The sequence below is a fragment of the Ferrovibrio sp. genome, assembly GCF_964218355.1.
Taxonomy (GTDB): Bacteria; Pseudomonadota; Alphaproteobacteria; order Ferrovibrionales; family Ferrovibrionaceae; genus Ferrovibrio.
On the sequence record NZ_CAXPMC010000012.1, the window covers coordinates 5,001 to 62,671 of the forward strand.

The 57,671-nt window shown below is 62.4% G+C and carries 51 protein-coding genes (2 of these 51 cut by a window edge); 49 read left to right on the plus strand and 2 right to left on the minus strand.

The window, feature by feature from the left end:
* The 5 genes in view from ACEQZY_RS07435 to ACEQZY_RS07455 are tightly spaced (at most 30 nt apart) and all read left to right on the plus strand, a layout consistent with a single transcriptional unit that may run on beyond the window.
* Positions 1-80 carry the end of a cation:proton antiporter gene (locus ACEQZY_RS07435; RefSeq protein ID WP_370153357.1) on the plus strand. 1,153 nt of this gene lie to the left of the window's left edge, so only the last 80 of its 1,233 coding nucleotides appear in the window; the start codon falls outside the window, past its left edge; its stop codon occupies positions 78-80.
* Between the two features lie 30 nt (positions 81-110).
* Positions 111-650, plus strand: coding sequence for an adenylyl-sulfate kinase (locus ACEQZY_RS07440; RefSeq protein WP_370153359.1), 540 nt, complete (start codon positions 111-113; stop codon positions 648-650).
* On the plus strand, positions 640-1,716 hold the full coding sequence (locus ACEQZY_RS07445) for a sulfate adenylyltransferase (protein WP_341704120.1): 1,077 nt from the start codon (positions 640-642) through the stop codon (positions 1,714-1,716). The genes ACEQZY_RS07440 and ACEQZY_RS07445 overlap by 11 nt, the downstream gene beginning before the upstream one ends.
* A gap of 1 nt (position 1,717) precedes the next feature.
* Positions 1,718-3,148, plus strand: coding sequence for a pyruvate kinase (pyk, locus tag ACEQZY_RS07450; protein ID WP_370153360.1), 1,431 nt, complete (start codon positions 1,718-1,720; stop codon positions 3,146-3,148).
* Positions 3,145-3,996, plus strand: a complete 852-nt coding sequence (locus ACEQZY_RS07455) for a hypothetical protein (RefSeq protein ID WP_370153362.1) — start codon at positions 3,145-3,147, stop codon at positions 3,994-3,996. The genes pyk and ACEQZY_RS07455 overlap by 4 nt, the downstream gene beginning before the upstream one ends.
* A gap of 1 nt (position 3,997) precedes the next feature.
* Here the strand turns inward: ACEQZY_RS07455 and ACEQZY_RS07460 are convergent, their stop codons facing one another.
* On the minus strand, positions 3,998-4,927 hold the full coding sequence (locus ACEQZY_RS07460; protein WP_370153364.1) for an aldo/keto reductase: 930 nt from the start codon (positions 4,925-4,927) through the stop codon (positions 3,998-4,000).
* 149 nt (positions 4,928-5,076) lie between these two features.
* Between ACEQZY_RS07460 and ACEQZY_RS07465 the strand changes: the two genes are divergently transcribed.
* The 9 genes from ACEQZY_RS07465 to hisF are packed head-to-tail and all read left to right on the plus strand — an operon-like array spanning position 5,077 to position 13,198.
* Positions 5,077-6,087 carry a Gfo/Idh/MocA family oxidoreductase gene (locus ACEQZY_RS07465; protein WP_341704124.1) on the plus strand — a complete coding sequence of 337 codons (1,011 nt, stop codon included), beginning with the start codon at positions 5,077-5,079 and terminating at the stop codon, positions 6,085-6,087.
* Positions 6,088-6,109: 22 nt separating this feature from the next.
* Positions 6,110-7,249, plus strand: a complete 1,140-nt coding sequence (locus ACEQZY_RS07470; protein ID WP_341704125.1) for a DegT/DnrJ/EryC1/StrS aminotransferase family protein — start codon at positions 6,110-6,112, stop codon at positions 7,247-7,249.
* A gap of 9 nt (positions 7,250-7,258) precedes the next feature.
* Complete coding sequence (locus tag ACEQZY_RS07475; protein WP_341704126.1) at positions 7,259-8,341, plus strand: NAD(P)-dependent oxidoreductase; 1,083 nt, start codon at positions 7,259-7,261, stop codon at positions 8,339-8,341.
* Between the two features lie 3 nt (positions 8,342-8,344).
* Positions 8,345-9,181, plus strand: coding sequence for a GNAT family N-acetyltransferase (locus ACEQZY_RS07480; protein WP_341704128.1), 837 nt, complete (start codon positions 8,345-8,347; stop codon positions 9,179-9,181).
* The gene (locus ACEQZY_RS07485) at positions 9,178-9,732 is read left to right on the plus strand and encodes a cytidylyltransferase domain-containing protein (protein WP_341704129.1); all 555 of its coding nucleotides are present in this window, start codon (positions 9,178-9,180) and stop codon (positions 9,730-9,732) included. The genes ACEQZY_RS07480 and ACEQZY_RS07485 overlap by 4 nt, the downstream gene beginning before the upstream one ends.
* Positions 9,733-9,735: 3 nt before the next feature.
* On the plus strand, positions 9,736-10,686 hold the full coding sequence (locus ACEQZY_RS07490; RefSeq protein ID WP_341704130.1) for an NAD(P)-dependent oxidoreductase: 951 nt from the start codon (positions 9,736-9,738) through the stop codon (positions 10,684-10,686).
* 8 nt (positions 10,687-10,694) lie between these two features.
* Positions 10,695-11,780, plus strand: a complete 1,086-nt coding sequence (locus ACEQZY_RS07495) for a methyltransferase domain-containing protein (protein ID WP_341704131.1) — start codon at positions 10,695-10,697, stop codon at positions 11,778-11,780.
* A gap of 6 nt (positions 11,781-11,786) precedes the next feature.
* Positions 11,787-12,431, plus strand: a complete 645-nt coding sequence (gene hisH / locus ACEQZY_RS07500) for an imidazole glycerol phosphate synthase subunit HisH (RefSeq protein WP_341704132.1) — start codon at positions 11,787-11,789, stop codon at positions 12,429-12,431.
* Positions 12,413-13,198 carry an imidazole glycerol phosphate synthase subunit HisF gene (gene hisF, locus ACEQZY_RS07505; protein WP_370153368.1) on the plus strand — a complete coding sequence of 262 codons (786 nt, stop codon included), beginning with the start codon at positions 12,413-12,415 and terminating at the stop codon, positions 13,196-13,198. Before hisH ends, hisF begins: the two co-directional genes overlap by 19 nt.
* 20 nt (positions 13,199-13,218) lie before the next feature.
* On the opposite strand, the gene ACEQZY_RS07510 is transcribed toward hisF, so the two are convergent.
* Positions 13,219-14,079, minus strand: coding sequence for a 6-hydroxymethylpterin diphosphokinase MptE-like protein (locus ACEQZY_RS07510; RefSeq protein ID WP_370153370.1), 861 nt, complete (start codon positions 14,077-14,079; stop codon positions 13,219-13,221).
* A gap of 132 nt (positions 14,080-14,211) precedes the next feature.
* Here ACEQZY_RS07510 and ACEQZY_RS07515 point away from each other — a divergent pair, with 132 nt between their 5' ends.
* The 35 genes from ACEQZY_RS07515 to ACEQZY_RS07685 form a co-directional block, all read left to right on the plus strand.
* Positions 14,212-16,236 carry a radical SAM protein gene (locus tag ACEQZY_RS07515; protein WP_370153372.1) on the plus strand — a complete coding sequence of 675 codons (2,025 nt, stop codon included), beginning with the start codon at positions 14,212-14,214 and terminating at the stop codon, positions 16,234-16,236.
* Between the two features lie 99 nt (positions 16,237-16,335).
* Positions 16,336-17,481 carry an N-acetyl sugar amidotransferase gene (locus tag ACEQZY_RS07520; protein WP_341702930.1) on the plus strand — a complete coding sequence of 382 codons (1,146 nt, stop codon included), beginning with the start codon at positions 16,336-16,338 and terminating at the stop codon, positions 17,479-17,481.
* A 16-nt stretch (positions 17,482-17,497) separates the two neighbouring features.
* Positions 17,498-18,493, plus strand: a complete 996-nt coding sequence (locus tag ACEQZY_RS07525) for a class I SAM-dependent methyltransferase (RefSeq protein ID WP_341702929.1) — start codon at positions 17,498-17,500, stop codon at positions 18,491-18,493.
* A gap of 6 nt (positions 18,494-18,499) precedes the next feature.
* Positions 18,500-19,726 (plus strand): hypothetical protein, encoded by a 1,227-nt coding sequence (locus ACEQZY_RS07530; protein WP_370153375.1) that lies wholly within the window; start codon positions 18,500-18,502, stop codon positions 19,724-19,726.
* A complete protein-coding gene (locus ACEQZY_RS07535; protein WP_370153377.1) occupies positions 19,723-21,537 on the plus strand; it encodes a carbamoyltransferase C-terminal domain-containing protein in 1,815 nt (604 codons plus the stop codon). The genes ACEQZY_RS07530 and ACEQZY_RS07535 overlap by 4 nt, the downstream gene beginning before the upstream one ends.
* A 7-nt stretch (positions 21,538-21,544) precedes the next feature.
* The gene (locus tag ACEQZY_RS07540; protein WP_370153379.1) at positions 21,545-22,294 is read left to right on the plus strand and encodes a class I SAM-dependent methyltransferase; all 750 of its coding nucleotides are present in this window, start codon (positions 21,545-21,547) and stop codon (positions 22,292-22,294) included.
* 13 nt (positions 22,295-22,307) lie between these two features.
* Positions 22,308-23,141 carry a phytanoyl-CoA dioxygenase family protein gene (locus ACEQZY_RS07545; protein WP_341702925.1) on the plus strand — a complete coding sequence of 278 codons (834 nt, stop codon included), beginning with the start codon at positions 22,308-22,310 and terminating at the stop codon, positions 23,139-23,141.
* Positions 23,142-23,148: 7 nt separating this feature from the next.
* Positions 23,149-25,059 carry an asparagine synthase (glutamine-hydrolyzing) gene (asnB, locus tag ACEQZY_RS07550; RefSeq protein ID WP_370153381.1) on the plus strand — a complete coding sequence of 637 codons (1,911 nt, stop codon included), beginning with the start codon at positions 23,149-23,151 and terminating at the stop codon, positions 25,057-25,059.
* Positions 25,056-26,078, plus strand: a complete 1,023-nt coding sequence (locus tag ACEQZY_RS07555) for an N-acetylneuraminate synthase family protein (RefSeq protein WP_341702923.1) — start codon at positions 25,056-25,058, stop codon at positions 26,076-26,078. Before asnB (ACEQZY_RS07550) ends, ACEQZY_RS07555 begins: the two co-directional genes overlap by 4 nt.
* Complete coding sequence (locus ACEQZY_RS07560; RefSeq protein ID WP_370153383.1) at positions 26,071-27,369, plus strand: DegT/DnrJ/EryC1/StrS family aminotransferase; 1,299 nt, start codon at positions 26,071-26,073, stop codon at positions 27,367-27,369. The genes ACEQZY_RS07555 and ACEQZY_RS07560 overlap by 8 nt, the downstream gene beginning before the upstream one ends.
* Positions 27,366-28,106, plus strand: a complete 741-nt coding sequence (locus tag ACEQZY_RS07565; protein ID WP_341702921.1) for a glycosyltransferase family protein — start codon at positions 27,366-27,368, stop codon at positions 28,104-28,106. The genes ACEQZY_RS07560 and ACEQZY_RS07565 overlap by 4 nt, the downstream gene beginning before the upstream one ends.
* Complete coding sequence (locus ACEQZY_RS07570; RefSeq protein ID WP_341702920.1) at positions 28,082-29,113, plus strand: Gfo/Idh/MocA family oxidoreductase; 1,032 nt, start codon at positions 28,082-28,084, stop codon at positions 29,111-29,113. Before ACEQZY_RS07565 ends, ACEQZY_RS07570 begins: the two co-directional genes overlap by 25 nt.
* Positions 29,113-30,228, plus strand: coding sequence for a hypothetical protein (locus ACEQZY_RS07575; RefSeq protein ID WP_341702919.1), 1,116 nt, complete (start codon positions 29,113-29,115; stop codon positions 30,226-30,228). The genes ACEQZY_RS07570 and ACEQZY_RS07575 overlap by 1 nt, the downstream gene beginning before the upstream one ends.
* A 66-nt stretch (positions 30,229-30,294) precedes the next feature.
* Positions 30,295-32,088 carry a carbamoyltransferase C-terminal domain-containing protein gene (locus ACEQZY_RS07580; protein ID WP_370153386.1) on the plus strand — a complete coding sequence of 598 codons (1,794 nt, stop codon included), beginning with the start codon at positions 30,295-30,297 and terminating at the stop codon, positions 32,086-32,088.
* Between the two features lie 18 nt (positions 32,089-32,106).
* On the plus strand, positions 32,107-33,675 hold the full coding sequence (locus ACEQZY_RS07585) for a hypothetical protein (RefSeq protein ID WP_341702917.1): 1,569 nt from the start codon (positions 32,107-32,109) through the stop codon (positions 33,673-33,675).
* 15 nt (positions 33,676-33,690) lie between these two features.
* Positions 33,691-34,638 (plus strand): bacterioferritin-associated ferredoxin, encoded by a 948-nt coding sequence (locus ACEQZY_RS07590; protein ID WP_370153388.1) that lies wholly within the window; start codon positions 33,691-33,693, stop codon positions 34,636-34,638.
* Positions 34,639-34,647: 9 nt separating this feature from the next.
* The gene (locus ACEQZY_RS07595; RefSeq protein ID WP_341702915.1) at positions 34,648-35,469 is read left to right on the plus strand and encodes a hypothetical protein; all 822 of its coding nucleotides are present in this window, start codon (positions 34,648-34,650) and stop codon (positions 35,467-35,469) included.
* 12 nt (positions 35,470-35,481) lie between these two features.
* Complete coding sequence (locus tag ACEQZY_RS07600) at positions 35,482-36,951, plus strand: MBOAT family protein (RefSeq protein WP_370153390.1); 1,470 nt, start codon at positions 35,482-35,484, stop codon at positions 36,949-36,951.
* 7 nt (positions 36,952-36,958) lie between these two features.
* On the plus strand, positions 36,959-38,035 hold the full coding sequence (locus ACEQZY_RS07605; RefSeq protein WP_370153392.1) for a hypothetical protein: 1,077 nt from the start codon (positions 36,959-36,961) through the stop codon (positions 38,033-38,035).
* Positions 38,032-38,757 (plus strand): formyltransferase family protein, encoded by a 726-nt coding sequence (locus tag ACEQZY_RS07610; RefSeq protein WP_370153394.1) that lies wholly within the window; start codon positions 38,032-38,034, stop codon positions 38,755-38,757. The genes ACEQZY_RS07605 and ACEQZY_RS07610 overlap by 4 nt, the downstream gene beginning before the upstream one ends.
* Positions 38,758-38,764: 7 nt before the next feature.
* Positions 38,765-40,600 (plus strand): ABC transporter ATP-binding protein, encoded by a 1,836-nt coding sequence (locus tag ACEQZY_RS07615; RefSeq protein WP_341702911.1) that lies wholly within the window; start codon positions 38,765-38,767, stop codon positions 40,598-40,600.
* Positions 40,597-41,631, plus strand: a complete 1,035-nt coding sequence (gene pseB, locus ACEQZY_RS07620) for a UDP-N-acetylglucosamine 4,6-dehydratase (inverting) (RefSeq protein WP_341702910.1) — start codon at positions 40,597-40,599, stop codon at positions 41,629-41,631. The genes ACEQZY_RS07615 and pseB overlap by 4 nt, the downstream gene beginning before the upstream one ends.
* A 107-nt stretch (positions 41,632-41,738) precedes the next feature.
* Complete coding sequence (gene pseC / locus ACEQZY_RS07625) at positions 41,739-42,932, plus strand: UDP-4-amino-4,6-dideoxy-N-acetyl-beta-L-altrosamine transaminase (protein WP_370153397.1); 1,194 nt, start codon at positions 41,739-41,741, stop codon at positions 42,930-42,932.
* Between the two features lie 86 nt (positions 42,933-43,018).
* Complete coding sequence (locus ACEQZY_RS07630; RefSeq protein ID WP_370153398.1) at positions 43,019-43,906, plus strand: hypothetical protein; 888 nt, start codon at positions 43,019-43,021, stop codon at positions 43,904-43,906.
* Positions 43,894-45,717 carry a hypothetical protein gene (locus ACEQZY_RS07635; protein WP_370153400.1) on the plus strand — a complete coding sequence of 608 codons (1,824 nt, stop codon included), beginning with the start codon at positions 43,894-43,896 and terminating at the stop codon, positions 45,715-45,717. The genes ACEQZY_RS07630 and ACEQZY_RS07635 overlap by 13 nt, the downstream gene beginning before the upstream one ends.
* Positions 45,710-46,744, plus strand: a complete 1,035-nt coding sequence (locus ACEQZY_RS07640; RefSeq protein ID WP_341702906.1) for an N-acetylneuraminate synthase family protein — start codon at positions 45,710-45,712, stop codon at positions 46,742-46,744. The genes ACEQZY_RS07635 and ACEQZY_RS07640 overlap by 8 nt, the downstream gene beginning before the upstream one ends.
* Positions 46,745-46,783: 39 nt before the next feature.
* Positions 46,784-47,830 (plus strand): ATP-grasp domain-containing protein, encoded by a 1,047-nt coding sequence (locus ACEQZY_RS07645; RefSeq protein ID WP_341702905.1) that lies wholly within the window; start codon positions 46,784-46,786, stop codon positions 47,828-47,830.
* A gap of 29 nt (positions 47,831-47,859) precedes the next feature.
* Complete coding sequence (locus ACEQZY_RS07650) at positions 47,860-48,375, plus strand: GNAT family N-acetyltransferase (RefSeq protein ID WP_341702904.1); 516 nt, start codon at positions 47,860-47,862, stop codon at positions 48,373-48,375.
* 134 nt (positions 48,376-48,509) lie between these two features.
* Positions 48,510-50,552: an aminotransferase class III-fold pyridoxal phosphate-dependent enzyme gene (locus ACEQZY_RS07655; RefSeq protein ID WP_370153403.1), complete on the plus strand. Its 2,043-nt coding sequence runs from the start codon at positions 48,510-48,512 to the stop codon at positions 50,550-50,552.
* A 56-nt stretch (positions 50,553-50,608) separates the two neighbouring features.
* Positions 50,609-51,292, plus strand: a complete 684-nt coding sequence (locus ACEQZY_RS07660) for a PIG-L deacetylase family protein (protein WP_370153405.1) — start codon at positions 50,609-50,611, stop codon at positions 51,290-51,292.
* A gap of 15 nt (positions 51,293-51,307) precedes the next feature.
* Positions 51,308-52,963, plus strand: coding sequence for an asparagine synthase-related protein (locus ACEQZY_RS07665; protein ID WP_370153407.1), 1,656 nt, complete (start codon positions 51,308-51,310; stop codon positions 52,961-52,963).
* Between the two features lie 51 nt (positions 52,964-53,014).
* The gene (locus tag ACEQZY_RS07670; RefSeq protein WP_370153409.1) at positions 53,015-54,166 is read left to right on the plus strand and encodes a glycosyltransferase family 4 protein; all 1,152 of its coding nucleotides are present in this window, start codon (positions 53,015-53,017) and stop codon (positions 54,164-54,166) included.
* Positions 54,167-54,173: 7 nt separating this feature from the next.
* A complete protein-coding gene (locus ACEQZY_RS07675; RefSeq protein WP_370153411.1) occupies positions 54,174-55,241 on the plus strand; it encodes a glycosyltransferase in 1,068 nt (355 codons plus the stop codon).
* Position 55,242: 1 nt separating this feature from the next.
* The gene (gene asnB / locus ACEQZY_RS07680; protein WP_370153413.1) at positions 55,243-57,126 is read left to right on the plus strand and encodes an asparagine synthase (glutamine-hydrolyzing); all 1,884 of its coding nucleotides are present in this window, start codon (positions 55,243-55,245) and stop codon (positions 57,124-57,126) included.
* A 25-nt stretch (positions 57,127-57,151) separates the two neighbouring features.
* A protein-coding gene (locus tag ACEQZY_RS07685) for a hypothetical protein (RefSeq protein WP_370153415.1) crosses the window boundary here: on the plus strand, positions 57,152-57,671 show its 5' portion. The gene runs 935 nt beyond the window's last position; only the first 520 of its 1,455 coding nucleotides appear in the window; its start codon is at positions 57,152-57,154; the stop codon falls past the right edge of the window.

The following is a 57,671-nucleotide window of genomic DNA, read 5'->3' on the forward strand; positions in this document are numbered from 1 at the left end:
CGGCATCCATCCTGACGTCGCTGGTCACCAGTATGTGGTTCCGCTGGCGCATGCAGCATGATATGTCCCTCGCGGTATAGGCGACGCCGGCAGCGGGCTGGGAGACAGGTATGGTACTTTGGCTGACGGGGCTGTCCGGCGCCGGAAAATCCACGATCGCCCAGGCGGTCCATGCGCTGGCCAAGCCCAGGATGCCGGGCCTCGTGCTGATCGACGGCGACGTCATCCGCGCCCTGTTCGGCGCCGGACTTGGCTACAAGGAAGCCGACCGCTATCAGCAGATCGGCCGGATCCAGCGTCTGGCGGGCATGCTGTCGGGCCAGGATATCCGGGTGATTGTCGCCGCCCTGTACTGCCATCCCGATCTGATGGCCTGGAACCGCGCCAACCTGCCCGGGTATTTCGAGGTCTATGTCGATGCGCCGCTGAATCTGGTCAGGCAGCGCGACGTCAAGGGGCTGTATGCCCGGGCGCTGGCCGGAGAAACATCCGACGTCGTCGGCGTGGACATTCCCTGGCACGCGCCGCAGGCACCCGATCTCATCATCGATACCGCGAACGAAACGCCCGCACAGTCGGCGCGGCGCCTGATGCAGGCCGTGCCCTGGCTCGCGGAACTCGTCAGCACGGGAGGCCGGAATGACGGCTGATCCGGTTCTGACACTGACCCGCGACCAGTATCTTGAACTGGAGAAGATCGGCCTCGGCGCTTTCGCACCGCTGACCGGGTTCATGACCGAAGCCGAATTCCTTTCGGTCGTGGCGACGATGCGGCTACCCGGCGGTGCGGTATTCAGCCTGCCGGTCGTGCTCGATGTCGACGCCGAAACCGCAGCCTGGCTGCAGGCCCTGCCGGTGGTGGATCTGCAGTATGGCGGCGAACGGGTCGGGCGGCTGACGCCGCGCGACTATTTCCGCTGCGACCGCCCTGCCGTGGCGCGACAGGTTTTCGGCACGGATGATCCGGCGCATCCGGGGGTTTCGTATTTCTTCGGCCTGCAGGCGGTCTTCGTCGGCGGGGCGGTGGAATTCACCGGCCGGTCGGCCCGGCGGGAAATACCCGACGAGCTGACGCCCCGGGAAACGCGCGACCTGTTCCAGGCCCGCGGCTGGACCACGGTTGCCGGCTTCCAGACCCGCAACGTTCCGCACCGGGCGCATGAGTATCTGCAGCGGGTCGCCCTCGAACATGTGGACGGGCTGTTTATCCAGCCGCTGGTCGGCCGGAAGCGCGCCGGCGACTATACGCCGGATGCCGTCATGACCGGCTACCGCGCCCTGGTCGGCCAGTTCCTGCCGGCCGACAGGGTGGTTCTCGGCAGCCTGTCGACCCTGATGCGCTATGCCGGTCCCCGCGAAGCCGTGTTCCATGCGATCATCCGCCGCAATTACGGCTGCACGCATTTCATCGTCGGCCGTGACCATGCCGGGGTGGGGTCATGGTACGGTCTGTACGACGCCCACGAGCTGACGCGCCGGTTCGACGGGGATCTGGGGATCGAGATCCTGCGCCTGCACGGGCCGTATTTCTGTCCCGTCTGCGACGGCATGGTGACCGACAAGACCTGTCCGCATGCCGGCGGACCGGAGGTTCGCGAGGTCAGCGGCACTGACATGCGGCGGATATTGTCCGGCGGCGAGAAGCCCGACCCGCGGCTGATGCGCCCGGAGATCGTTGCGGCACTGGCCGGCACTGCATTGTTCATCGAGGATTGACATGACCAGAACCCGCATCGTCTGCACCATCGGCCCGCGCAGCCTCGACGAGGAAATGCTGCGGCAGTTGCGGCAGGCCGGCATGTCGGTGGCGCGCCTGAACGGGTCCCATGCCAATCTGGACTGGCATCGGCGTGCGATTGCGGAGATCCGCCGGATTCTGCCCGATGTTCCGATCCTGCTTGACATTCCGGGCCGGAAGATCCGGACGGTCCAGCTGGCGCACGAGCCGGAATTCGCGGCCGGCGACACCATCATCCTGACAACCGATCAGGCCCATGACGGTCATCGCAAGGTGCCGGTCAACTATCTCGACCTGCATCTCGACCTGAAGGCCGGCAATACGGTGCTCGCCGATGACGGCACGCTGCGTTTCACCGTCACCCTGGTCGAAGGCAGCGACATCCACTGCCGCGCCGAAACCGCGGGCCAGCTGCGCAGCCGGAAGGGAATCAATGTCCCCTTCGTGCGCCTGAACACGCCGCAGGTGACGCCGCGCGATGAGCAGATGATTGCCTTCGCGAAGGAAACGGCGGTCGATTTCATCGGGCTGAGCTTTGTCGAGTCGGCGGCGCATGTCGAGGCCTTTCGCGGATTGATCGGCGCTTCGACGCCGCGCATCATCGCGAAGGTCGAGAACCAGGGCGGGCTCGACAATGTCGCGGAAATCGCCGCCGCCGCGGACGCGATCATGATCGATCGCGGCGACCTCTCCGTCGAGACCAGTCTCCACGATGTCGCGCTGCGGCAGAAGCAGGTCATCGAGGCGGCCAGCCGGCATGGCCGGCCGGTCATCGTGGCAACCGAGATGCTGCATACGATGATCCTGAATCCGTTCCCGACCAAGGCGGAAGTCAGCGACATCACCAACGCGGTGATCGATGGCTGCGCGGCAACGATGCTGTCCGGCGAAACCGCGGTCGGGCAGTTTCCGCTCGAGACGGTCAGCCTGATGCGCAGCGTGGTCGACGCTGCCGAGGATTTCGTCCAGCGCCAGCGCGATGCGCGGCAGGGCGCGGTGGCGGAGAGTGTGCCAGACGCGATCAGCAGTGCCATACCGCATCTTTGCCGGACATTGCCGATCACCAGGATCGTGGCGGTGACCCGGTCCGGCTTTGCGGCGCGCATGATCGCGTCACACCGGCCGCGGCAGCCGATCCTGGCGGTCAGCGATGACGCGGCCGCCGCGCGCAGTTTCAACCTGATTGCGGGGACGACCGGAATTCACAGCGAGACGCCGTTTCCGAAGGCCAGCATCGACCATATCGGGCAGGTGCTGCAGCGGCTGTGGCAGGACGGCTATCTGGCCGATCGCGATGTGGTGCTGGTGACCGGCGTGACCTATCCGCACAAGGGCAGCCGCATGAACACCATTCAGATTCACAATGTGGCGGATCTGGTTGCCGGCCTTCGCTGGACCCGCGATACGTGAGCGGCCCGCGCTACATATTCACCGTTACGCCGGGGCGGAGCGGCCAGGCGACACTGAGCGACCTCGTATCGCGCTGCTGCCCCGGTGTCGCGGCGGCCTTCGAGGAGCCGCAGATCAGAACGGCCCTCCCCGGCGTTGCCGGCGATCTCGTCCGGCGGTTCCGGCGGCGTTTCGTCGAAACCCACGAACTGCTGGGGCGCGGCAGGGTGCTCCGGGGCTTTGCGGCGGGCGATGAAACCCTGCTGGAGCGGTATGGCCGGGCGCGGTTCGACTGGATCGAAGGCTATCGCGGCGCTGCGCCGGTCTATTTCGACATCAGCAAGTATTTCATCCGCGGGCTGCACCGGCCGCTGACGCGGCTGGCCGGCCGGCCGCAGCTGGTTTTCCTGGTCCGCGATCCGGTTGCCAACATGCGCAGCTTCGTCAATCGCCGCAAGAACTTCTTCCTCGACAACAATGCGCCCGCGGATGCCGCCAATGCCTGGCCGGACCCGGAGGCGGCCGGCCGGCCGGAAGAGCTGTATTTCTGGTCCTGGCTTGAGGTCTATCTGCGCGGCCTGCTGCTGGTGGAGGAGTTCGGGCTCGCGCCGCCGCGGATCATCTGGAATACGGATCTCGCCGACCCGGCAGCCATGACGGAACACTTCCGCGGACTGGGACTCGACTGCGATGGCGTCGCAGCCGGACCCGCCCTCAACACCAACGAAAGCCGCGGGCTGGCGCAGACACGGGTGACGCCGGCCGACACGGCCGCGTTCGCGCGCTGGCGCAGCCGGGTGCCGGATGCCGTGTGGAACCGGCTGACATTCATGCGGGATTACGACCCGCGCGACGCCCGCGCCTCGTGAATCAGCGGCCGCCGGCCGGCTGCGGCCAGATTCGCGGGTCGGCCAGCCAGGGCGGGGCCAGACGCACGATCTCCGCCAGCTGCTCTTTCGCTCTTTCTGTCAGGGGCGGCCAGCCGGCATTGCGCACCGTATCCTTCAGCTGATCCACGGATTCCGCACCGAGCACAAGGGAGGTGATGCCGGGCGTGTCGCGAACGAAGCTCTGCGCCAGTCCGGCAGGCGGCAGGCCCAGGCTGTCGGTCAGGGCCCGAAAAGCGGCCAGCGCCGGCCGGGCGGCGGCGAGGCGGTCGGGAATGCCGCCCGGCTCGCTGACCAGCAGTCCCTGCAGGTAGACACTGCGGGCGAAGACGGCGATGCCCTGCCGGCGGCATTCCTCAAGCAGGCCGGCATCGCGAAAGCGCGTGTCGAACACGTTCATCGTCAGCTGGACGGCATCGGGCCGCCATGCCTGCAGCGCCGCCTGCAGATGGGCAGGCTCGTAAACCGACAGGCCCGCCGCGCGGATCAGGCCCTCCTGCTTCAGCCGGTCGAGGGCCGTGCCGGTGCCGGGCTGCAGGGCGTCTTCGGAGCGGAGCAGCAGGGCATCCACCGCCTGCAGGCCGAGCGCCTCCAGCGACCGGGCCAGGCAGCGGCGCAGCCAGGCTTCGACCGTCTCTCCGGCCGGGAACCGCCCGGTTTTTGTCACGATCAGCGGCCGTTGCCCCGGCGGATGTCCCCGCCGGCTCAGCCAGGCGCCGATCCGGGCCTCGGCATCGCCGTAGTCCCGCGCGGTATCAAGCACCCGGATGCCGGCGGCAGCACTGGCATCCAGAATGGCATCGGCGGTCAGCGAATCGGGCTGCCCCAGCCGGTTGACGACGCCATAGGCAAGGCCGAGCTGGGCTGTCCCGAGAGCGAGGCTGCCGGAGTTTCCAAATATCTGTTCTGGCAAGAAAATCCTCTTTCGGCGGGCCGTGTTCACGTCGTGAACTAAGGCTTGACTATGCCACATGTCCCGGGCATTTTCTCACTGAAATCCAGGCGAGCCCAGCCTCACCCGGCCTGCGGTAGCATGGCAGAAACACAATCCAAGATATATTAATGCCGCTCAAAACTATCCGTGCGGGTGTCGTCGGCCTCGGGGTCGGCGAGGCGCATTTGCGGTCCTACCAGTCGATCCCCGGCTGCGAGGTGACCGCGATCTGCGATATCGATGCGGCCCGGCTGGCGGAAATCGGCGATCGCTACGGCGTCGCCAACCGGTCGACCGACTACCGCGCGGTGACGGAAAATCCGGCGATCGACGTGGTGTCGATCTGCTCCTACGACGATGCCCATGCGCAACAGCTGATCTCCGCCCTCGACCACGGCAAGCACGTGATGGTGGAGAAGCCGTTTGTACTGCACCGGCGCGAGGCCGAGGCGGTTCTCACCGCCCTGCGACGGGCGGGGACCTTCATCACGTCCAATCTGATCCTGCGTCACAGCCCGCGCTTCAAGGCGGTCAAGCAGATGATCGAGCAGGGCGAGTTCGGCGACATCTTCCATATCGAGGGTGATTATCTTCACCAGATTCTCTGGAAGATCACCGAAGGCTGGCGCGGCCGCATGGATTTCTACTGCACGGTCTATGGCGGCGGCATCCATCTGCTGGACCTGATGCGCTGGCTGATGGGGCAGGAAGTGACCGAAGTCTGCGCCATGGGCACGGATGTCCTGACCAGGAACAGCAGCTATGGCCGGCCGGATACGATCACGGCCCTGCTGAAGTGGGACGGCGGCGCCACGGGAAAAAGCACCACCACGCTTGGCCCGCAGCGGACGAAGTTCCATTCCCTGAATGTCTTCGGCACGCGCAAGACCTTCGTGAACGATATTCCGGACGCGCGGATCTATACCGGGGACAACCCGGATGCCGATGTGCATCCGATGACGGTGCCTTATCCGGCTTTCGAGAAGGGTGACCTGCTGCCGGATTTCATCGACTGCATCCGCCGGGGCGAACAGCCGCTGGTGAATGAAACCGACATCTTCCGTGTCATGGATGTCTGTTTCGCAATCTGGGAAGCGGTCGAGCAGCGGCGCACCATCACCGTCGACTATCTGATTTAACCAGCCATCCGGGGCAGCTAACGTGAAGCGAGAGATTCCATTCGGGCGTCCTATCCTCGGCGATGAGGAAAAACAGGCCATGCTTGCCGTCCTGTCGGGCTCGATCCTGACGCATGGGCCGCAATGCGCGGCTTTCGAGGCGCGGTTCGCCCAGGAGGTCGGGGTCAGGCATGCGGTCACCATGTCGAACTGCACCACGGCCCTGCACCTGGCCATAGAAGCGCACGATATCGGGCCGGGCGACGAGGTGATCGTTCCGGCGATGACCCATGTCGCCACGGCGCATGCGGTGGAACATGCCGGGGCGCGGCCGGTCTTCGCCGATATCGATCCGGCGACCGGCAATGTCGCGGCGGCCCGGATCGCGGCCGCGGTGACGCCGCGGACCAAGGCAATCATGGTGGTGCATTATCTCGGCCTGCCCTGCGACATGGATGCGATCGCATCCGTCGCCGGCGGCCTGCCGGTGATCGAGGACTGCGCCACGGCGCTGGGGGCCAGCTACAAGGGGCGCAAGCCGGGCGGTCTGGCCGCGGCCGGCTGCTTCTCCTTCTACCCCGCCAAGCATATCACCACCCTGGAAGGCGGCATGCTGACCACGGACGACGACCGCATCGCCGAGCGCGTCCGGAAACAGCGCGCTTTCGGCTATGACAAGAATCTCGGGGAGCGCAGCATCCCCGGTGTCTACGACATCGCGATGCTGGGCTGGAACTACCGGATGTCGGAAGGTCATGCCGCGGTCGGGCTGTGCCAGATGGACCGGCTGGCCGGCTTCATGGAGCGGCGCCGCGCGAATGCCGACACGCTGATATCCTACCTGTCCCGCGCATCCGGCACCTATGTCTTCCCGCTGCGGCATGGCGAGAGTGAATCCGGGCGCTACTGCGTGAACGTGACGCTGCCCCGCGAAGGCGGGCCGGACCGGGCGGAGCTGATCCGGCGGCTGAATGCCGACGGCGTGGGAACCAGCGTGCATTACCCCGTGGCGCTGCCGCTGTCGAAGTACTACCGGGAGAAATACGGCGCCCGGCCCGGCGACTTCCCGGAGGCGGAATGGGTGGCGTCGCGCACGATTTCCCTGCCCTGCGGGCCACATCTCGACGAGAGCGACATGGCCTACATCGGCGAGTGTTTTCTCGGCCATTACTCCAAATTGTGAGGAACTGACGTGAATACCGAAAGCGGCGTGGCCAACATCCCCTACGATACCATCGACCTGACCGGCGAGCGCATCATGCTGGTGGGCGGAGCCGGGTTCATCGGGCACCATCTTGCGCTGGAACTGCGACGCAAGGGTGCCGAGATCGTGGTGCTCGACAATCTGCAGATCAACAATGTCGTGAAGATCCTGACCGACGCCAGTCTCGATCCGGTGCGTCGCCAGCTCTACCTGAATTTCCTCACCAGCCGGTTCGAGATGATGCGGGAGGCGGGCATCCATATCGAGACGGTCGATGCGCGCATGTTCCCGGAATTCGCCCGGGCCTTCAACACCTTCCTCCCCACCAAGGCGGTCCACCTGGCGGCGATTTCCAGCGCCGTGGTGGCCAACCAGGTGCCGGGTCTGGCCTACGACCTGCAGATCACATCGCTGCGGCACCTGCTCGACCTCTGCCAGCTGAAGGAATCGGTCTGCCGCCAGGTGCAGTTCCTGTCCTCCTCGACGGTCTATGGCGATTTCGAGGGCAGCTCGGTTGACGAAACCGTCCGGCCGCAGCCCAAGGGCGTCTATGCCAATGGCAAGTACATGGGCGAGCGCATGATGCGCGAGGCGAAGCGGCTGTTCGGCCTCGACTACACCATCATCCGGCCCAGCGCGCTGTACGGCATCCGCTGCATTTCCGGGCGCGTCAGCCAGAAGTTTGTCGAGAACGCTATGACCGGCAAGCCGCTCCTGCTGGAGGGTGGCGGCAGCGGCATGCTCGACTTCACCCATATCGACGATCTCATCGAGGGCATGGTGCGGTCGCTCGGCGTGTCCGGCGGCCTGTCGCGGACCTTCAACATCACATTCGGCAACGCGCGGACGATTGCCGAGCTTGCCGCAATCGTCAAGGACGTGGTGCCGGAGGTGAAGTTCGAGGAGCGGCCTGCGGCGGCGGAAAAGCCGAAGCGCGGCACGCTGCATATCCATCGCGCCAAGGAGTATCTCGGCTTCGTGCCCAGCCGGCCGCTGGAAACCGGGTATCGCGAATACTGCCAGTGGTATGTGAACGAGTGGCGGCGGGCCGCGGCCATGGTTGGAAAGTAATGCATGCTCCTGGACGCGACTCCGGCCGATCGGCGTCGCCTGGCGGCTGAAGCCGCGGCAATCCCCGAAAACCAGCCGTTGCTGGTTGCAGCCGGCTTCGCGGGCTGGGTGTCGTGGGGCGAGCAGCCTTTCGAGTCGGAGCATCTGCGACGGCGGTGCTGCCGCATTGTCGCCGTCGGCAGTGCCGGCGCAAACTCCGACCTGGCCGACCTGCTGCGGGCGGCCTTCGCAACGCTGCGCGAGCGCGGATATGACTTCGTCTCCTTCCGGTCTCCCGGTGGTGACCGGAGCCTGCTGCAGGCGGCGCGCGATGCCGGGGCTGAGGAGGTCGAGCGGCTGGTGACCTTCGAACGCCCTCTGCCGGAGCGTGCCGGAAGCCTGCCCGACGGTGTGAGCCTGGCGGAACCGGGCGATGCCGAGGGCTGCGCGGAGGTGGGGCGTCGTGCTTTCCGTTACGACCGCTTCCATCGCGATGCACGCATCGACAGCAGGGCGGCCGACCAACTGAAGGCGGCCTGGATGCGGAACAGCTGCCGGGGCCGGGCGGATGCGGTTCTGGTGGCACGCGATGCCGGCGCCGTCGTGGCGGCCAATGCCTGTCTTTGCCGGGGGGATGCGGCCGTCATTGATCTCATCGGCGTGCTGCCCGAATGGCAGGGGCGGGGTCTGGGACGGACCCTTGTCGATGCGGCGGTTGCCCATTACGGCGGGGCCGCGCGCTGTCTGCGGGTGGGCACCCAGGATGCCAACAAGGCGTCCGTCGCATTGTACCAGGCGGCCGGCTTCCGGCCTGTCGACGAGCAGGCCACGTTTCACGTGCATCTGAGGGAAATGGAATGATCGTGATTGTTATCCCGGCCAAGGGTGGCTCCACCCGTCTGCCGAACAAGAACATGGCCCTGCTCAACGGCCGGCCGATGATCGACTACAGCATCGACGATGCCCAGGCGTCCCGGCGCGCTGCGGCGGTCTATGTCTCAACCGATTCGGATGCCATCGCCGCGCATGCCGCGAAGCGGGGGGTGGGGGTTATTCGCCGTCCTGAATCGCTGGGTGGCGACGTCCCCATTCTCGATGTCTACCGCCATGCGCTGGCCAATATGCCCGACGGCGACAAGGTTGCGGTCCTGGTCGGGCTGCAGCCCGACCATCCTGACCGCACGGTTACGGTCGATGAGACGATCGACCGGCTGGAGAAGGATGGTGCCGACCGCATCATGAGCAAGGAACCGGATGGGACCAAGAGTGGCGCCCATTACGTGCTGAGCCGGGCCTTTGTCGATACCGGCGAGAGCCGCAAGGACGTGGTCATTGTCGACGACTGCACCAACATTCATTTCCAGGCCGACCTCGACCGGGCGGCCCAGCGGCTCGCCGCCAGGAAGCGCTGACAGGTGAGCTGGCGCATTCTCAATACCCTCGACCTGTCGGGCGCGCCGGAAGCCGTGGCGGCCCTGCAGGCGGTGGGGCAGCTGGAAAGCCTGCCGGCTGACCGTGCGGTTGTCCTGCCGGCGCTGCGAGAGATCGATGCCTATCTGGCCTCGGCCAGTGTTCGCATCGATGCGGAATTCCTCGACAATGCGCCGAAGCTGAGGGTGATCGGCAGCCCGTCCACAGGGACCGACCATATGGATGTGGCCGAGATCAGGCGGCGCGGAATCACCTGCTTTGACATTGCCAGGGAATTCGACCTGATCAACGGCTTTACCGCCACCAGCGAACTGGCATTCACCCTGCTGCTGGCTCTGAACCGGCGGCTGGTTCCTGCCCAGGAGCAGGCCAAGAAGGGTATCTGGGCCCGCGAGCGGTTCACCGGCTTCCAGCTGCGCGGCAAGACTCTCGGCATTCTCGGCCTCGGCCGTCTGGGCCGGATCAGTGCCAGGATCGGCCAGGGTTTCGGCATGGATGTCATTGCCCATGACACGGCTGACGTGTCGGCCGCCGGCGTCGAGATGGTCGGTTTCGAGGACCTGCTGCGCCGCTGCGATGTTCTGACCATCCACATTCATCTCCGCCCGGAAACCGATGGCCTGATCGGCCACGCGGCCTTTGCGATGATGAAGCCATCGGCCATCCTGCTGAATACCAGCCGCGGGCGCATCGTCGACGAGGCCGCGCTGCTGGATGCGCTGCGGCAGAAGCGGATCGCAGCTGCTGGTCTGGATGTGGTCGATGGCGAATGGCTGGATGCCGAGGAACTGTTCAATCATCCTCTGATCGCCTACAGCCGCGACCATGACAATCTGCTGATTGTGCCGCATATCGGTGGTGCGACCACCGAGTCCATATACGGCGCACGCGTGTTCATGGCACGCAAACTCGCTGACCATCTCAACAAACTGTAGAGGATATTATGGCCCTGCCCACTCCGGTTCCGGCGGACCCGAAGCTCAGTCCCATCGCCAAGGCGGCCGCCGACCGTTATCTGGCTGCCGCCCGCGGCCTGCAGGACCGTTCGGCCTGGCCGGTCCTGATGTTCACGACCCTGAACGTTTTCCTCTGGCACCTGGAGGGCTTCTCCGGCGACAGCGACCCGGTGCCTGAATTTGCACGTGTCTTCAACGATGCCGCAGCCATGCTGGAATCCACCAACGGCGCCAGCTTCCTCGCGCGGCATTTTCCGTTCGGCGAAGGCGGCGCGGTCGACGAAAGTGCTTTCGAGACCCAGGTCTCCGGCCTGTTCAGCGACGTGTGGGTCGGCATGGCGGACGACATCTATTTCGACCAGTCCTACAATTTCACCAGGGAGCGGTTCGAGAAGAGCGGCCACGATCCGGAGAAGGTGTTCGGCGGCAAGCTCTGCGTCGATGCCGGCTGCGGTTCCGGCAAGTTCTCGGCGACGCTGGCACGCCTCGGGGCGGCCAAGGTGATCGGCCTGGATATCGGAGAGAAGGGGCTTGAATTCGCCCGCAAGCAGGCGGCGAAGGTTCCTTACGGCAACCGTCTCGACTATCGCCACGCCTCGCTGCTCGACATTCCGCTCGAGGATGGGTCGGTGGACGTCGTGTGGTCCAACGGGGTGATCCACCACACCCTGAACTATGAGCGCTGCCTTGAGGAATTCGCGCGCATCCTCAAGCCGGGCGGCACTCTGTTCCTCTATGTCAACGGCCGCTTCGGCCTGTTCGAGCTGATGCAGGATACGCTGCGCATGGCCATGGAGCGGGTGCCGCGCAGCCTGTACCAGTATTTCCTGCAGCTTCTGGGGATCAATTCCGGCCGCATCTACTGGATCATGGATTGCTGTTATGCGCCTTACGAGTGGAAAAGCCGCGCCGATGTCGAGGCGCTGATGAAAAAGTACGGCTTCTCGAACATTGTCCAGCTGACCCGCGGCGTGCCGATCGACCAGATCGAGCAGATCTCCACCGGCCTGCCTTACGCCGATGTCAAATACGGCGAAGGGCAGCTCAAATTCCTGGCCACCAAAGCCGGATAAGCGCAATTGCCTCTGCGGGCCAGCATAATCGAGTACGGCGTCGGCAACATACAGTCGGTGGTGAATGCCTGCCGACGGCTGGGTGTCGATGCGCTGGTTGCGCAAGACGGGGCGGCCCTGGCCAGCCAGCGTCCGGACCGGATCATCCTGCCGGGCGTCGGCGCCATCGGCGAGGCGCTGGCGAACCTGCGGCGGCGCGGCTTTCAGGAGGTGCTGCAGGCGCTGGTTCAGGATGCAGGCACGCCGTTTCTCGGCATCTGCGTCGGCATGCAGATGCTGGCGGAGCGGTGCGAGGAATTCGGAGCGCATGAAGGGCTGGGCTGGATTCCGGGTACGGTCAGCCGGCTGGCGCCGGAAGGCAGCGGCATCCGGCTGCCGCATGTCGGCTGGAACACGCTCGAGGTCCGGGATCCGGCCGATCCGGTGCTGGGCGGGCTGAACGGGCAGGACATGTATTTTGTCCACTCCTACGCGATGCGCTGTCCGGAAGAGTTCGTTCTCGCCTACTGCGAATATGGCGGCCGGTTCGTGGCGGCGGTCCGCCGGGGGCACATTCTTGCGGTGCAGTTCCACCCGGAGAAAAGCGCGGCACTGGGCGGCCAGCTGCTGTCAGCCTTCATGAAGGAGCCGGTGTGTACAAGCGCCGCCTGATCCCGGTCCTGTTCCTGAAGGATGGCTGGATGGTGCGCAGCCAGGGATTTTCGATGCACCAGTATATCGGCGACCCGGTCAGCCATGTCGAGCGGATGATGCAATGGGACGTGGACGAGCTGATCGTACTGGATATCGGCGACGGCGAGATGTCGTTTGAACACCAGCGGACCGACTACCGGACCAAGCCGGTAGCCACGATGCTGGATTTCATCGACCTGATCGCGGTCCAGTGCCAGATGCCGCTGACATTCGGGGGGCGAATCCGGACCGTCGACGACATTCGCCAGCGGATCAGGCATGGTGCCGACAAGGTCGCGGTCAACAGCCTGCTGGCAGAGGCGCCCGCTACCGTTCACGAGGCGGCGACCATATTCGGCAGCCAGGCGATCGTCGCCAGCATCGACTACCGGATTGTCGATGGCGTCGCAAAGGTGTTTGCCGGTGGCCGGCGGGCCGTGGATGCAGATGCCGTAAGCTGGGCGCGGCGGGCTGCCGACCACGGCGTCGGTGAAATCCTGCTGAACGCCATGGACCGGGACGGGACGGCAACCGGCTATGATCTCGGCGTGATCAATGCCGTGGCGGAGGCGGTCGAGATTCCCGTCATCGCCTGCGGCGGGGCGGGGCATCAGCGGCACTTCCTTGATGTGTACCAGAAGACGGCCGCCAGCGCGGCGGCGGCGGGAAACATCTACCACTTCAAGGAAAACGCCTATCCTCTGGCGAAAGAGTTCCTCAAGCGCCAGTTGCCGGACATTCGCTGATGACCGGAGGACTGCCGCATTCAGAAACGCAGCGCGGCGACCGTGGCATGGGGCCCGGACGAGGCCACCAGCCGTTCCGGCGCAGTGCGGCCGCCAGTCAGATGGGCGGCCACGGCAGGCAGCAGGCCGTCGCCATGAACGCTGATGCCGGCGCCGCGGGCCCGGAATGTGGCGAACAGGGGGATGAATTCCTGGGTCTGGCCTGCCAGCTCGGGGATCGTGTCATGCCAGTCTCCGTCGCAGAAGACCGGCATGCGGTGCTCTTCGACGCCGTCGGACACGCTGCTGTAGATGTGCAGGCCGTTCAGCCGCGTGCTGGAATCGAGCCCGAACAGGTGGAATTGCCGGAAGCCGATCTGCCAGCCGACGCCCAGGGCCCGCAATCCGGCGGTGAAGCCGCCCGAGATGGTGGGGCTGTCTTCCCGGGCAAGGAGGGCATCGGCCTCCGGGGTGCCGGTTTCCGGGTGCCACATGACGGTCCGCGCGCCGTCCTGCTCCAGCCGGTCGAAACTGCTGGCCGGGCAGATCGAGGCAACGAAGTATGTCACGCCGGGGATCGGGGTGCCGATACAGGCCGTGGTCAGCTCGACCGGACCGAGATGGATCGCGGCCCAGGGGTGGATGCCTTGCCGGCGCAGGTACTCTGGTACCTCATTAATGGCCAGAATCCGGGCTCCGGCCGCCGCGAGGGCAGCTATCTGGCCCAGATCCCGCGCCAGCGACGGGCCGCCGCCGCAGATCAGCAGCGGCTCGGGCCGTGCGGGCGCCGGCTGCAGGCGCGGGATGCGACGCTGCAGCGCCGCCGCCAGCTGCGCGGTGAGCTGTGCGTCGGGTATCCGGGGTTCGAAGCGGATGCGTAGAGGGGCAAGAGCGGGTATCATGACGGCGTATCGGGAATATGTCGGCGCGCGGGCTGCTGGTCGTGCTGGCGATCAGTGGAAGGCGGGCATCGGCGCTCGGGAAGGGACCGTTTGATTATGACGGATAAGCTTCGCATATTTCTGGCAGACTTGGTGCATGATTTTCGTGCCAACCATTTCTGCACGCCTCTGGGCGTTGCCTTCGTGGCCGAATATCTCAAGCACGAATTCCCCGGCCAGGTCGATATCCAGCTGTTCAAGTCGCCGGCCAAGCTCATTGCGGCCATCGATAATGCTGACGCACCCCCGCATATTGTCGGCCTGTCGAACTATTCCTGGAACCAGGAGCTGAACCGGTATCTGGAGCAGCGCATTGCCGCGACCATGCCGGATACCGTGCTGATCCAGGGCGGGCCGCATATCCGCATCGGCGAGGACGGCATCCGGGATCACCTGGTCAGCCATCCCGAGGTGGATTACTACATCATGTTCGAGGGGGAGTTCCCCACGGCGAACCTGGTGCGCTACTTCCTGGAGACCGGCCGTCCGGTCAAGGGGCGTGACTGCGATCGCAAGATTACCGGTGTCGCCTATCTGTCGGATGGCGGGCTGGTTTACGAGCCGAGGGAATCGAAGAAGGGTGAACTGGCGGCCATTCCTTCACCCTATCTTTCCGGGGCGCTCGACGAGTTCCTGGCGAATCCGCTTTATCTGCCGCTGATCGAAACCAACCGCGGCTGCCCCTTTGCCTGCACCTTCTGCGCATGGGGTATATCGGTTCTTGACAAGGTCCGGCGCTTCGACCTGGAGCGGGTGACGGCCGAAATCGACTATATCGCGCAGCGCTCGCCGGCCAGTCACTGGTACTTTACTGATGCGAATTTCGGCATGTTCGAACGGGATGTCGAGATTGCCCGTTCGCTCAAGTCGGCCGCCGATCACAGCCCGAACCTGCGGCGCATCTCGATCAACTGGGCAAAGAACTCCTCCCGCTACTGCACGGAGATCGCGCATATCCTCAAGGGGATCTGCGATCCGCTGGTTGCGGTGCAGAGCACCGATGCGGATGTGCTGCGGCATATCAAGCGCGACAACATCCATATGCATACGATCACCGATCTGGTGGCCCAGGCACGTGCCGACAAGATCGCGATGACGACCGACGTTCTGGCCGGGTTGCCGAAGGAAACGCTGGAGAGCCATTTCAACACGCTGCGCGACGTTTTCGCGATCGGCTTCGAGTCGTTCAATGTCGGGCAGATCCGCATGCTGCCGGGATCCGAAATGGAAACCCCGGAGGACCGCGAGAAATACGGGCTGAAGACCCGTTTCCGGATGATTGCCGGTTCCTATGGCATCTATGACGGCGAGCCGATCTGCGAATACGAGGAATCGATCGTCCAGACCGACGCCATGACGACGGACGACATGTTCACCCTGCGCCTTGTGCATTTCCTGGCCTGGGCGCTGTGGAATTCCGGTCTGGCGCAGCCGCTGATGCGCTACCTGTTCGTCGCGGAAGGGATCAATCCGCTGGACAGCATTCTTGCCATCATCCGGACTGACCGGCTGGACCCGCGCCTGGCGGCGTTTATCGATGAGTACAAGGCCGAAGCCAGCACGGAATGGTTCGACAGCGCCGAGGCGCTGATTGCTCACTTCAAGAAGAACCACCAGCAGCTGCTGAACCAGGAATACATGAAGCTCAACCTGAAATATCTCGGGAAGATGCTGCTGGATCGCGGGCTGGCGGAACTGATGCTGTCGGCCGTGGCGGCGCAGAGTGGCTCGCCGGTGGCGGCAGAGCTGGCATCGTTCTCGATGGAGCGTACCCTGTTCATCGATGGCATGACGCTGAGGAAGGACAAGCGGTATTCCCGGAATCTGGTGGAGGCGCTGGCCCGGATTTATCCGACGGTCGCGGCGGATGGCACGGATCTTTGCCGCTTCCAGATCGATGAGAAGAAACTGCGGGCGGTCGACAACGAGCTGAAGCGCTTCTCGTTTGACGAGAATCCAGTCCGGGCGGTTGCGCTGACGCTGCAGAATTATGGCGACAAGATGGTTTTCGATTTCGCTTTCGGCGACGAGATCGAGCGGCGGGGCAGTGAGACCTTCCTCGACTCGTTCGATTATGCAAACCAGTTGAACACATACTCCCGGATTGGCAGTGCCTGACGGCCGAACTGCCGTGGTCAGTGCTGGACGAATGCAGGTCCGGTGCTGCGTGCGGCCACTGTTCCATCCCTGCTGCCCCAAACTCAACAAAACACGGTCATGAACGACACAAGTCTCCCGCCGATCCGCTGGTGTTCGCGCTGCGTGTATCCGTCCAGTTCGGCCATTCCCCTGGGCTTCAACGAGCAGGGGGTCTGCACCGGCTGTCAGGTGCATGAGCAAAAGAAGGGTATCGACTGGAAGCAGCGGCTTGACTGGCTGCTGGAAGAGGTCGAGCCATACCGGCGCCCGTCGGGCTACGAATGCGTGATCGGCGTGTCCGGGGGTAAGGACAGCTACTACCAGGTCCATTTCGTCAAGGAAAAGCTCGGCCTGAATCCGCTGCTTGTCACCTACAACGGGAACAACTTCCTGGATGTCGGCTGGAACAACATGATGCGGATGCGCGAGGTCTTCGGGGTGGATCACATTGTGGTGTCCCCCGGTATCGACCTGCTGATCCGCATGAACCGCCTGGGTTTCCGGAAATGCGGTGACATGAACTGGCAGAATCACTGCGGCATCTTCACCCAGCCGATGAAGATCGCCTGCCAGATGAACATTCCGCTGGTCTTCTGGGGCGAACATGGCTGGACGGATCTGGGCGGCATGCTGTCCATGCATGACTTCCCGGAATTTACCTACCGTTACCGCAAGGACCAGGGGCTGCGGGGCTACGACTGGTATGACTTCACGGGGGACGAAGAAGATCCGATACGGGAGAACGAGCTGGAATGCTTCAAGTATCCCTCGGATGAGGAGGTGCGGAAGGTCGGGCTGCGCGGGCTCTTCATCGGCATGTACGATCCGTGGGATGCCAACGCCCATGCCGATCTGGTGATGAAGAAATACGGCTGGCAGCCGTCGCCGGTCCCCTTCGAGCGGACCTACCGCACCATGTCGAATCTCGATGACCGCTACGAAAATGGCGTTCATGACTACCTGAAATACGTCAAGTTCGGTTACGGACGGGCGACCGACCATGCCTGCAAGGATATCCGCTCGGGATACATGACGCGCGCCGAAGGCATCGAGATGGTGCGGAAATACGACCATGTCCGGCCCTCGGATCTGGACTACTGGCTGTCGTATGTCGATCGCACCGAGGACTGGTTCGACCGGATTGCCGACAGTTTCCGCAGCCCCAAGGTGTGGGCAAAGGATGCGGCCGGGCAGTGGGTCAAGCGTAATATCTGGGACGCCTGAGGCGATTGAAAGCACAATGAAGGTTAATGAGATCAGGCCGGACATCGTGATGGCCGGCCAGCAGCAGGCCATGCACGAGGATATCGCATGGCTGGCGGCGCGGGCGAAGGACTTTGTGGAGGTCGCGTGCCCGGCCTGCGCGGCCGACGATGCCGTGCCGCTCTACGAGAAGTACGGCATGCAGCACCGGTCTTGCCGCAGTTGCGGCACGCAGTATGTCAGCCCGCGGCCGACGGCGGAGATGCTTGGCGCCTTCTATGCGCAGTCGAGCAATTACCGCTACTGGGCAAAGAACGTGTTTCCGGCGAGCCGCGAATCGCGGCGGCAGTCGATCTTCAGGCCGCGCGCCGACATCGTCGCCCAGGCCCTGCAGCGTCACGGATTGCGGGGTGGCTGCCTGGTCGAGGTCGGCGCTGCGCACGGGCTGTTTTGCGAGGAAATGCGCAAGCATGATATCTTCGACCAGATCGTGGCCGTTGAGCCGACCCCCGATCTGGCGGAAGAATGCCGGGCGCTTGGCTTCGAGACGATCGAGGCGCCCTGGGAGAAAGTGGCGCTCAAGCGCGCCGCACAGGTCATCGCCACCTTCGAGGTGATCGAGCATCTGTTCGACCCCGGCGCGTTCCTGCGCTGGTGTTCGGAGAATCTTGTTGCCGGCGGACATCTGCTGCTGACCTGTCCGAACATTGCCGGCTTCGAGACGATGCTTCTCGGCCGTGAATCCGGCGCCGTCGACCACGAGCACCTGAACCTGTTCAACCCCGCCGGCCTGGGGCGGCTGATCGAGGCCTCGGGGCTGACCCTTGTCGAGTGTTCGACGCCGGGCGAGCTCGATGTCGAGCTGGTCCAGCGGGCCATCCAGGCGGGCGAATGCGATCCGGCAGGGCTGGACCGCGTCTGGCGGGCGCTGCTGGAAAGCCCTGCGCCGGGCGTTGCGCCGGATCTGCAGGCCCTGCTGAAAAAGGCGGGGCTTTCCTCGAACATGATGATTCTGGCCCGCAAGGCTGCCTGAGCTCCGATGCCTGTCCTGATCGTTTTTCTGAACAACAAGCTGATCACCTGCGACGCCATCGTGCCGGTCATGGCCGAGGTGAAGCGGCAGTATCCGGCGGTGGCCGTGGAGTTCGTCTGCACGGATGCGCGCACGGAACAGGCGATCCGCGCCAATATCGTTCTGTGGGATGCCCTGCTCGCGACCGGCCGTTTCGTGCAGCTGGGGCGGACCAGGACTGGCGTGGCCGCCTGGCTGAAGCACAGGCTGACCGCACCGTTCCGGCTGGCGCGGTACGCGGCGCTGGGACTGCTTGGCAGGGCGTCATTCCTGCATTTCAAGGCGCTCAGCTTCTGGCCGCTCAAACTCCTGGCACTGATCGCCCCGGACCGCACCTGTTATGTCCAGAGCACCACGGCCGGGGTTACGGCGATCGAGCAGCAGGTCTCCGATGCCATATCCGTCCGCCGGCACAGCCCGGTCGTCCATGCCGGCGGCCTGCTGGTGGGATTCACCGAGGATTGGCCGGCACTGATCCATCCGGCCCTGAAGTCGCGGAACAGGACGATGCTGGCACCGCCCCACACCTTCACGGCCTGGGCGGATCACGTGAATGCGGGTGAGCGCCGGTATTTTTCGTCGGTGCTGAAATCGGCGGATGAATCAGTCGGCCGGCCGATCATCACCTATATCCTGTCGTCGATGGACAACAACGGCCTGCTGCGCGAGCCGCATCTGTTTTCTCCGCTGTTAGAGGAAACCCTGTCCGTGCTGGCGGAACTCGGCTGCACGGATCCGATCCTCATCAAACCCCACCCGGCAATGCGGCCCAACTACGCCGCTTTCATCCGCGAGGCGGCCGCGCGCTACCCGGGACTCGACATTCATTTCTGCGACCTGCACCCGACCGTGCTGGCGCTGCAGTCGCGGTTTGTCATCGGAAACTGCTACAGCAGCACCTTCGCCCATTTCCGTGCGGCGAATGTGCCCTGTGTCGAATATACGGACTACCGCCCCGAGATTCTCGGCATCACGGGCGGACAGTCCATGCGTCCCGACATGGTTGACCACTTCATCAATGCTGACCGGCCCGGGCTCGCCGGCGTCCTTCGCGGCCTGCTGGCGCGGGTTCCGGCGGCGCGGCTGACGGGCAGGCCCGCCGGTTTCACGGCGCCGTTCCTCGCAGCCCTCGGCGTGGCCGGGCGGGATTCCACCTCGGCAAAAACTCTTCCCAGCGTAAGGACGAACTCGTGATCATTCTCGGTATCAGCGAAGCGCATGACGCCCACGCCTGCCTTCTGAAGGATGGCGTGCTTCTGGGCGTGGTGGCGGAAGAGCGTCTTTCCAGGATCAAGACGGACTCGCGCTATCCCCGGCGTGCCATCGACGCGCTGCTGCGGACAACCGGGGTCGAGGCCGGGGAAATCGACCTGGTTGCCTTCGCGGCGAAGAGCGACTGGATCTGGCAGGTTCTGTACAACAAGCATGCGAAATTCTCGGTGCAGGACTGGATCGAGGAATGCGATGTCTACTGGAAACCGGTGCTTCTCGAGGGCAAGACGGTTTCGCCTTTCGACGTGTTCGATCACTTCCGGCACCACGCCGATGACAGCCTGGACGACAATCCGTATTTCGGTTTTCTGCAGCAGGCGCGCGAGACACCGCCCGAGCAGTGGGGCGCGCTTGGCGATGCGGTGCGCCGCGCGACAATCGCCGAGCATCTCGGGATAGCCGGCGACAAGGTCCGTTTCTTCCGGCACGAAGACTGCCACAAGGCCTATGGATTCTACTCGTCTCCGTACAGCCGCGAGGCCGGCCTGCTGATGACGCTGGAAGGCGGCGGTGACGATTCCTCGGCCACGGCCAGCGTCATAGACGCAAACGGGCGCTTCCGCGAGTTGTGGAAGTCGAATGCTGTGCAGGCCGGGCGGCTGTACGCCTATGTGACCCTGATTCTGGGCATGAAGCCGGGCCAGCATGAGTACAAGGTCATGGGCCTGGCGCCCTATGGCACCGAATATCACGGTCGCCGGTCGCTGGAGTTTTTCCGCAAGGTCAATCGCGTCTCCGGCGGCGAGATTGTCAACGACGGCAATTTGCGTGACCTCTATTACACCGTTCGCGAGGCGCTGCGCACCGAACGGTTCGACGGCATCGCGTGGGGCCTGCAGACCTGGCTTGAAGAGCTGACCTGCGAGTGGATTGCCAACAATTGCCGCGAGCAGCAGCTGGACAATGTCATCCTTTCCGGCGGCGTTGCGCAGAACATCAAGGTCGTCAAGGCGGTGGCCGAAATGGATTGCGTCCGCCGGGTCTGGGCGGGGCCGGTTTCCGGCGACGGGTCGATCGGCGTGGGGGCCGCCTGGCTGGCGCACAGCCAGATGGCGCCGGAGCAGCCGATAACCGGCATGCCGACCGCCTATCTCGGAACCGAATATGATGGCCGTGCCGTGGCCGGCGCCATCGAAGCAGCGGGTCTGCGCGGCAAGTACCGGATCATCGACCGGCCCACCCACGAGCAGGTGGCGGGCTGGCTGGAGAACCGCTGCATCGTCTCGCGCTTCTCGGGCCGGATGGAGTTCGGCCAGCGCGCCCTGGGCAACCGGTCCATTCTGGCGGATCCGCGGTTTTTCGAGTCCGTCAACCGGATCAACCAGAAGATCAAGTACCGGGATTTCTGGATGCCGTTCACACCGTCGATGACGGCGGAACAGGCGGACCGCATGCTGGTCAATCCCAAGGGGCTCTATTCCCCGTTCATGACGATGGCCTTCGACCTGAAGCCGGAATTCCGGCGGGCGATTCCGGCCGCAACTCATCCGGGCGACAAGACGGTGCGCCCGCAGATGCTGCGCCGGGAGGACAATCCCGGTTATCACGACCTGATGCAGGCCTTTGGCCGGCGCACGGGGCTGGAATGCCTGATGAATACCTCGTTCAACCTGCATGGCGAGGCCATCGTCGAAAGCCCGCAGGATGCGATCAGTACGTTCGAGCGGTCCGAACTCGACATTCTCCTGTTTGATGACGTTGCGGTCAGCCGCGTAGACATGCCGGAAGCGTGAGACAATCATGATCGAACTCGGGCAGCAGGCGGAATTCGTCCGCGCAAACCTTGCAATTCTCGGAGACTGGTTCGGCCAGCCGGATCTCGGGAAGTACGCGGATATACTCGCGGCACGGCTGGATCTGAAGGACGGAATCGAATCCCAGGTTGCCCCGGTCGATTTCTTCCGCACCAAGTCGTGGGATGGCGTACTGCGCTTCGGCCTGTACCGCGCGGCGCAATATGCGCTGACAAGGGCGACGGGCAGCCAGGTTTCGATCGAGACCGGCGTTCTGCATGGACTTTCGTCGGCCTTCCTGCTGCAGGGCCTGGCCGATAACGGCAGCGGGCGCCTGTTTTCGGTCGATTATCCGTCCGTTTTCGAGGACGGCCCCAGCAACCGGGATGGCTTCATGGATACGCTGCCGCCGCGGATGGGCTCGGGCTGGGCCGTGCCTCCGGCCTTGCGGTCGCGCTGGGATCTGCGCCTGGGCAAGTCGTCCGACCTCTTGCCGCAGATTCTCGCCGAAAACGGCCGGGTGGACCTCTTCGTTCATGACAGCGAGCATACCTGGGATACCATGACCATGGAGTTCGCCGCGATCTGGCCGGCCCTGACCGAAGGCGGCGTGCTGATCGCCGACAACATCGACTGCAACACATCCTTTTTCGATTTTGCCAGGAAGGTCGGCCGGATTCCCTATGTGGCGCCCGTTGATCCAGATCATGTTGTGCCCGGAACTTCCGGTATCCGCTTTGGCGTGCTGAAAAAGTGAGGCATAGCCAGCCATGAACATCTCGCGCGACCAGCTGCAGTTCTACCAGGACAACGGATATATCTGCGTCCCCGGGATCTTCCCGATTGGTCAGATCGACCGTGTCCGTGCCATGATCTATCGCCTGTTCCGCAAGTTCGTGCCGGATGCGGCCGAGCTCGATGGTTTTGCAGAGCCCTGGAACGATATCGCCTTTGACCGGGCGATGTGTGCGCTGCGTGCATCGGACCCGAAGAAGTTCGGCGCCCTTTACGACTGTGCGCAGAGCTCTCTCGAACTGCTGCAGCTCGTCACGGTCCCGAACTGCCTCGATGTCGCTGCCGCCTTTCTTGGCGATAAGGCGGAGGACCTGTCGTTTTCCGGCCTGATGCTGCGCATGGATGTGCCGGAGGACCGCAGGAACGTTCTGACCTGGCATCAGGACCACGCCTATTATCCGCAGAACCTGAATGACGGCAGTGCCGGGCTGGTCTACTGGGTGGCGCTGCAGGACACGCCGGAAGACATGGGTGCGCTGCATATCTGTGCGGGAAGCCAGCGCGAGGGGCTCGTCGCACCTGAAACCCGGGACAAGCAGGATTATATAACAACGGAACAGCGCGCGGTTCCCGATTCGGCAGTTGCCTCTTATCAGCAGACGCGCGGCGTCTGCAAAAAGGGCGATGTGCTGCTGATGCATATGGATACCTTCCATCGCTCCGGCCACAACACATCCGACCGTATCCGGTTCAGCGTCATCTACCGGTTCCACCGGATGCTGGCCGATGACTACGTACCGTTCGGCCTGCTGTACCAGTACAATCCGTACATGATGGACCGGGCGAAGGCTCTGGCCGGAAAGCGGTAACGCAGACATGTGCGGCATTGCCGGCATTCTCGGCACGGGCAATCCGGAAACGGTGGATCTGGTTGCCCGCATGGTGCGCGTGCAGCGCCATCGAGGACCCGATGCCGAGCAGGTGGTTCAGGTTCCGGGCGGTGCCCTCGGCCACGGGCGGCTTTCTGTCATCGACCTTTCCGCTGCTGCGGACCAGCCTATGGTCGACAGCAGCGGTCGCTACGTCCTCGTCTTCAACGGCGAGATATACAACTATCTTGAACTGAAGCAGGAACTCGCGCGGCAGTACGATTTCGTTACCCGCACCGACAGCGAGGTGCTGCTGGCAGCATTGCTGACCTGGGGCGAGCAGGCGCTGGAGCGCCTGAACGGAATGTTCGCCTTCTGCTTGTATGATACCGAGGCGCGAACGGCACTGCTCGGGCGGGACCGCTTCGGCCAGAAGCCCCTCCATTTTGCCGAAATCGGAGGGCAGCTTGTTTTCGCCAGCGAGATCAAGGCCCTGCTGGCGACGGGCCTGATCCGGGCGAAGCCGAACCGCCAGGTCTGGGCGCGGTATCTTCTGCATGCCCGGTATGATGACGACGGCGATACCTATTTCGAGGGCATCCGCCAGCTGCGGCCTGGTGACTGTGCCCGCTTCAGCCCCGGGCAGGCACTCAGCATCCGGCGCTGGTACGACATCGCAACGCGCGTTCATCCGCGGGATTATACCGCCGGCGCGGCGGCAGAAGAGATGCGCAGCCTGCTGGTCGATGCGGCGCGGGTGCACATGCGCTCCGATGTGCCGGTTGGCGTCTCGCTGTCCGGCGGCCTGGATTCTTCGGCCCTGCTGGCCTGTCTGGATCTTTCGGGCGAACTGTCCGATCAGGTGAAGTGCGTTTCGGTGGATTTCGGTGGCGATCTCAGCGAGCGGCCGTGGATGGAGGCGGCGGCAGGCCATCATGGCCTGGCCACGCGCATCCTGCCCTACTCGGCGGAGGATTTCCGCGGACATATCCGGCCGATGATGTGGCATCTGGAGGGGCCGATCGGCGGGCTCATGAACTGTGCGCTGGCACCGGTCATGCGCGCTGCTCATGCCGACGGGATTGTGGTCGTGCAGGATGGCACCGGCCTGGACGAGGCTTTCGGCGGCTACCGGAACCACCATGACCTCTATCTCGGACTGGCCCTGCGCAGCGGCGGACCGGAGGCGGACGACGCCCTGCGTGGTTACTGCGCCAACTGGAACTGCAGTGCCGATCATGCCCGCCGTGCCGCCCGGTCGGCGCTGGACAATACGGTTTCGGCAATCGACGGGACCGTGCCGGTTCGGCCGGAGCTGCTGGACCGGGCTTTTGTCGGAACGCACGGCGCGCCGCTTGCCCCCGGTCCGCAGACCGGCGATGCACTGATCGATGGGCTGGCTACTTATCTGCAGGTTGAGAAGATTCCGCGCAACACGCGGATGAAGGACCGGCTGTCGATGGCATACAGTCTGGAGCTCAGGCTGCCTTTCCTCGATCACCGGCTGGTCGAGTTCGGGCTGTCTCTTCCGCCGCATCTCATGTTCCTGCATGGCCGGACAAAATCGATCATCCGCGAGGCTCTTGCCGGTGCCATGGACGACGATGTGCGGCTTGCAGCCAAGCGCAGCATCCAGGCGCCCCAGGGGCCGTGGCTGATGCGCGAGCCGATGCGCAGCTATGTCCGCGACCTGATAAGCAGTGACAGCTTCGCGGATCGCGGCATGTTCGATCCGGGCCTCTGCAGGCAGGCCTTCGACCGCTTCTGCACAGGTGCAGACGCCAACAGCTTTTTTGTCTGGCAGTGGATCAATGTCGAGGAATGGTTCCGGACCTTTGTTGACGGTGATTCTGTTGAGACCAGTTTTCCTCTGGATGCAACGATGAAAAAGCCTATGGCTAGCCGGAGTTCGATATGAAGATGCTGGGGCGCGATCTCGCTCACGAGGTTGCAGTAATTGCAGAAATAGGGGTCAACCACGAGGGGGACCCGGAGGTTGCCTCCAAGCTTCTCGCGGCAGCTGCAGAGGCAGGTGCAGATGCGGTGAAGTTCCAGAGCTATACCACAAACCGGTTCATTTCATCTGCAGACCCTGAACGTTTTGCGCGCGTTACGCGGTTTGCACTCGATGAGGCGGCGCATCGCAGGTTGGCGGCTGAAGCGCAGGCGCTGGGCATCGTATTTATGTCCTCGGCTATCACGGAAGATTGGGTGCCGCTTCTTGCGGAACTGTCTCCGGTAATAAAGATCGCCAGTGGTGATCTTACCTTTGAGCCGGTCATTCGCGCGGCAGCACGGACCGGAAAGCAGGTGATAATCTCCACCGGCTGCGGGAGTCTGGAAGAAATTGAGGCCGCGATTGGCTGGGTTCGCGACGAGATTGGGGCTGAGGCACTTCCGGAGCGACTGGCGCTTCTGCATTGCGTATCGGCGTACCCGGCCCCGCTTGAGCAATGCAATCTCCTGTCAATCCCGTTCTTGTCGGAAGTGACACGATTGGTTGTTGGGTGGTCGAATCATGTCGTGGGGCCGGATGCATGTCATGCCGCCGTCGCGCTTGGCGCGCCGCTGGTGGAGGTTCACGTTACGGATCGGAAAACGGGACGCTCGTTCCGGGATCACGAACTCTCCTTCGAGCCGCATGAGCTTGCTGCTTTGGTTCGATCGCTTCGTGGAATCCGTTCGGCACTCGGCAGCCGCGGAAAGGCGGCGTCTGAGGTGGAGCGGCCGGTGAGAGACGCCATACGGAAAGGGATTGTTGCGGCTCGCGAACTGCCCGCCGGCAGCGTGCTGAGCGAGTCCGACCTGATGTTCGCGCGACCGGCTACCGAATTCCCGGCGCACGAATTCTCTCAACTAATCGGCGCCAGAATCGTTGATGCCGTGCCCTATGGGGCGCTCCTGAAGCGCAGCAACGTGGTGAAGAAAAATGTCTGAAGACCTGGCGTTTCTGGGCGGGGTGGCCGCCGTGCCGCAGCCGCTGGCCCCCTACCAGGCGGTGGGAGCGGCCGAGCAGGAGGCGGTGGCCGCAGTGATGCGCAGCGGTACATTGTCCGGGTTCATGGGGGCGCCGGGCACCGGCTTCTACGGCGGGCCGGAGATCCAGAGATTCGAGCAGGCATGGTGCAGCGTTTATGACTGCAAATACGCGATCTCGGTGAATTCGGCCACCTCCGGACTGATTGCGGCCATCGGCGCCGCCGGCATCGGGCCGGGCGATGAGGTGGTCGTGCCGCCCTACAGCATGTCGGCATCAGTGATCGCACCGCTGTTCTACGGTGCGATTCCCGTCTTTGCCGATATCGAGGCAGACACCTTCTGCCTGGACCCGGCGGAAGTGCGCAAGAACATCACGGACCGGACCCGCTGCATTCTGGCGGTGAACCTGTTCGGCCGGCCGTCAAACCTGCTGGCACTGCGCAGGATCGCCGATGAGTTCAATCTGGTGCTGATCGAGGATAGCGCGCAGGCCCCGTTCGCGGAGGAAGCCGGCCATCGTGCCGGTCTGGTCGGCGATATCGGCGTGTTCAGCCTCAACTATCACAAGCATATCCACAGCGGCGAAGGTGGCGTCTGCGTCACCAACAGCGACAGGCTGGCGCGCCGCCTGGCCCTGATCAGGAATCATGGCGAGAACGTCTTTGCCGAGCTCGGCGAGGATGATCCGGCCAATCTGATCGGCTATAATTTCCGCATGACGGAACTGAGCGCTGCCATAGCGCGGGTGCAGCTTTCCGACATAGAGCGGCATCTGCAGGCTCGCGAGAAAGTCGCGAAACTTCTGAATGACGCGGTGGGCGGACTCAGTGGCTTTCTTGCACCACTGGTGCCAGAGGGCTGGCGGCACAATTATTACTGCTGGCCGCTGCGCATTGACGAGAAGCAGCTGGGCGTGCGGCGGGAGACCGTCGCCAAGGCGCTGGCCGCGGAAGGGATGCCGGTCCGGGAAGGGTATGTCCGTCCGCTGTATATGCTGCCGGTATTCCAGCAGCGCCGTGCGATCGGGCGCGACGGCTGGCCGTTCAACCTCACCAACCGGGGCTACGAAGCCGGTCTCTGCCCTGTTGCGGAGCGGGTGGAAAGCAATGAGCTGCTGCTGTTCCTGATCAGTGCGTGGAACATCACCCCGGCCGTGGCCGACGGTTTCGTCGAGGCCCTGTGCAAGGTTCATGGCAATATGGACAAACTGCGCGCCTGGGAACGTGAGACTGGCGGGAAGGCAGCATGAGCCGCTGTATCGCCAGCATTGAGGCGCGGATGGGATCGTCGCGCTTTCCGGGCAAGGTTCTGGCCGACGTCAATGGCATGCCAGCCATAGAGCGGCTGGTCCGCCGCCTGCGTCAGGCGCGCCATCTCGATGACATCGTGATCGCCACCACAACCAACCCGAAGGACGATGCCCTGGTTTCCTGGGCCCAGGATTTCGGCGTATCCGTCCATCGTGGCAGCGAGGGCGACGTCCTTCAGCGTGTGGTGGATGCGCAGAAAAGCATGAATGCCGACATCGTGGTCGAGATAACCGGAGATGCCACACTCTCGGACCCGGGGGTGGTGGACAGGGCGATCGAACGCTTTAACCGGCAGGATTGCGACATCGTCTCCACTTCTGCACGGCGCAGCTATCCGCTTGGGATCGATGCGCAGGTGTTCCGTCTTGCGGATCTGGCCTGGGTTGCGGACAACGTTCACGATCTTCCCGTCCGCGAGCATGTGTCGCTGCATTTCTATGAGAATCCCGGGAAGTACCGGATCGTGCATCTCGATGCACCGGAGGATGAAAGGCGTCCGCAATACCGGCTGGTGCTCGATTACCGGGAGGATCTGCAGGTTCTTGCCGCCATCTGCCGCCATCTTGAACCGGTAACCGGCGAGTATTTCTCGACACGTCAGATCGTCGAATTCCTGGACGCCAGCCCTGATGTCGTGGCCCTGAACGCGGATTGCTTCGTCAAGCCGGTGCGGTGATGGGGCGGTATTCCGCAGTCATTCTTGGCTTCGGTCGGATAGCCTACGGGCTGTCCGCGAATCAGGCCTATCAGTCGTACTATCGTCACGGCACGCACTACCAGGCCATGCAGCTGGACGGCGCTTTCGAGCCGGTTGCGGTGGTCGACCCTTCGGCGGAGGCGCGGGCGCTTGCGGGCCAGCTGGGGATCGGCATTGCGGTCGCGGATGTGGCTGATCTGCCGGGTGATCGGCAGTTCGACGTCGCCGTCTTCTGCGGCCCGCCGCGTGGGCGGCTGGACAGTCTGTCCCGCCTGCCCGGTGTCAGGGGGGTGATTTTTGAGAAGCCGCTGGCTGAATCGGCGGAAGAGGCCGAGGCGCTGGCTGATGAATGCCGTGGGCGGAAACTGACGGTCCAGGTCGGCTACATGCGGCGCTCGGACAGTCGCTTCCGGCGCCTTGCGGCGGGGTATCTGGCCGAGCTGGTGGGCAAGCCCCGCGCCGGTTATGCCCTGTATGGGAACGGTCTGCGCAACAACGCGGCGCACATCGTAAATCTGGTCGAGTTTCTCGCCGGGCCCATTGTCGAGGTGCGGGCCATTGGCGCTCCGGCCGCCACCGCCCAGTCCCCCGTTCCTGGGGACTGCAATGTCGCATTCATGGTCACGGCGGCGTCCGGCGCGAATATCTGCTTTGACGCACTCGATTTCGGAAGGGTGCGGGAATTGTCTCTCGAGTTCTGGGGCGATGGCGGCAGCCTGACAATCAACAGTGAGCTCACGGAGTTCCATCACCGCGGTCTGGCGCCGCATCGGCTGCTTCCGTCCAGCAATGGTTATGGTGATCCGGTCCGCGTCTTCCCGGCAGAAAGCGATGCCTTCCCCATGATGTACCGGTCGTTTGCGAAGGCGCTGGCGGGCGAGGGGGCGGTGGATTGCGGGCCGGACGAGGCGCTGAAGACGGAGAGCATTCTTGATGCTGTTGTTGCAAGTGCCGCGCAAGGCGGCCGTGTAGTTCGGCTGGCGTGATGCGATTTCTTCTGTTTGCGGAAGATGCTGGTGCTGCGGCCTTTGTCGCTGCAGTTGCAACGGCTTTGCGAGGGAGAGGGTTTGGGGCGCGGCTGGTCGCGACGGCAACTGCCGCCGAAAGGCTGAAGGGCTGGGGGGTGGAGTGCGATTTGCTGCGCAAATCAGACACGGCGAATCAATTGCTGGCGGACTGCGACGTGCTGGCAACGGGTACGGCGATCAATCCCTATTCTATGGGGCTCTACCTAATTGACGTGGCGAAATGGCGGAAAATTCCGAGCATAGGCCTTGTCGATTCGCATCAGCATATCGGCGGGCGCTTTAGGGGAGACACGGATAATCCCCTTGCGCATGCACCCGACTGGATTCTGGTGCCGGATATGACGGCCGCCGACAATGCGGCCCGTTACGGCTTCAACATGGAGCATACGATAGTCTGTGGCCACCCGTCGTTCGATAGAATCCGGGATCGCCGCGCGAAACTCGACGTATTGGGTCGCGCCGAGCTGCGCGGAAGGCTTCTGCCCGACGCCGGGACCAGAAAAGTCCTGGTGTTTGCAGCTGAGCCATCCGTCAATGTCTACGGGGGAGCATATACGCGCAGTTCCGACTATACGCTGCAAGGCCGTCCAGAGAGCATGTATAGGACTGCAATAGTCCTCGATGAGCTCCTGCGCTTCCTGTCTTCTCTCTCCGAGGACATCTACACCATCCTTCGGCCGCATCCGGCCAGCACTGATGAGGAGCTGGCAGATTTCTATGGCGCATTCGATATGGTTGCGCGAGATGACGACATATACGATCTGCTATATGCCGCAGACATAACCGTCGGGATGTCTTCCATTTTGCTCCTGGAGGCGGTGCTGCTGGGCCGGCCCACGTTCTCAATTCTGCCGCGGAGATCGGAGAGGGCATGGTGTTCCTCTGTTCTTGCGGGTTTTACTCCATCCGCATGTACGTCTGAGCAGATCGAGAAGGGCCTGTCGCGCGCGCTACGGGATTTACACATACCTGATCTGGCGCAGGTCGATGCTGCATATCCGCAGGGCGCCATCACTCGCATAGTCGATGTTCTGTGCGCAATTGGTCGCGGTACGCATGTTCCCATGGCTTGAGATAAGAGGGTTTTCCGGACGCTGGCATGGCTGGAAAATCCCAAAAAGGAAGATGGAAGGACTAGAGTGATTATACTGGGAATCCATGATGGGCATGACGCGCATGCCTGCATCGTTCGTGATGGTCAACTTGTTGCCCTGATCGGTGAGGAGCGGCTGTCGCGGCTGAAGTCGGATGGCGGTTATCCGCGGCGGGCCATTGACGCCGTCCTGCAGATGGCGAAGGTGACGCCGGCCGAGGTCGATGTTGTCGCCTTCACGCAGCGAAGCGACTGGATCTGGCGGACCCTGCTCAACAAATACGCCACGTTCAAGGTGGCCGACTGGGTTCGGGAATGCGACGTCTACTGGCGCCCGCTGCTTCTGGAAAAGAAGAAGATGTCGCAGATCGTTTTGTTCGACGAATTCCGCGACGTCCCGAAGGACGTCGAATCGCGTCCGTATTACCGCATGGTTGACCGCATCCGGGACGTTCCGGCCGAGCGCTGGAGCGACATCGGCGATCAGGTCCGCCGCGAGGTGCTGCAGGAGCATCTCGGTATCAGCGGCGACAAGATGCGGATATACCGCCACGAGGATTGCCATAAGGCATACGGGTTCTACTCCTCGCCCTATCCGCGTGACCGCACGCTGGTATTCACGCTGGAGGGTGGCGGCCAGGACAGTTCGGCTACGACCAGCATCTTTGAGCCGGATGGCAGCTTCACGGAATTGTGGAAGTCCAATGCCGTGAATGCGGGCCGCCTTTATGCTTATGTCACGCTGATCCTCGGCATGCAGCCCGGCCAGCATGAATACAAGGTCATGGGGCTCGCTCCCTATGGCAACGAGTATCATGGCCGTCGCTCGCTTGAGTTCTTCCGCAAGGTGAACAGGGTGGTGGGCGAGGAGATCGTGAATGACGGCCTGGTGCCTGAGTTGTATTTCTTTGTCCGCGAGGCTCTGCGTGCCGAGCGGTTCGACGGCATTGCCTGGGGCCTGCAGACATGGCTCGAGGAGCTGGTCACGACCTGGGTCGGCAACACTGTGCGGAAGCACGGCATCGATAACGTCGTGCTGTCCGGCGGCGTCGGGCAGAACATCAAGATCGTGAAGGCACTGGCCGAGCAGCCGTCCATACGCCAGGTATGGGCGCCGCCGATCTCGGGTGACGGCTCTCTGGGCGTCGGCGCTGCGTGGCTCGCATCCCGCGATCTCGACCCCGGATCCGATATCCAGTCCCTGTCTTCGATCTATCTCGGGACCTCATACGGTATCGGGGAAATCGATCATGCCATCAGCCGGGCCAGCCTGGCCGGTAAATATCATGTGCAGCAGAATCCCACCGCAGCGCAGGTCGCCCGATGGCTCGTCGACGGAAAGATCGTGGCCAGATTCTCCGGCCGGATGGAATTCGGTCAGCGGGCGCTCGGAAATCGCTCGATCCTGGCCGATCCGCGCCACGCCGAGACGATCGACCATGTCAACCAGAAGATAAAATATCGCGATTTCTGGATGCCGTTTACTCCGTCGATGACGCAGGCCCAGGCCGAGAAGATGCTGGTGAATCCGAAGGGCCTGTATTCACCCTTCATGACAATGGCTTTTGATCTGGCAGAAGAGTTTCGTGGTGCCATACCCGCGGCAACGCATCCGGCGGACGGAACGGTGCGGCCACAGATGCTGCGGCGCACCGACAATCCGGGGTACTACGCCATCATGGAAGAATTCGGCCGGCTCGCGGGAGTGGAATGCGTGATGAATACGTCATTCAACCTGCATGGCGAGGCAATTGTCGAAAGTCCGGATGACGCCATCAGTACGTTCCTGCGATCTGATCTCGACGTCCTGCTTTTTGATCACGTCGCCATCCTGCGATAAGCCGGCCGGAGAAGCACGTTGAAGGACTTGGCTGATATGCCCGTGGGTTCCGCTGCAGATACTGGCGCGCCGAAGTGCATTCTGATAGGCGCGATCGACAATGTGGGCTCTGTGCACACCCACCTGATGAAGCAGCTGAAGCAGAACTATGGTACCCGCTTCATCATATGGGGTGGCGGTCCCGCTGCATGGCCTGACTATGCTGCAGCCATGACAGACGACGATGCATTTGTTAATCCGAGCTTCCCGGCTGAGACCGGCGCCGCAACGGATGCGGAAGTCTATCGGCGTGCCGCAGCATATGAAGAAAAGTATGGCATAACCTACATGCGGGATGTCATACAGATGGATCGTCGGTATTCCGGAGGATTCAATCCGTCGACCTACGGCAGCACCCGATCCTTGGCAGTCCTGCCTCCGCTGGTCCGGGTATACGAAGAAATCAACCAGTGCTTCGCTTGGTTCGAGGCGCTGTTTGAGGAAAAAGAGGTCGATGGTCTGATCCTGCGGCCGGATTACCTGCATGCAGCGCCGGCAATCTGGATCGCGGTGAAGCGGGGTATCCCGGTTACGTTCACCAGTGCCGCAAACTATGGAACCTACGTGACGTGGCTTTGCGGGCCCTTCATGGAGCGTGGCTTCGTGCAGGAAAGGATGTCCCGCACCGAACCGGACCGGCGGCTTCTCGAGCAACAGGGCTCGTCTTCCCTGGTGCCAGGCGCGGCAAAGCGGTTTTTCGATGAAGCCGATCGCATCTCTACTGCCGGAGAGCTGCTGAGGCGGATCTATACTTCCTCGAAGAATGCGGCCGCCCACATGGTTCAGGACGTGCTGACGGGGAAGCTGTGGAAAAAGAGCCGCAGAATCCCCCTCTGGCGCAGTATCGAGAGCCATTTTCGGGTTTTTCGTATTGCCCGCTATCTCAAGGGATCGAGCCTGGCGACCGTGGAAGATGTCGCATCGGGTCCATACATCCTGTTCCTGCTGCAGGTCGAACCTGAATACTCGACCCTGTGCTTGTCGCGGGAATTCTCTTTCACTGAAGCCATCATCTATCAGCTGGCCATGTGCATGCCGGCTGGTGTCAGGCTTGTAGTCAAGGAGCATATCCCGAATATCGGGAACAGGCCGCTGGACTTCTACAGGCGCATTAGTCGCCTGCCCAATGTCCACATGGCGGATTACCGGTTGCCTGGAAACGAGCTGACAGAGAAGGCCGTGGCGGTATCGACAATCAGCGGGTCGGTCGGGAAGCAATCCACTCTCATCGGAAAGCCGGCCATCATCTTCGCGGCACATGTGGACTATTCGCATATGCCGAACATTCGGGTGGTGCGGTCCTTCCACGACCTGCCGGAAATCATGGCCTGGGCAGTGGCGCCGCGTGACGAAGCAACCACGACCAGCTGGCGTACCGAAGGGGCGCGGCTGTACGGAGCTCTGACCGATATCTCGTTCGACTGCCCCGGAATCCGCCTCTTCGGTGCTTCCGGCAAGGGAGATGTCCTTCCGGAGCATCAGGGCCGGATCATGCAGACCTATCTCGATCTGTGGCACTGGCAGAAGCGGAACGGGATTCCCGTCTAGCATCGGAGTGCGCTGATGGCAAACACACCAGAAACAGCGGCGACAGCAGACGACATGGTTTGTGTCTGCTTCGGCGTCAAGCGCGCCGACATTGTCGCGCATCTGCAGAATCCGCAGCAGAGCTTCGATACTCTGGTCGATGCTACGGGGATTGGAACAAAATGCACGGCCTGCATGCTTGATGTTGATCTCATCGTTAATGAGGTCAGCGGTCGGCATGCCATGGTCAGGCTGCAGGCCGGCGGGCTTGAGCAGCCATTGCCAGGCCCGGTTCGCGGGTTTGTCCATCCGGTTGATTTCGCCAATAGCGCGCCGTTCATCAACCGGGACGGAATCCGGACGGTTCTGCGGGTCCTCAACTCCGGGATGATGTTTGCCGACAGCAAGGAGATCACGGGATATGACTACCGGGTCCACCTGATTGGCGATGCTGGCCGTCGCCATGCGGTTCTGGACGGCCGGCTGGAGGCAAGGGAAACGCTGGAGCTGGACTTTTCCGAGGTTGCGGGTCTGCCGGGAGACGGATGGTTCATTCTTGATCTCAGGCCCGACAAACTCGCGGTTGTCGGGACGACACGGCCACAGATTCTCCTGATCGGTCCGGACTGGGCGGCATCCTTTCATCCTCAGCTGCAGGCTATGGCCTGCCGTGGCCGGGCGATCCCGGTCGGGGTGGAGGGAGGACTGCTGCGGACCTCGGTTTCTGTGATAAACGGATACCGGCGTCCGGCGCAGATCGAGATGTCCCTCTACGGTGTCGACAAGCCTTATGAAAAGACTGCGACGGCGGAACTCGGAGGGTTCTGCTCAACGCTGCTGAATCTGGACCAGTATTTCAGGGATGTGCCGGATGGCCAGATGTACACGCTGGTTGTCCGCAGTGACGTCCCGGTCAGGAAGCACGTGGTGAACATACAGGCCAACGGCGCCATTTCGATCGATCATTTCCCGAATTTCAAGTAAGGGGGCGGTATGGCGCGGGCGTTCCAGTATCTGTCACCGTTCATCTATCCGCTCTTTCCTCGCGAAGCGGGCAGACTGATGCTGAGCTGCAGCATCAAGAATGCGCTGCAGTTCCGCAGCCGGCCGGATTTCACCGGCCAGATATCGGTCTGCTTCAGGAAATACGTGAACGGGGGCGAAGCGGGAGAGGAGCGGGTCGATGTTGCGGTCGATCGGCATGTCCCGGAGATAAACGAGTTCTCGAAAACCTTTTCTGCCGATGGTTATGGCTACGTGGAAGTCGAAATGACGGCGGATCGGCCGCTTTTTGACAAGACGGTTGTCGTGCAGGGCTACGGCCTGTTCCTGCGGCCCGGTTGCGGTGCGTTGACATTCGGCTCCGATCTCAAGTTCGCGCGCGATCCGATCATCAAGGAAATTGCCGTATTCGGCGGCTTCTCGCTGCTCCACCAGGCCGTTCTGGTGGATGCCGGGAAGGGGATCGGGAACTCCTTCTTTCTGGTGAATCCTTACAGGCAGCCCGTGGTCTGCACCCTGGAGAGCGACCTCGGCCGCCGCCTGCGCGTCAAGGTCAAACCTCATGAGGCCTGTGTGCAGCCACTCGACAGCCTTGTCGATGACGGGAAGCCGGCCTCGGTCATGTTGACCGCCAACAACAAGGTCACGGTCTTTGACATGCGCCATGTGCATGGGAAGCCCGCGGCATTGACCAATCTGGATCATCTCGATTTCATGAACGGCTGGCTGACGCACCGGAGGGATGGCCTGCAGAAAACGGCGCGATACTATGTGCGCCGGGCCCTTCGAAATCTCGGCATCAGTTTTGCCTGAAGGTGCCGCGGGATGCTTTTCAATTCCAGAGAGTTCCTGATCTTCTTCCCGGTTGTTGCCGGGTTCTTTTTTCTGCTCCCGCCTTCGCGACGCTGGGTGCTCCTGCTCGCGGCCAGTTACTTTTTTTACATGTGGGCCCGCGTCGAATATGGCCTGATCATGCTGCTGGTCACCTTGTCGTCCTATGCCGGGACGCGGGCGATGTCCAGCACGTCAGATCCGAAGCTGCGGAAGCTGTTTCTGCTTGCTGATGTCGGTTTCTGCCTGTTCGTGCTGGGTTACTACAAATACGCAGGCTTCCTGTTCTCCAGCGCCAATGACCTGCTCTCAGTTTTGTCGGTGGATGGCCGGCTGCCGCAGATATCGACCGCTCTGCCGATAGGGATTTCGTTCTATACATTCATGTCGATCTCCTATTCGGTCGATGTCTATCGCGGGCACCAAAAGGCCGAGCGGCACTTTGGAATCCATGCTTTGTATCTTTCCTTCTTTCCGCATCTGGTGGCGGGGCCAATCATGCGGTCGGAGGAGCTGCGGCCGCAGTTCCGGCAGCTGCAGACATTTGACTCGGACCGGGCGGTTGACGGATTGCGCCTGGTGCTCTGGGGCCTGTTCAAGAAAATGGTCGTGGCCGACAGCCTGGCCCCGGCGGTTACGGAGATTTACGGCAACCCCTCGGCCTATACCGGCCTGCCGCTTCTGATTGCCACCCTGTTTTTTGCCATCCAGATTTACTGCGATTTCTCCGGATACTGCGACATCGCGATCGGCTGTGCCCGGCTCATGGGATTTACCCTGCCGGTCAATTTCGACCGGCCATACGGGTCCAGATCCGTCGGCGAATTCTGGCGGCGATGGCACATCACTCTGGGGACATGGTTTCGTGACTATGTCTATATCCCGCTCGGGGGCAACCGCGGAGGGACCGGTTCGAAATGGTCAAATCTTCTTATTGTGTTCCTCCTGAGCGGATTGTGGCATGGGGCCAGCTGGACATTCATCATCTGGGGAGGGATCCACGGTCTCTGCATCATCATTGAGAGGCTTACGGCCGCACCACGGTATGCCCTGATCGAGGCAGCCGGACTGCGTGGCATGCCCTGGCTGACGGAAGGCATTGGGCGAATCTGGACGCTATCCTGTGTGATTCTGGCCTGGATTTTCTTTCGTGCGCAGAGCCTGCCCGATGCCGTTTATATCGTCAGCAATCTGCTTTCCGGGCTGGGCGAGCAGATTCTTGACCCCGGAGCCTGGGCTGCGGCTGCGGCTGCCATGGGGGTGACCCATCTAGGCCTCGCCGTACTGCTGGCGACCTGCATTGGTGTGATCGTCTGTCACTGGCGGGAACCCCTGGGGCATCAGCCGAGTGTCCTGGATATGCGGTCCCGTGCGCTGCGTCATTTGGCGTATTACGCGCTAGTCTTGCTGATCCTGTTTGCCGGCAACACGCAGGAAGTACAGTTTATCTACTTCCAGTTCTAGAGGCATCGTGTACAATTTCCTGCGACGGATTCTGCTGGTGGGGCTGGGCATCGGCGTCACGCTGGTGGCCATGAGCTGGCCGCTTGAACTGGTAATGCGGCAGCGCGATGTGCATTTCCGGCTGTATCAGGCTTTCAGCAGTCCCGCCGTAAAGCCGCAGGTCCTTGTGCTCGGAGATTCCAGGGCCGCTCTGGATGTCGTCGGATCCATGTTTTCGCCGGCGGTGTTCAACTGGGCGGAGGTGGGCGAGGGTCTTAGGCAGACTCTCCTGAAAGCAGATTATGCACTGCGGACGAAGCCTTCGCTGCAATGGATCGTTCTGCCGATCGACGACTACATCCTTTCGGAATACCGGTCGGCCAATCGCGGCTTCCGGAAGCAGATGGGCTACGCGGACTGGGGTCTGCTGGATCACTATTTTGCAACCACGCGCAGGCATATCCTGCGCAACTATATTGCCTATTATCTTCCTGTCCTGGACCATGAATCGCGGCTGAGCTTCCGTTCCGACCTGCTGCAGGATGTCGAGGACCGGCTGGGGACGCCCGTCGATGAGTCTTACACAGTTCTGACGGATTGCCTGGATCTCAAGTTCCGGCACGAATTCGACTGGGCCGGCAGTTCCTCCGAAGCACGCAAGGACCGTGTGGCCTTCCGACTCAAAGCGCAGTACCCGGAAGACCTCATCGTGCCGCAGATGGTCGAGATACTGGAGCGAATTGTCCGGACCGCCAATGCGAGCGGCGTGCAGGTCGTTGGTGTGAGATATCCGATGAGTAATGAATATATTGAGGCCGCGGCTGTTCGCGATGTTTCCGGAGTGCGGGCGGTTTTCGAACGCATCCCGTTTGCTGCACGCCTGGACTATACGGCGATGTTTGCCGGGGATCAGGCCGAGTTCAACGATATGGATCATCTGCGCCATGGCGGGGCCCGGGCGTTCACGAATGTCCTGCAGAAGGACCTGGCGGCCATTACCGGATTGCCAATGCAGGGTGAATCCTGTCCGTCGAGGACAAAGACGGGGCTTCTGGTGCCACAGATCGCGTTCTTTCTCGGGGAGAAAGTGAGGCTGCCGTTATGACGAAAACCAAATTCACCATCGTTTTCCTGTCGGCCGTCGACAACCCCTTTCTTGGCCGGATTACCCTTGCGTTTCGCAAGGTCGGCCTTGAACCTGACGTGGTTCTCCTGGACGAGGGGCGTCCATGCGGAGCCAAGGAGCGGGATATCTGGACAGAGCGGACGGCCGGCCGTTTGCCGCCGCTGCCCCTGGCCAGCCTGCCGGGTGGTTCCCCCGCCTGCCGCTTCGTCAGTTCGCATGCCGCAGCCGACACGATTGCGAAACTGAAGGAAATGGATGTCGATCTGGTGGTCAGCGCTAGCACACCGAGGATTCTGCCGCCGGAAGTCCTGGCCGCTTCCGGACGGGGCCTCCTGGCTGTCCATCCTGGGCTGATCCCGGATTATCGCGGTTGCACCTGCGTGGAATGGGCCATTTTCAATGACGACAAGGTGGGGAATTCAGCCTTCTTCATGACGCCGGGCATTGATGCCGGCCCGGTGATACTGAGTGAATCCCTGACATTCACCGCGGCCGACGGTTACACGGACGTACGGATCAAGGTCTACGAACACGGTATCGATCTGCTGGCCCGCGCCGCTCTGCGGGTCAGAGACGAAAATCTGCGATGTAAAGACATGGCGTTGCCCGCTGAGGGGCGATACTACCCGGTCATAGACCCTGATTCGATGGAAGCCGTGCATCGCAAGCTTCAGAACGGTCAATATGCCTATCAGTACTGAAAAGCGAATGACCGGCTCCATGCCGGTGCAGATCTATCATCAGCTGCGCGAGTTGGTTGGGCGTGGCCTGCTTACCAGGCGACGCATCCTTCTCCAGGTCATTCTGATACTGCTGACCATCTTGTTCGAGACGATCGGGCTCTCCCTGCTGATCCCGGTCCTCAAACTGATTGAAAGCGGCGCCGGTGTGGTCGACGAGCTGGCAATGCAGTCGCGCTACTGGCGAATCATGAAGGATACCTTCGACATTGTGGGGCTGACCCTCAACCTGTCCAGCCTGCTCCTGATCGTGTTCGGCATGATTTGCCTGAGGCAGATTGTTCGCTACACGGCGCAGATGTCGATGTCGCACACCAAGCAGATGGTCGAGCGGGACCTGGCGCTGCGCCTCTTCCGGACCACGCTGCATTCCGCGCCGCTGGCTTTGCAGGACGTTGGCACGGGCCGTTTCACATTCATGATCAATACTTTGGCCAACGGAGCGGCCACGATACTGCGTACGCATGCGGCCTTTCTGAATGGCGTGATCGTCTGCGCGGCCTATCTCGCGATCTCCATACCGCTGGCGCCGATCCCCACGGTCGTCGGAATCCTGCTGGCAGGTCTTGTGATGACGGCGATGGGGAAGTTTGCCAGACTCGCCAGGGCAATCAGCAGCCGCAGCGTCGATCTGCGGCAGCGGTTCCAGAATCATCTGGCAGAGCGCTACCAGAACTGGCGCCTGATAAAACTGGTGGACTCGGTAGAGCCGGAAACCAAGGCCCTGACCCGGTGGGCGCAGCGGATTTACAATCTGGACATCGACAGCATCCGCATGTCTGCTCTGACCGACCTGACCGTTGTTCCGGTGATGACGGGGCTTACCCTCTCCATCCTGTATCTTTCGGTCAGCGTGCTGCATATCCAGGTTACCCAGATCGCCGTTCTGATCATGGTGCTGATCCGGCTGGAGCCGGTCGTTCGCAGTTTCTCGCAGCAACGCCAGGCGATGGCCCGCTTTGGCCCGCAGTTCGACCGGGCCATCAGCGATCTTGACGAGTTCTCGAAGCTGCGTGAGCAGGATGGCGGCGGCCGGGAACTGACCGGGGTGACGCAGGAGATTGAATTCTCTGATGTGACCTTCTCCTATCCCGGGAGCGAAAAGCCGACCCTGGAGGGGATATCCGTCCGCATCCCGGCCCGGCAGATGACTGCGATTGTAGGCCCTTCAGGTGCGGGAAAATCGACGATTGTCGATATGCTGCCCCGTCTCCTGCGGCCGGCCTCGGGCAGAATCAGGATCGACGGTGTGCCGATCGAGGACTTTTCGCTGTCGAGCCTCCGGCGGAGCATCGCCTTTGTCAGCCAGAAGTCGGTTCTGTTCGATATGACGATCGCCGAGAATATCCGGTATGGTCGCCCGGATATGTCTGACGAGATGGTGGCGGACGCGGCGCGGCTGGCTCAGGCTGACGAATTCATCACACGGCTCCCGGGTGGCTACCAGACCCAGATTGGCGAGGGCGGCGTTAAGCTTTCCGGCGGCCAGCAGCAGAGGCTGGCGCTGGCGCGCGCCTTTGCCAGTGGCGCACCGATACTGATACTGGATGAGCCGACCAGCGCTCTCGACTATGAATCCGAAGCCAAGATCAAGCAGGTTGTGCAGGGCATTCTCGATCGTCGGGAGAAGACGATTATTGTCATTGCCCACAGGCTGTCGACGGTCGCGGCGGCCGACACTATGATCGTGATGGAGCAGGGCCGCATCGTCGAGGCGGGCCCTCCTGCCAGGCTCGACAACAGCGGAGGTTGGTACAAGCGGATGCTGGATATGCAGAACACGCGTGCAGGGGAAGTGCAATGATCGACCAGATCAAGCAGGCATCCGAGGATTTCGGCGAGAACAGCTCGGTGCTGATCACCGGTGGCACGGGATCATTCGGGCAGGAATTCGTTGCGCATGTGCTCAGGCAGAGCCGTCCGCGCCGCCTGATAATTTTTTCCCGCGACGAGCTCAAGCAGTGGGAAATGGCGCAGAGGTTCCGTCCGGAGGAATATCCCTGTCTGCGCTTCTTCATTGGCGACGTGCGCGACGAGCGACGGCTTGAGACGGCCATGCGCGGTGTTGACGTCGTGGTGCATGCGGCGGCCATGAAGCACGTGCCTGCTGCCGAGTATAATCCCTTTGAATGCATCCATACCAACGTGCTGGGTGCAGAAAACATCGTAAATGCGGCGATCCGGAACAATGTCCGCAAAGTGCTGGCATTATCCACAGACAAGGCGGCGAGTCCGATCAACCTGTATGGAGCCAGCAAGCTGGCGTCGGACAAGATTTTTGTCGCGGCGAATAATCTGTCGGGGAAGTCCGGCACGAGATTCGCGATTGTTCGCTACGGCAATGTCCTCGGATCGCGAGGCAGTGTGCTACCTCTGTTCCGGAAATTGATCGCAGATGGGGCGACCAGTCTTCCGATCACTGATGCGAGAATGACGCGCTTCTGGATCACGCTGAAAAGTGGCGTCGGATTTGTTCTTTCCTCTCTGGCAATGATGCGTGGCGGCGAGATCTTCATTCCGAAGATTCCGAGCATGAAGGTCGTTGATCTCGCCAGGGTTCTTGCGCCAGACCTACCGCATCATATTGTCGGCATCCGGCCGGGCGAAAAGCTGCATGAGGTCATGATCACTGAAGGTGACGCCAGAAGCACGGTTGAACTGTCTGATCGCTACGTCATACAGCCTGATTTTCATTGGTGGAATGTTCTGAGGTATGACGAGAAGGACGGCGCCAAGCAGGTCGCTGAGAATTTTTGTTATTCCAGCGATCAGAACGCGCAGTGGATGAGCGATTCGGAAATGCAGAATCTTCTGCGAGATGGCGGATACCTGTGACCCTACGGCTTGTCTGCGATGACCTGGTCCCCGGCAAAGGCCGTAAGGCGGGTGCGTCCTGCGCAACCAGGATGGCATCAGATTGATGTGTGCGCTGGGCTAGAGTGATGAACGCCAGTTTTCTTCCTTACGGGCGGCAGCATATCGACGATGAAGATGTGGCTGCCGTGGTAGCCGTTCTGCGCAGCGATATGCTGACCACGGGGCCGGCAGTGTCAGATTTTGAGGCGGCGCTGTCTGGCCATGCCGGTGGGGCGGACAGTGTCGTCTGTGCAAACGGCACTGCGGCATTGCATATGGCGGCGCTTGCTGCGGGTCTCGGGCCTGGAGATTTTGCCGTCGTGCCCGCGATCACGTTTCTCGCCACGGCGAACGCCGTGAGGCTGGCAGGCGCCGAGGTTATGTTTGCCGATGTCGATCCGACCACCGGCCTGATGATGCCTGCGCATGTCGAAGCAGCCCTTTCCCGCAGCAGGTCCGGGCGGGTGAAGGCCGTCTTTCCTGTTCACCTCGCTGGTCAGACGGCAGATCCTGCCGGGTTTGTTCGGTTGGCCGACCAGCATGGCTTCATGCTGATCGAGGATGCCTGCCATGCACTGGGCACCAGATATCTCGATGCCCGCCATGTCGTCGGCTCCTGCGATCATTCGACCATGACATGCTTCTCTTTCCACCCGGTCAAGAGCATTGCCATGGGCGAGGGCGGGGCTGTCACCACGAGAGATCCATCGCTTGCGCAATCTCTCAGGCGGCTGCGCAGCCACGGAATGGTGCATGCGAAGGCGGATTTCGAGAACAGGGATATGGCGTTCGGACCGGACGGCCAGGCCAATCCCTGGTATTACGAAATGCCTGCAGTCGGTCTGAACTACCGGGCAAGCGATATCCAGTGTGCACTGGGCACCAGCCAGCTGACCAAACTGCCGCGTTTCCTTGAACGGCGGCGTCAGCTTGTCCGGAAATATGACGAGCTTTTCGCGGTGTTGCAGCCCGTCGTGCGCCCGCTGTCCCGCACAGACTGCGTTCCGGGCTGGCATCTCTATGTCGTGCGGATCGACTTTGATGCCATCGGGATGGATCGCGGAACCTTCATGCGGAAGCTTCGCCAGCAGGGGATCGGCTCGCAGGTCCACTATATCCCTGTGTCACAGCAGCCTTACTACCGGAACCGGTATGGCAATATCGCCTTGCCGGGCGCGGAAGAATATTACAGATCCTGTCTGTCGCTCCCCTTGTATCCGAGCATGAATGATGACGACGTGAGTCGCGTCGTCGCGGCCATTTCCGCCATTGTCCGATGACGGCACCTCTTTGGGTGTTTCGGGTCGCATCCCGGCCTGAGGTTGGCGGTGGTCACGTTTCGCGCTGCCTGACCCTGGCCCGTGCCATGGCCGGCCGCGTTTCCGTCCGCTTTGTTCTCGACCCGGAGGGAGCGGACTGGACCAGCCGGATTATGGCATCCGGATTTGAAGTCGGTGCCGAAGGAGATGCTTGGACCGGTCACGCAGAAGGGGTGATCCTCGACACTTATGAGGTATCCCGGACGACCCTGCAGCACTGGCGGCAACAGGCTGCCCGCCTGGTGGCGATCGTAGACACAGAATGCCCCCTAGCGGGTGTCGACATCTCGATCATGCAGTGGAGGCTGGCGTGCAATGAGGCCGGGGCCGGCGTTCTGTGGGGGCTGCGCCATGCCCTGGTTCCCCGCCAGTTTGCCGAGATTGCCGATGCGGTGTGGCCGGAATTGCCGCAGCACGTTCTGGTCAGTTTCGGGCTGAGAGATTCTGTCAATGCCACGGGTCTTATCATTTCAGCGCTGGAAAACCTGGCCACGGAATGGCAGCCGGAGGTGACCATCGTCGCCGGAGCCCGTGCCCCGCATCTGGAGGCGGTGCGCAAAGCGGTGGACCGGCTTGGAAGCAGAGGCGGGCTGGTGGTTGAAGCAGACAGCATGATCCCGCTTCTTGCGTCCTGCGACTTTGCCATCGGTGCTGGCGGCATTTCCGCGGCAGAGCGGGCCGCCGCTGGCCGGCCGTCGGCGACGCTGGCGCTGAACGCCCATCAGAGGATGGTTGCGCAGGCACTGAGCAGCTGCGGGGCAACCCTGGATCTGGGTGGTGTGGAGAGTGCCGATCCGGAAACGCTGGCTGCCGCCCTTCTTTCTCTGGCGAAGGACAGGGAGGGGCGCATGCGGATGGCTGCTGCCGCCCGGCGGGCGGTAGACGGACAGGGTGCCAGGCGTGTGGCGGATGGAATCCTCGGGTGGCAATCGTGAAGAGGGAGGGTCTGCCCGGCGTCACGGTTGCCTTCTGCGACAGCCTTGAGGCCTTGCGGCAGGCACGGCATGCCGGCCTGCCGGAATCTGCCCGTGTCAGAACCGATGCGCCTGCCGTGGCTTTGTCCGGCCTGTCATCGGTCGAGCCGCTTCATGGGGCTGACGCCACCCGGAAGCTGCTGGCATACTGGCAAGCGGCCCGTCCCTTGGCCGAGGCCGTGTTCCGGAGCTTGTCTGCCGATCCGCATCTGGCCCCGTTTGCCCTGCTGGCAGCACGATCGGCTCATGCCACCCACCGCCTCCTGACAAAAATGACCGCATTATCGGAGGCGGACTTCACTGAGCCGCGCGCGGCACTTCTTGTGGAGACCGGGGATGCGGTGGTCGACCGGCGGTTTAATACGCCGTGGCACAGCCTGCTGGCCGATAATCCGCAATTGCAGACGCACAGTTTTTCCGTGCCGGTTCCTCAGGCGCGCCCTCTCACGACGACACTGTGGTCGAAGTTTCAGCGCTTCGACAGGGCGCTGGCGCTGTATCGGCTGGGATTGCTTGCCGGCCGTCTTGGCCGAGGCCGGGCGACGCCTCATGCACTGGTGGTGCGGGAGAACGAGCTGATAGAAGAAGCCTGCGCCGCGCTGTTTTTGTCCGGATTCAGCCTCGAACAGGTGAAGAAACCAGACGGCGGGCCGGACGATGACGGCATCGCGCTGTTTGAGGCTGTATCTGCGGCAATCGCTCCGGCCCTGGCCACCTTTGTGACCGAGTGGATGCCAGCGGCCGGCCGGCCGGCGGCGGGGCGTATGATGACCGCGCAGCTGAAAGCCGATATTCGCATCTTTTGCCGGGATCAGAAGGCATGGGGGCAGGTGCTCGACCGGCAACAGCCGGGGAGGCCAGCAGTGGTTCTGACGAATTTTCCTGGCGGCGCCAGCATGCTGGCCCTGGGCAAGGCATGCGAAATGCGGGGGATACCGCTGGTTTCCGCGCAGCACGGAGTCACACGGGAATTGTGCGGCATGCATGATGTCACCGATGTGAACTATGAAAGCAGTATTGCCGACCTCTATCTTGCCTTCAACAGGGAAGCTGTGCACCGGACCAATCTCTCCCCGTTCCGCAAGGGTCGGTCGGTGGCAGTCGGCGTTCCTTCCGTCTATCGGCGCCTGCATGGTACTTCTGCAAGGCACCTGTCTGACGCTCCGATCCTGTATGTCTCGACGGCCCTGCTCGCGGGAAATGTCAATCAGATGGTTGGCGGGCTGACGGATATTGACCGGGTGCAGAGAGAAATTGATATTGCCGGATCCGTTCTGGCGCAGCTGCCGCACAGGGTGACGTATAAGACTTACCCGTCGCGCGACCGCTACCCGGATACAGATCCTCTGCTGTTCAGGCTGAACCAGCATTCAAACATTTCCGTATTCGACCAGCCGATCGACCTGCGGTATCTGCTGCGGCGGTTCCAGGTGCTGGTCGCGTCCCGGGCCACCAGCACCATTGCCTGGTGTCTGGCATCCGGAAAACCTCTGGTCTTCATCAACATGCCGGATCATGCCGCGCTGCGCCCGGAGGTGCATCAGGCGATGGCAGACGCCGTTTTCCTGTTTGACTGGAATGCCGGGGCAACAGATCGACTCAGGGCATTCCTGTCGCAGCCTCTGCGGGACATACAGAAGGCATGGCAGGCAAAGGCCGCCCCGCGGCAGCAGTTCATGGAACGCTATATTACCGGACCGGAGGCTGGCGCCGGAAAGCTGGCGGCGCAGGCCATACTGGCATACCTGGAAGAGGGAGGGCGGAATGACTGAAACCACACCAACGGTGGACATGTCCGGCCGCCTCGTCGGCCGCGGCCACCCAACCTGGATCATCGCCGAAATCGGAATCAATCACGAGGGCAGCGTTGACCGCTGCGCCGAGATGATCAAGGCGGCCGCTGCTGCCGGAGCCGACGCAATCAAGCTGCAGACCGTGGATCCGGACGAAAACTATATGCCCGGGACAGAAAGCTATCGGCTGTTTTCGAAGGCGATGCTGACCAGGGAAGAGACCGCGGCGATGTTCGATCTTTCCCGGTCTCTGGGCATCGCGCCCTTCACCACGGCGGGAGATTTCCGGACTCTGGAATGGGTCGATCGGCTGGCGCCGGTTGCGCACAAGGTTTCCTCCGGTCTGATGACGCATTTGCCCCTAATTCGCAGGATTGCCGCAACCGGCCGCCCAATCCTGATGTCGACGGGAATGGCGGAAGGAGGGCAGATTCTTGAATCCTTGGCTTGCGCCCGCAATGCCGGCGCCAGTCGGATCGCCATGCTGCATTGCGTTTCCCTGTACCCCTGCGCTCCCGAACTGCTCAACCTGGCCGCCATTGCAAAGCTGGAGGCGAAGAGCAATGTTCCTGTCGGATTTTCCGACCACAGCCTGGGGGTGGAAGCCGCGGCCCTTTCTGTCGCGGCCGGCGCCTGTATCATCGAAAAGCATTTCACCTTCGACAGCAGCCGACCGGGATACGACCATCCGATATCGCTGGATGCGAGGGGATTCGCCGAAATGGTGAGAAAGGTGCGGGCAGCTGAGGCGATGCTGGGAGATCCGGACCGGCCGCTGACCAAGGAAGAAGCGCTCAAGGCCCGGGCGATGCACAGGATTCTGGTGGCACGTCGCGCCATTGCTGCGGGACAGGTTCTGTCCGAGCAGGATGTGGCTTTCAAGCGGCCCAATCCAGGGCTGTCCGGGCTTGGGCCGGCGCAGTATGAAGCGGTTCTTGGTCGGCGTGTTGCCGCCGCGCTGTCGGAGAATGAGCCGATCACGGCTGATGCGCTCCTGCCGGCCTGAAGCAGACAGCCCGGAATCGCGTTAGCGGAAAGGACACTCATGCCTCGCATACTGGTGACTTCGGCAGGTGGCGCGCTGGCGCCGCTGAATATAAAACTGCTGCAAGCGAGCCGGCATGACGTCAGTGTAGTTGCGGTAGATGCAAGGTCCGATGCGCTCGGCCAGCATTTCGCGGATGTCTTTGCGACCGTGCCGCCGGGAAACTCGCCGGAATATGTTGATGCCGTGCGCGATCTGGTCACCCGCCATCATGTGGATGTGGTTCTGCCCTGGTCTGACGAGGAAGCGCTGTCACTGGCAAATCGCCGTGGCGAAATCGAGTCGCTGGGGGTTGTTCTGGCCTGTGCGGAGGCGAGCACGCTGCAGGTGATGGCCAGCAAGGCGGCAACGCTGTCACTTCTTGCCAAAGCCGGTGTGCGCGTCCCGCGCTGGCAGATTGTCTCTTCTGCCGAGGAGATGGATGCCGCTCTGCAGGCCTTCCGGACAACAGATGGCGAGGCGGTGGTGAAGCCGATCTCATCCCGTGGCTCGCGCGATGTCTATGTCATACGAAAGGACATAGCGGGCGAAACGGACTATTTCGGGTCGCGGGAAACCCATGTTGGCTGGGATGCGTTTGATCGCGATCACCGGACGGTTGTGGCCACGCAGCTGCCGGCCATTGTGATGGAGAGGCTGCATGCACCCGCCTATGACCTGGATATCCTGGCGCGGAATGGCCAGCTGTTGCGGATGGCGACCCGTGAGCGCATCAACCCCGCCGGCGTTCCGTTCAGGGGCTCCATATTCCGCTCTGGCCGGACGTTCGAGGTGCTGGGCGAGAAGGTTACGGCTGCCTTGAATCTGTCGTGGCTGTATGATTATGACCTGATGACGGCATCCGACGGCGAGCCGGTTGTGATAGAGGTGAATCCACGGCCCAGCGGCAGCATAGCGGCTTCGATACGGGCCGGCATGCCGTTCTACGACGACCTGTTCGACCTGATTGCGGGGCGGTCATTGCAATCCGATTGGCGGAAACCGGCTGATGGCACCTTGTTCGTGCCCTATCTGGATTGCGGCCTTTCCGGCCGGGGGGATGCCTGACCATGGCTGCAGGGGTATATCTCCGCGACATGGTGGCGGCGGATGTCACCGATGCCTATCTCGGCTGGTTTCGTGATCCGGCCGTCACCCGGTTTCTCGAGGCCCGCAACATCTCGCGCCAGGATGCCCTCGATTACCTGGAGGCTGGCCGGCGGACACGCGGATATTTTCAATATGCGGTGTGCCTGTCTGAAACCGACAGGCATGTCGGCAGTGTGAAGATCGGGCCTGTCAAATGGACGCATGGAACATCCGACCTGGTCACCGTGATCGGGGACCGGTCGGTCTGGGGTGGCGGCGTCGCATCCCAGGCCATCCGGCAGGCAATCGGTATCGCCTTTGACCGGCACGGCCTGAGGAAGCTGAGCGCCAGCATAGACTCGCTGAACGAAGCATCGGTCCGCGCCTATGTCAGGGCCGGATTTTCGGTCGAGGCCAGGCTTCCCGGCCAGTTCATGCATCCTGGCCCTGGCGGCGAGTGCATTCTTTCCGACAAGATTTATGTCGGCGTTTTTAACAAGAACTATGCTCCGCCGTCGCTGTAGGACGGCCGGGCAGAGTGGGCCGGGCCGGTGGAAAGCCGCCACCTGGCCCGGCCATTCCCCCTGGTTGCAATCATCCCATTCCGCACAGCGACATCGGACATACAGGCATGACGCAAGCTCCTGACAGGAAGACGGTGGCCATTGTCCAGGCCCGGATGCAGTCGAGCCGACTGCCGGGCAAGGCACTGGTCGCGATTGCGGGCCGGCCCGCCATTCAGTGGGTTCTCGAGCGTACGGCGCGATCCCAGGTGAACCAGGTCTGGCTGGCTTGCAGCCGGGAACCGGCCGACGATTCCCTTGCGGAATTTGTCCAAAGCCTCGGCTTTCCGGTTTACCGGGGCGACGAGAATGATGTTCTCGGGCGTTTCGCTGCCGTTGCCGAAGAGGCCGGTGCGGATGTCATCGTCCGCATCACCGGAGACTGCCCGCTGATTGATCCCGCCGTGATCGATCTGGCACTGAAGCGGTTCATGAAGGGCGATGTGGACTATGTCTCGAATGCCCAGATCCGGACCTATCCCGATGGTCTTGATGTCGAGGTCTTCTCCAGGGCAGCGCTGGACGAGGCCAACCGGCGGGCAACGGATCCGTTTCTGCGGCAGCATGTAACGCCTTACATTCACGCCCGCCTGAAGGACCGGTATTCGAGCGGGAGTTTCCGCAAGGACCAGATTCTGCACTCGTCTGATTTCAGCCATCTGCGCTGGACCCTGGATATGCCGCAGGATCTCGATTTCCTGCGCCAGATCGTACCCAGCCTGCCGCCGGATTTCACGTGGACGGATGTCCTGCGCGAACTGACTGTCCGGCCGAATCTGATGCGGCTCAACGGGAGTATCGGCCTCAACGAAGGCACGGCCCGCGATCAGGCGCGGCTGGGCGGGAACAGGAATACCCGGTTCGAAAAAAGCAACGCGATGCTTGATCGGGTTCTGGAGGTCATTCCGCTGGCCAGCCAGACATTCTCGAAGAGCTATCAGCAGGTTCCGCGCGGGGCGGCGCCACTGTTCTTCGAGCGTGGCGCAGGATGCCGGGTCTGGGATGTGGATGGCAATGCCTATATCGACCATATCCTCGGTCTGATGCCGATCGTTCTCGGATACTGTGATCCGGATGTCGATGAGGCAATCCGCAGGCAGATCGACAGGGGAATCACATTCTCCCTGCCGTCTCCGATCGAAGCTGAGCTCGCCGAGTGCCTGACCCGGCTCATTCCCTGCGCAGAAATGGTTCGTTTCGGCAAGAACGGGTCCGATGTGACGACGGCAGCGATTCGGCTGGCGAGGGCGCATACAGGCCGGGATGTCATTGTGACCTGCGGATATCATGGCTGGCACGACTGGTATATCGGCACGACGACCCGCCGGCTTGGCGTGCCTCCTGCGGTTCAGGACCTGTCCATATCCGTGCCGTTCAACGATCTTGCCGCCATCAAGAAGATAATCGAGCAGGACGGCGGAAAGATTGCCGCGGTGATCATGGAACCGACCGGAAAGTCGCCACCGGAGCCCGGTTATCTTGAGGAAATCCGCGCCATGACGGACAGGCACGGCATCGTGCTGGTTTTCGATGAGATCATCACCGGTTTCCGCATCAGCATGGGTGGCGCGCAGCAGCAATATGGTGTCGTGCCCGATCTGTCCTGCTTCGGAAAGGCCATGGGCAATGGCATGCCGATATCCGCGATTGTCGGTCGGCGTGATATCATGCGGAAGATGGAGGACATATTCTTTTCCGGCACGTTCGGAGGCGAGGCATTGTCCATTGCCGCGGCCATCGCCACCATAGAGAAGCTGGAACGCCTCTCGGTCGTCGACCGGTTATGGGCCCGCGGGGCGAAGCTGACGGCAGGATTCAATCAGAAGATCGAAAAGCGCGGACTTGGCGGCTTGCTGAAATTCGAAGGGGAAAGCTGGTGGCCCCGGCTGACGGTTCAGTCCCCGCCGGTCGATGGAAATCTTCTGGCCAGTCTGCTGCGGCAGGAATTCATGGCGCATGGCCTGTATATGACGGTCTCGCTGAATCTCTGTCTGGCACATGATGACGATGCGGTGACGGAAGAGACGCTGCTGGCCGCAGATGGCGCCTTCTCGGCCCTGGCGGACCATCTTAATTCACCGGATCCGGCCGCGCGGCTGCGCGGCGAGCAGATCCGGCCCACCTTTTCCGTGCGCTGAGCCATCTCCTGCGGCGGGTTGCGGCCCGGGCGTCTGGTGAGCAGAGGGGAAATGAAGTGACAGACAAGGATATCTCCCGCATTGCGGTGATCGTTGCCCACCCGGATGATGAAGTCCTCGGTTTCGGCGGCACGATTGCCCGATACGCGGCGGCCGGCGTCACTGTCAGCGTCCTGATCCTTGCGACAGGCCTGACATCGCGCGGGGCCGCCTCGCAGGATCAGATCGACCTGCTGCAGGCCAGCAGCCGCGAGGCGGCGCAGAAGCTCGGGGTGGCGCGGCTGAGCTTCTCCGATTTCCCGGACAACCGGATGGACTCCGTTCCGCTCCTTGATGTGGTTCAGCGCATCGAGGCATTCCTCGCGGAGGCGGAACCGCAGAGAGTGTACACCCATCATGCCGGTGACCTGAATATCGACCACAGGATCACCCATCAGGCGGTTCTGGCGGCGTGCCGGCCGCTGCCGGGCCAGGGGGTCCGGGAGCTGCTGGCAGGAGAGATCAACTCGGCAACCGAGTGGTCAGGGCCCGCTTTCAGTGCCTTTTCGCCGACGGAGTATGTGGATATATCTGCTGTTCTCGATGCAAAGCTTGCGGCGCTGTCGGCCTATGAATCCGAAATGCGGCCGTGGCCGCATTCCCGTTCGATCGAGGCGGTCCGGGCGCTGGCGCTGCTCCGCGGCAGCCAGGTCGGCGTATCTGCGGCGGAAGCATTCGTCACGTTGCGCCGCCTCGTCTGATCAGTGAAGGCGAACATGACTGTTTGTATCGAGCCGGCTCCGAATGTGTCGGAAGGCTGGAAAAAAATCCAGACCGCGGGAGTGACGATCTGGTTCTTCGGTCATTTGTACGACCACGTCGACCCGGCCGAGCTGTTGTCTCTCTGGCCGACGGGAGGTGCAGCCGGAGAACTGCAACACTTCCTGGATCGCCTTGACGGCCATTTCGCCCTGATCGCCGACGAAGGCACGCGGGTTGTCGCCGCGGTGGATCCGGTCCGGTCAATCCCGGTATACTTTGCAGAAAAGGGCCCGCATATCCGCATCTCGGCGGATAGCGAGGGGTTGCGCAGAGCCGCCCAGCTGGATGAGGTCGACACGGAGAGTGCGCTTGCGGTTGCAATGGCGGGATACACCATTGGGGCACGCACGCTGTTCCGCAATCTTCAGCAGCTGGCGCCCGGAGAGTTTCTGCTCGCCGAGCGGCACGGTGGTCCGGCCCGCCGGTTGAGATACCACCGATACCGGCCCTGGTCGCCTGTGGAGGCGGATTCTCGGGATCTGGAGCGCAACCTGGCCGACATGACGCTGTCGCTGATGGAGCGCATTGTCAGGCAGGCATCGGGTCGGCTGATCGCCGTGCCATTGAGTGCCGGCCTCGATTCGCGACTGGTTGTTTCGGCGCTTTCGGAACTGGGTGCCCGCAATGTGATGTGCTTTTCATACGGCTTGCCGGGCAATTACGAGGCCGAGGCAGGCAAGGCAATCGCAAGCCATCTTGGATACCCTTGGACGTTTGTTCCTTTCACGCCGCGCTCCCAGAGGCAATTCTGGTTTAGCGAGGAGAATGAACGGTACCAGCGGTACGCAGACAGCAACTGCTCGACGACCGTGGTACACGATCTCCCGGCAATCCGCGTCCTGCTCGACGACCGGGTCATTGACCAGACGGCCATCGTCATCAACGGCAATTCCGGCGACTATGTTTCCGGGCTGCATATCCAGCCCCCTATATCGGATGGGCTTGATCCGGAAGCGATGAGGCAATGGCCGTCCGTCGTGGTCGGAACAATGGTCAAGAAGCATTTCAGGCTCTGGGGCGGCCTGGCGGATTCCGACAATGACGGGATTATTGCGCGTCAGCTGCATGGCGAGCTCGCAGCGCTCGGGGCAGAGGAGGTGTCGGCCCAGCAGGTTCATGGATATTACGAGTATCTCGAATTCCAGGACCGGCAGTCGAAATACGTCATCTCCAGACAGCGCATCTATGATTTCCTGGGGCTCGAATGGCGCCTTCCGCTGTGGAGCCGGGACTATCTCGACTTCTGGCAGACGGTCCCCCTGTCGCTGAAGCGCAAGCAGATCCTGTATGCCGACATGCTCCGGAACGCGAACTGGGGGGGCGTCTGGCAGGGAGGGGCCTGGCACTTTCCGCGCCGTGTCAGTCCGGCCTGGATGCGAGTCGGCATAAGGCCGCTGGCCAAGCTGGTCTGTGCTCCTTTCGGACGGCAGGCATGGCACCGGTTCGAGCGTCACTATCTGAGCTACTGGACCGATCTGCTGGCATTCCAGTCGATCGAACCCTACTGGCGCGTGGCCCGCGACGGCAGGGGGGCGCGGCATCTGGTATCCTGGCACACCGAGGCCTACCTTCGCCGGAAAGGGCTGAACTGGAACGGAACCCGTTTGTAAGGCGATTCCGGCCTGCAACTCTGGCGTCTTGTCGAGAGCGAAGCAGCTTCAATGCACATTCTCCTGGCCACAACAGGCTACCCTCCTGATCATTCCGGTTCGGGAGGGCGTTTGCATGGCATGTACAGCCGGCTGCAAGCTGCAAATCCCGATTTCAGATGGTCCGTCATCACCAAGCGGAGGCAGGCTGGCACTGCTCCGGTTGCGGGGCCGGATCATATTGCGGCCTACACAGCTGGCGGAAATGAATACCCCAGGCTCGGCGCCGCTGTTCTCGAGAATCTCTGGCTTTTGCGCCAGCTGGCCGCCGGGCTTCTGAGAGATGTCGACATCGTTCACGCGGCAGGGTGGACATGGATGACGCCGCTGCTGCTGTTTGTGGCGAAGCGGAAGGGTATTCCGATCATACGCGAAATGACCACGCCGGGAGATCCTGGCGGAGACAGTCTGGGTGGCCGCATCGTGCGCTGGACGAATTCCCTGGCAGATCGCATTATTGCAATCTCGCCGGCGCTCGAAGGAAAAGTGAGGGCGGTACAGCCCAATATTCCGATTTGGTGCCGGCCCAATGGTGTGGACAGCGTCCGGTTCCGGTGTCCGGACGAGGAATCCAGGCTCCGGGCGCGCGCTGTCATAGAAGCGGCCCTGCCGCAGGCCTCGCCGGATGATCCTGTTGTCCTTCATGTCGGCCGCATCCGGCCGCTCAAAAACCAGCTCTTTCTCGCGGAATGCCTGGCCCGGCTTCCTGCCCGATTCCATCTTCTGCTGGCGGGCCCGGCCTTCGGAGATGCTGATCCGTATGTGGCAGAGTTGCGCGCCCGGCTTTCCATGCCGGATCTATCCGGCCGGGCAGCCTTGCTGGAGGAGAATGTGCGGGATGTCGATATCCTGATGCAGGGGGCTGACATATTCGCCTTTCCATCCGTTGCAGAGGGGCTCGGAACCGTGATGGTGGAGGCTTTGTGTGCAGGCCTGCCTGTGGTCGCGTCGCGGATTCCCGGAGTGACCGATTGGATTATAAAGGATGGACGCAACGGCTATGTTGCAGACATCGACGATCTGGATTTCTGCAATGCTCTGCTGAAGGCGGAAGCCCTGCGGGAGCGGCGTCAGGAAATCGCTGGCACCGCCGGGCAGATATACAGGCAGGAAATCATGGACGACGGCTATCGGCAGCTGTTCGCGCAGATGAGGCGGCGGTGAGGAAGACATGCTGAAGGTGGTCGGGGTTCTGCCTCGGCTTTCCGGTGGCGGGGCTGAGCGGGTCATGCTGAACCTTCTTGGCGGCCTTGATTCTGGGCAGTTCACGCCCTCCCTTGTGGTTTTCGATGCCGCCGGCCCCCTTCTCCCGCATGTGCCGGCAGCGCTTCCCGTCCGGAATCTGGAACGGGACCGCCTGCGCCACAGCCTGGCTTCGCTGTTGCGGGTGCTGAGGGAAATCCAGCCTGACATCGTGTTCTCCACGCTCGGCTATGTGAGTCTGGCGCTGGCTGCCTGCCGCATGTTCTTTCCCGGGAAGCTGGTGATCCGGGAGGCCAACATGCCAAGTCTCAGCATACCGCATGCCCCGTATCCGATGCTGACCCGGTATGCCTATGGCTGGCTTTATCCGAAGGCCGATCTGGTCATTGCCTCTTCGGACCGCATGGCAGGAGAGATATCTGCACTGGGCGTTGCGGCCCACCGGCTGGCCACTCTTGCCAATCCAGTCGATATTCCGAGTTTGCGTGCCAGGGCGCAGTCGCCGCTGCGCCGGCCGGGCCCCGGGCTCCGCCTGATTGCCGCCGGCCGGCTGACATACCAGAAGGGCTTTGATCGCCTGATCCCCCTGCTGGCAGGCATCCCGGATCTCGATCTCACTGTGCTGGGCGAGGGACCGCAGCGAGGAAATCTCGAGGCTCTCGCGGCGCGGCATGGGGTGCGGGTGTATTTCCCGGGTTTCGTGGATGAATCGGCGGCCTGGTTCGCGGGTGCGGATGCGTTTGTTCTGCCTTCACGCTGGGAAGGAATGCCGAATGTTGCCCTTGAAGCGCTGGCCTGCGGAACGAAAGTGATCTCGGTGCCCGAAGCCGGTGGTATTGCGGAGGTTGCTGCGGCGGCAGTGGAGGGCGCGGTGACAATCGCCGAGGCGGGCCCGGCATTCGTGTCTGCAGTCAAGACACTCCGGCCACATTCCGGTTCTCACTTGCGGCCCAGCCTCCTGCCGGATGAGCATGACCTGGCTCATGTGCGCCGGACGTTTGGCGATCTTCTCGTTTCCCTGACCAGATCGAAATAGCATGTGCGGAATCGCGGGTATGACCGATCTGCGGGGCGTGGGCTCCGATGTCATGGACGCCTTGTCCGGTGCCCTTGATCATATGCGCCTTCGCGGCCCGGATGGTGCAGGATTATGGCACGACGACCGCTGCGCGCTGGGGCATCGCCGACTGGCGATTATCGATCTCAGCGAGGGTGGTCGCCAGCCGATGCTGCATCATGGCTACGCCATCACCTTCAACGGCGAGATATACAATCACGAAATCCTGCGTGAGGAGCTTGAGGGGCTGGGGCATGTGTTCGCCTCGCGGTCCGATACCGAGGTGATCCTGGCGGGCTGGCGACAATGGGGCGAGGCATTGCTGCCGCGACTGTCGGGGATGTTCGCGCTGGCGATTTGGGATCCGGCTGCGGGCGACCTGGTTCTGGCAACGGATCGCTTCGGCAAGAAGCCGCTGGTTTATACCCACGACGGCGACCGGCTCGCTTTTGCTTCCGACCTGAGGGCCCTGCGGACTATCCTGCCGGGCTCCGGGGAGATCGACCAGCAGGCCCTGAAGCTGTTCTTCTCGCTCCGGTTCATCCCGGCGCCCTGGACCATATACAGCAGCGCCCGCAAGCTGCCCGCCGGCTATGTCGCGCGTTTCAGTCGCGCGGGCCTTTCGCTGCGCCGGTGGGATGATGGGGCCCAGGCCCGCCGGCCGGTATTCACAGACAGGCAGGAAGCGATCGCCGCCCTGCGCCAGCAGTTTGACCGGGCAGTCGGCGAACGTCTGGTCGCAGACGTTCCGGTCGGCGCATTCCTGTCGGGCGGCATTGATTCTGCCATAGTCTGCGCATCCCTGGCCGCGCAAGGGCGGCAGGTGCGCAGCTTCACTGTCGGATTCACCGGAGCGGCGGCCTATTACGAAGAGCGGCCGGCGGCCCGCCGCGTCGCCAGGCATCTTGGGCTGGACCATATCGAGGTGGATATCGATATGGGTTCTGCAGCAGATGTGGTCGACGAGGTTCTGGACAGCTGTGACGAGCCGTTCGCCGACAGTTCGGCGTTGCCGGTCTTTCTGCTCAGCCGGGAAACGCGCCGCCATGTCACTGTTGCCCTGTCCGGGGATGGGGCCGACGAGATATTCGCGGGCTACCGGAAATACCAGGGAGAGCTGGCGGCGGCGCATTGGCAGCGGCTGCCGGCATTGTTGCGCCGCGGCATTGCCGGGATTCTCGCGGGCATGCCGGAGAGCAAGGACAGACCTGTACTGGAACTGCTGCGCCGGGCGCGGCGATTCGCTCTGCATGGCGACAAGCCGCCCGCTGCCCGCCAGGCCGGCTGGATGTCTCTGCTGTCGGAAGCGGAACTGCAAACCCTGCTGCCGGGTTGGCAGCCGGAACCGTCGGTGGAGGGCCTTGTGATGGCTCTGCGGCAGAAGGCTGATGGTGCCGATCTCATCAACCAGGTTCTGTCAGTCGAACAGAGCCTGGTGCTTGGTGGCGACATGCTGCGCAAAGTTGACCTGATGAGCATGGCTAATTCCCTTGAAGTGCGGTGCCCGTTTCTTGATCGCGGGGTCACTGATGTGGCCGCCGCCATTCCCGGGAACTGGAAACTGCAGCCGGGTCGTGGCAAGGCGATCCTGCGCGAGGCATTCGCCGACCGACTGCCGCCGGACGTTTTCCGTTTGCCGAAAAAGGGCTTCGAAATGCCGATTGCAAGCTGGCTGCGCGGCGGCCTGCGGGATCGGATGCGGGCGGCCAGCGATCCGGTTAAGCTGCAGCGACAGGGACTGATTCATGCCGGGCCGGTGCAGGAATGGGTTGACGACCTGGAGAGTGGTCGGCGTGATACCAGCTGGCAATTGTGGGCATTGATGGCATTTCAGGCGTGGGCCGCCCGCGAACGCCTGTGGTAATGGGCAGAACAGGAGTGAATGAGACATGAAGGCAGAACGCTTCGCGCTGACGGGCCTGTTGGTTTTTGCCGCTGCCATACGGCTTTTCGCATTGGTCACCTGGGGGCCGCTCTATCAGCCGGACAGTTATTCATTCCAGGGCTATGCCGAAGTGCTTGCCTCGAGTTCGGACTGGCTGAGTGAGGAGAAGCTCGACCAGCAGCCGCGGACGAAATCGACCTTCCGGGTAATCGGCTATCCACTGGTCATGGCGGCTCTTATGGAGTTTTTTGGCGAAAGGTTTGACATAGCCTTGGTGGTCCTGCAGTCCGCCCTTTCCGTGTTTGCCACATATCTGGCCTTTCGTGTGGCACGGGCCCTGGATCTCGGCCTTTGGACGGCGGTCTTTGCCGCATTCGCGTATACGACATCGATCCTGTTGCTTTTCGACATGAATATCCTGGTCGACAGCTTCTTCGCGAACGGGCTGTTCATATCGGTTGCACTGCTGGTTCTCGGCATACGCGGTGGCGCACGTCCCGGCAGCCTGGCGCTGCTTGGTATCG

Bases quoted from the DNA above. Each gene is read 5' to 3' on its own strand.
- ACEQZY_RS07560 (WP_370153383.1), top strand. From the start codon at position 26,071: ATGTCTGAAGACCTGGCGTTTCTGGGCGGGGTGGCCGCCGTGCCGCAG.
- pseB (WP_341702910.1), top strand. From the start codon at position 40,597: ATGATCGACCAGATCAAGCAGGCATCCGAGGATTTCGGCGAGAACAGC.
- ACEQZY_RS07530 (WP_370153375.1), top strand. From the start codon at position 18,500: ATGCCTGTCCTGATCGTTTTTCTGAACAACAAGCTGATCACCTGCGAC.
- ACEQZY_RS07445 (WP_341704120.1), top strand. From the start codon at position 640: ATGACGGCTGATCCGGTTCTGACACTGACCCGCGACCAGTATCTTGAA.
- asnB (WP_370153413.1), top strand. From the start codon at position 55,243: ATGTGCGGAATCGCGGGTATGACCGATCTGCGGGGCGTGGGCTCCGAT.
- ACEQZY_RS07610 (WP_370153394.1), top strand. From the start codon at position 38,032: ATGACGAAAACCAAATTCACCATCGTTTTCCTGTCGGCCGTCGACAAC.
- ACEQZY_RS07675 (WP_370153411.1), top strand. From the start codon at position 54,174: ATGCTGAAGGTGGTCGGGGTTCTGCCTCGGCTTTCCGGTGGCGGGGCT.
- ACEQZY_RS07600 (WP_370153390.1), top strand. From the start codon at position 35,482: ATGCTTTTCAATTCCAGAGAGTTCCTGATCTTCTTCCCGGTTGTTGCC.
- ACEQZY_RS07595 (WP_341702915.1), top strand. From the start codon at position 34,648: ATGGCGCGGGCGTTCCAGTATCTGTCACCGTTCATCTATCCGCTCTTT.
- ACEQZY_RS07670 (WP_370153409.1), top strand. From the start codon at position 53,015: ATGCACATTCTCCTGGCCACAACAGGCTACCCTCCTGATCATTCCGGT.
- ACEQZY_RS07645 (WP_341702905.1), top strand. From the start codon at position 46,784: ATGCCTCGCATACTGGTGACTTCGGCAGGTGGCGCGCTGGCGCCGCTG.
- ACEQZY_RS07465 (WP_341704124.1), top strand. From the start codon at position 5,077: ATGCCGCTCAAAACTATCCGTGCGGGTGTCGTCGGCCTCGGGGTCGGC.
- pseC (WP_370153397.1), top strand. From the start codon at position 41,739: ATGAACGCCAGTTTTCTTCCTTACGGGCGGCAGCATATCGACGATGAA.
- ACEQZY_RS07540 (WP_370153379.1), top strand. From the start codon at position 21,545: ATGATCGAACTCGGGCAGCAGGCGGAATTCGTCCGCGCAAACCTTGCA.
- ACEQZY_RS07440 (WP_370153359.1), top strand. From the start codon at position 111: ATGGTACTTTGGCTGACGGGGCTGTCCGGCGCCGGAAAATCCACGATC.
- ACEQZY_RS07485 (WP_341704129.1), top strand. From the start codon at position 9,178: ATGATCGTGATTGTTATCCCGGCCAAGGGTGGCTCCACCCGTCTGCCG.
- ACEQZY_RS07495 (WP_341704131.1), top strand. From the start codon at position 10,695: ATGGCCCTGCCCACTCCGGTTCCGGCGGACCCGAAGCTCAGTCCCATC.
- ACEQZY_RS07650 (WP_341702904.1), top strand. From the start codon at position 47,860: ATGGTGGCGGCGGATGTCACCGATGCCTATCTCGGCTGGTTTCGTGAT.
- asnB (WP_370153381.1), top strand. From the start codon at position 23,149: ATGTGCGGCATTGCCGGCATTCTCGGCACGGGCAATCCGGAAACGGTG.
- ACEQZY_RS07630 (WP_370153398.1), top strand. From the start codon at position 43,019: ATGGCCGGCCGCGTTTCCGTCCGCTTTGTTCTCGACCCGGAGGGAGCG.
- ACEQZY_RS07665 (WP_370153407.1), top strand. From the start codon at position 51,308: ATGACTGTTTGTATCGAGCCGGCTCCGAATGTGTCGGAAGGCTGGAAA.
- ACEQZY_RS07510 (WP_370153370.1), bottom strand. From the start codon at position 14,079: ATGATACCCGCTCTTGCCCCTCTACGCATCCGCTTCGAACCCCGGATA.
- ACEQZY_RS07555 (WP_341702923.1), top strand. From the start codon at position 25,056: ATGAAGATGCTGGGGCGCGATCTCGCTCACGAGGTTGCAGTAATTGCA.
- pyk (WP_370153360.1), top strand. From the start codon at position 1,718: ATGACCAGAACCCGCATCGTCTGCACCATCGGCCCGCGCAGCCTCGAC.
- ACEQZY_RS07640 (WP_341702906.1), top strand. From the start codon at position 45,710: ATGACTGAAACCACACCAACGGTGGACATGTCCGGCCGCCTCGTCGGC.
- ACEQZY_RS07565 (WP_341702921.1), top strand. From the start codon at position 27,366: ATGAGCCGCTGTATCGCCAGCATTGAGGCGCGGATGGGATCGTCGCGC.
- ACEQZY_RS07480 (WP_341704128.1), top strand. From the start codon at position 8,345: ATGCTCCTGGACGCGACTCCGGCCGATCGGCGTCGCCTGGCGGCTGAA.
- ACEQZY_RS07525 (WP_341702929.1), top strand. From the start codon at position 17,498: ATGAAGGTTAATGAGATCAGGCCGGACATCGTGATGGCCGGCCAGCAG.
- ACEQZY_RS07615 (WP_341702911.1), top strand. From the start codon at position 38,765: ATGACCGGCTCCATGCCGGTGCAGATCTATCATCAGCTGCGCGAGTTG.
- ACEQZY_RS07520 (WP_341702930.1), top strand. From the start codon at position 16,336: ATGAACGACACAAGTCTCCCGCCGATCCGCTGGTGTTCGCGCTGCGTG.
- ACEQZY_RS07575 (WP_341702919.1), top strand. From the start codon at position 29,113: ATGCGATTTCTTCTGTTTGCGGAAGATGCTGGTGCTGCGGCCTTTGTC.
- ACEQZY_RS07545 (WP_341702925.1), top strand. From the start codon at position 22,308: ATGAACATCTCGCGCGACCAGCTGCAGTTCTACCAGGACAACGGATAT.
- ACEQZY_RS07590 (WP_370153388.1), top strand. From the start codon at position 33,691: ATGGCAAACACACCAGAAACAGCGGCGACAGCAGACGACATGGTTTGT.